The sequence below is a fragment of the Chromobacterium sp. IRSSSOUMB001 genome (assembly GCF_023507765.1).
In the GTDB taxonomy this organism is placed as follows: Bacteria; Pseudomonadota; Gammaproteobacteria; order Burkholderiales; family Chromobacteriaceae; genus Chromobacterium; species Chromobacterium haemolyticum.
Map to the genome: position 1 here is coordinate 170470 of NZ_JALCYU010000005.1, position 57671 is coordinate 228140.

The following is a 57671-nucleotide window of genomic DNA, read 5'->3' on the forward strand; positions in this document are numbered from 1 at the left end:
CATCGGCGGCGGTGAGAATGCCGTCCGCGCTATGGTAGGGGTTCAGCACCAGACCGCTGTTGACGCTGACCGCAGAGGATTCGAAGAAGTTGATGTGATAGCCCACCTCGGTGACGACTTCGTCTCCGGGCGCGGCCAGACAGCGCAGCCCTACCTGGTTGCTCATGGTGCCGGAGGGCATGAACAGCGCCGCCTCCTTGCCGAACAGCTCGGCGCAGTACGCCTCGAGCTCGCGCACATAGCGGTCTTCGCCGTAACAGTCGTCGCCGATCTTGGCGAAGTCCAGCGTCTCCACGTCGCTTTTGCAGATCCGCGTCAAGGTGTCGCTTCTCAAATCGATGATGTCCGGCATGTCTGGTCCCGTTCCTGAAGGTCGGTTGGAGGATGCGGCAAGGGAAGCGTCCGACAAGCGGCGGCGAGGACAAGCTTGCGCCTTGGCGTGCAGATGAAATGCGAGGCAAATGCTAGGGGCCGGCCATCAATGATTCAACACGACTTTCGATAAGGTAGCCGCCGGCCGGCGGGCTAGTTATTCGTACGGAGTGCGATTTTACGCTGGGGAACTACCATGGTAGCCACAGCGCCAGCCAACGAGGCCGCCATGAAAAACCTGAAATATCACAGCTTGTGGATAGGCCTGCTATTGCTGGACATCGCCGCGCTGTACTGGCTGCCGCGGCTGATAAAACCGCCGTTCTCCCTTTCCCAGCATGCCAGCCATTTCGTGCTGGGCCTGTTGACCACGGCTCTGGCGGCCGCGCCCTTGATACGCTTTCTGGTGATCGGCTGGGGCGCCCGCTACGAGGAGTTCCGCAACCGCCTCAACAACGGCGCGCTGATCTATTACCTGCGCCAATTCTGGCAGCCGCGCACCGACAAGCACCCGCAGTTGAACACCTGGCCGCTGCCGGAAAACGAAGAAGTGGAAGCCGCCGCCGAGCAACTGTTCGAGCAGATCTACCGCGAGCACTACGGCCGCGCCGCCTTTCTCACACCGATGGCGCTGATGCTGATCGCCATCCTTTGCATGAGCATGCTTTACCTGCTCGCCGCCAACGAACAGCTGGTCACGCCCTTCAGCACGCAGATCGTCTGCGCCGCCATCGCCGGCGCCTATCTGTTCGTGGTCAGCGACATGGTGCTGAGCGTGCGCAAGCGCAGCCTCAACGTGGCGGACGTGTACTGGTACGCGCTGCGCATGATGCTGGCCATTCCCATCGGCGCGGCCGTCAGCGCCGCAGGGTCCGCCGAGGCCGCTTCCGCCGCGCAGACCGTGTCCGCCTTCGCCGTCGGCGCCTTTCCGATGGACACCCTGTTCAAGCTGTTGCGCCGGCTGGTGACGCTGAACCTGAACGCCAAGGAACAAGCTCAGGAAAACGACCAGTTGATCCAGCTGGAAGGCGTGACCGCCAATATCTCCGCCACGCTGGCGGCCGAGGGCGTCAACTCCATAGAACAATTGGTGTGCATAGACCCGGTACTGCTCTCCATCCGCACCGGCTTTCCGTTCAAATTCGTGCTGAGGCTGGGCTCGCAGGCCATCGTCTGGCGGCACTTTGGCCAGCACGCCGCCGCCCTGTCCGCCATGGGGCTGGCGGACGCGCCCGCCATCGTCACCCTGAACGAGATGCTGAAAAAAGAACCCGGCTCGGCGCTGCGCCAGCAGGCGGACAATGTGGTCGCCGACATCGTCGCCCGGCTGCAAGCCAAGGACGGCGTCGCACTCTCTGCCGACACCGTCAAATTCAACTTCCGCCAAATAGGCAAGGAAAACTACACCCGCTTCCTGATGGCGGCGCAAAAACAGGGGGGCCACGCCCGGCCGCCGCTACGGCCGGTGCACGGTTTCCCGCATGCGGCCTGAGAACCTGTTCATGGTCTGCTGGGCGTCGGCGATACGGCGTCTCAGGCCTCAGCCTCCAGCACGCATTTGGCGATCTGCGCGTCCTGCACCGCCAGCCCGGTCAGGTCCGCCAAGGTAACCTCATCCTCGCTTTGCCGGCCCGGCCGCTCGCCGGCCAGCACCTGCCCCAGCTCCGCCAGGCTTTCGCGGACCAGCAAGCCGGCGGCCAGCGCGTGCGATACCTCGCCGTAAGCCGCGCACTGGGCGATGGAATCCACCACCACGCGGTCCGCGCCCGCCACCAGCTCCATCGCCAACTCCTGCTTGCCGGCGGTGTCCGCGCCCACCGCGGTGACATGGCTGCCGGGCCGCAGCCAGCCGGCTTGCAGAATGGGCTGGCTGGACGGCGTGCAGGTGACGATCAATTGGCAGGCGCGCGCCAGCGGCTCGGCGTCCCGCGTGGTCCGCAGCCGGTAGCCCTCCGCCTCGAATTCGGCGGCGAAGGCCGCCAGCTCGGTCTCGGAACGTCCCCATACCCATACCTCGCGACACGGCGTCGCCGCCTGCAAGGCGCGTAATTGCAAACGCGCCTGCAAGCCGGTGCCGACAACCCCTATCGCCGCCACCCGGCGCGGCGCCAAAACCCGCGCCGCCAGCCTGCCGGCCAGCGCGGTGCGCCAGGCGGTGAGCCAGCCCTCGTCCCGCAACAGCGCCAGCGGCGCGCCGGTGCGGGCGCAGAAGCACAGCACCAGGCCCTGATTGCTGGGCAGGCCGCGCTTGGAATTATCGTAAAAGCCGGACGACACCTTGACCGCGAACAGGCTCTCGCCCTCCACATAGCCGGACTTCACGCAGCAATCGCCGTTGGCCTCGGCAAAAGCGAAATGCTGTACCGGCGGCAACTGCGCGCGCCCGGCGGAATAAGCGATGAAGCCCTGGCGCAGCAGCGCCTCCGCCCGCTCCAGATCCAGCCGCGCCAGAATCTCGTCCTTGTCCAGCGTCCTCATGCCGCCACCGCGCTCAGGAACTTGTCCAGCACAATATTGCGGCCGCACAGCACCACCGCCACCTTCTTGCCCTGATAACGTGGCGCCAATTGCAGCAAACCCGCCAGCGCCACCCCGGCCGCGCCCTCCACCATCCAGCGCTCGGTTTGCGCCAGCAGCCGCAGCGCCGCGCGGATATCCGCCTCGCTGACCAGCGCGCCATGGCGGATCACGGCCCGGCACAGCTCGAAAGTCACCGCGCCCGGCTCCACCCCGCCGGCGGTGCCGTCGGACAAAGTCTCGCCCTCATCCACCTCGACGATGCGGCCGGCTTGCAGGCTGGCGTGCATGGTGGCAGCCGTCTCCGGCCAGCAGCCCACCATTTCCACATCCGGCGCCAAACGACGCATGGCCGCGCCGATGCCGGAAATCAACCCGCCGCCGCCCACGGAGACGAAAACCGCGTCCAGCTCCGGGCATTGCTCCGCCAGCTCCATGCCCACCGTACCCTGGCCCGCCACCACTTCCAGATCGTTGTAGGGCGACACAAACGGCAGGCCCGCCCGCCGCGCCGCGTCCCCGGCGGCCAGCTCCGCCGCCAGCGCGTCGCCGTCCACCAGCTCCAGGTCCGCGCCCAAAGCGCGGATGGCGTCCAGCTTCACCGCGGCGGCGGACGCCGGCGCGTATACCGTCACCGGCACACCCAACAAGCGGCCGGCCAACGCCACCGCTTGGCCGTGATTGCCGGTGGACGCGGCGAGCACCCCGTCCCGCCGCGCCGCCGGGTCCAACAGCCGCAGCTTGTTGCTGGCGCCACGGAACTTGAACGAGCCGGTGCGCTGCAGATGCTCGCACTTCAGATACACCTCGCAGCCGGTCAAGGCGGACAGGGCCGGGCTGTGCTCCAACGGCGTGACCGGCGCCTGCGGGCGGATGGCCTGGTGGGCGGCGGCGATGTCGTCAAACAGGGAATCCAGTTTCATGCTTGCTCCTTTAGCTCTTTCAAATGCTTGAAAACCGTGGCGCGGCCCATGCCCAGCACGTTGGCCACATAGTTTGCGGCGTTCTTGCCGCGAAAAGCGCCCTCGTGCAGCAACGCCTCCACCAGCTCGCGCTTGTGCTCGCGGTTGAGAATGGACAGGCTGAGCTGGCGCTGTTGCAGCCAGCCGTGGATGAAGCGGTTGATGCGCTCCTGCCAGTCGTCCTCGAACAACACCGCCGGCTGCACCACCAGCCTGCTGCCGGACAGGAACAAGTCCAGCGCCGCCCGCGCGCCCTCGAACACCGAGATATCCAGGTTCACGCACATCATTCCAAGCGCGGCCCCGGCGTCGTCGCGCAGCACCACGCTGATGGATCGCAGTTTGCGGCTATCCCAGTTCAGCTTTTCGTAAGGGCCGATCACCGTCGCGTCCGGCGTGTTTTCCAGTTCGTCCAGGCCGGAATCGTCGCCCAGCTCGCGCTTGGAAAAATTATTGGCGATATAGGCCACGGACTGGGTGGCCAGGTCGTGCAACACCACCTCGGCGTAGGGATAGAACAAGGTGGCGATGGCGTCGGCGATGGACTGGTAACGGGACAGCATGGCGGCACTCACATTGGATCAATGAATCCATCGTAGACTTTACAATCCATAATGTAAACAAAAAAGTCCACTTTGGACTAAAAAATACAAAACAAGAGCAAAATAAAAGCCGGCTCAGCCGGCTTAGGGATCAGGCGCAGGCGGTCAAACCGCACGCCCAAACGCCTTCAGCGCCCCAATTGCAAACGCGGCGCGCCAAATGGCACCGGCTCACCGCTGGGATAGGCGTGCGGCCACACCAGCGGCGGCGTGCTCCAAGCGAAATCCTGACCCTCGAACTCAATGAAGTAAGCCTGCCAGCCCGGCAGCGAAGCGTCCGGCTTGAACTCGAAGCGACAACTGCCGCGTCGGCACTGGCCCTCAATCGGCTTGGGCTGATAACGGATGCCGGAATTGAAACGGAAATCCCGGCTCTTGGGATTATGCGCCAGCCACAACGTGGCCTTGCCCGCTTCCCGCCCCGTCACGCTGACGCGCAAGCGGCCACTGGCCGGGTCCGCACCCACCTGGGCCTGCGGCATGGGCTTGCCGGCCAGCCAACGGCGCATGAACTGCCGCAAGGCCTTGCCGATCTGATCACCCTTCACATAGTGCGACTGGTTGGGCAGATAGCGCAGCTGCGTGGGGCCGGTGAAAGCCGGTAGATAGCTCCAGGCGGAATCCGGCACCGCGAAATCGTCGCCGGAGGCGGAAATCATGTACTTGCTCAAGCGCTCCATGCTAGCGCGGTAATTGACCACGTCTTCAAACTTCAACAAGGCGTCCAGGCCGGCCCCGCCCTGCAAAACGTCTTCGGTGATGCCGTTGCGCTGATAATCGCGCAGCGCCACCGGCCACTGCTGACCGTAGCTGTTGTAAACATGGGTGAAGTTGTCGCGCACGTTCCAGAAATCCGCCACCACCGGCACGATGGCGCTCACCCGCTTGTCGTTCAAGCCGGCCAGCCAGGTGGCCCAGCCGCGCTTGGACGCGCCGGCCACCACAAAACGCTCGCTGCCCGGCAGGCTGCGCTGCAAGGCGTCCATCGTCGCGCTCACCGCCTGCGTCATAGGCAGATGCAGGGAGCTGAAGCGTTCCGCCTGCGGCTGATCCACCGTCTTGCGCCAGGTATAGGCCACCAGCGCGTCTTCGCGGCCGGTGGGCTGCTCGTCCAGCTGCAATTCCTGATTGGGCACGAAATACAGCTCGGCCACCGGCACGCCCAGATCGCGTGCCAGCGCCTCCGCCGGCAAGCGGTCCGGCAGCTTGGGCGGCTGCGCGTGATTGCTGCCGCCGTTGACGTACAGCAACACCGGCGCGCCCGGCTTGCGCTTCAAGGGCAGGACCAGCTTGTACTGCTGCTCCCACAGCGGCGCGTTGCTGACAATGCCGCTGCCGGCTCCCGGCCATTGCTGCGACACCATCCGGTACATCCGCACCTCCACTCCGTCCTCCACCACAGAGCTGAGCAGCTCGGCCGGCTGCTGGCTGGCCTTGGCCTGTTGCAGATATTGGGAGACCACCGGCGATTCGGCGGCCGGCAAGGACTTGGCCGGCGCGACAGCGGGCCATGACAAGCACAGCGCGGCGCAGGCGCGCAGCGCAAAGGGGAGAGAAATGTTCATCGGCGGAATGTATTAATTGTTAGAGAGTGGATGCTAGATTTTGCAACAAATTAGTACAAAAACTCAAGAAAAACCACATTCGCTCCCTCCCTTGTCGCTTGGCGAGTCGGCCGGGTCGAACTCATTGAAAATAAATCATCGCAATGCACACACGCCTCCCATTTAATTGCGGCTAACAATTCAGCCTTACATTCAAAAAAAAACATCAGCACAACCATGCAAAGACTGAGTGTCACAACCAAGTTTCTAGGCAACTAAAGTCAAACTTACGCGCCGCTCCGGATACGAAACAAGTCAGCCGAAGCAACTCCATATTGATATTTTCACCAAGCTCACCAGACTGGCATTTATGATGGTTTTTTTGAACCTCCCTTGTAAAAATAAAACTACACCTCTAAAAATAAACAGCTGTGTAAAGCCCTCCTCTACGCAACAACTCATTCACTTTCCTTTTGGCAAGTTTTGCCATTTTAAGGAGCAGCGACATGGAACTTTTTTCTTCTTCCGGTTTTGTATATATCAATATGATTGTTGATACTGAAGCCATTATTGATCGATATAAAAACCCCAGCACGGTGGAACAAAGCCCCACCATGGTCAACGACACCTCTTTATTTTATTTTGTTGCCACCAAGGGCAACACCATAACTGGCTCCGGTACTGGAAATTTGAAAATCAGCGCCACGGTAGGAGATGGAGTACGCTGGGCCGGCGTTTCCGAATCGAACAACTTCGAAAACAGCGTGATGGTGTACAAAATTCAACACCAAAGCGGTCAAGAAGTTATGAGCGACGCAAAATTCATGGTTTACACCAAGGAAGCAGCCGTCCCAGCCAGCAATAAAGAGCCATTTCCGCCCAAAAGCAAAGACCAAGCTTATTGGTTCATGAGTGCGGAAATCATAGATAAAGGCACGGAAAACTATACAGTGCATTTCGCCGTATTCAATCGCCCTAAAAATGGACCGCAAACACTTTACGGCTACTTCAAATGGGATCCCGCCATTGAAGTTAAAGGCTAAGCTCAGCAGTCATTAAAACCAATCCGGGGGCCTACATGGCCACCCGGATTGCCGAAATCAAACCAACAACGGCCGCGAAACCCGGCGCGCCGGCCTGTTGGCCAAGGACACCGCTTCCATCTGGCGCAAACACCATATGGACAGTTTCCTCCAGAAAACCGCCGCCTGGACCCGCGTCCGGCAGTAAGCGCCCTTTCCGCCCCTGCTTGCTCCGCCTGTCCCAAAGCGCAGGCCCTCCCCATGCCTTTTGCATTAATCTTGTACGATAAATCGCGCCGTGCCCTGTTGGCGCAATAACTTACAGCCGCCCGCTTTTAAAAAACCTTCATCGAGTCACCACACCCGACTTTTTCAGGATTCAGCCATGCCCAATCATCTCTCCCCAAACGGCTTCGGCGCCGCACTGGCGGCTCTCGCTTTATGCTTGATCTCGGCCGCGCCGGCTCAGGCGGCGGAATGCCGCGCCACCGCGGATGTGAACGCCAGCGTCAAATCCATGGCGGACAACACTGCAATGGAAGGCCATATCAGCATCCACATCCGCGGTCAGCCCACCGAGGCGGGCAAATCCCAGTTTGACAGTTGGGATCAGTTTAAAGGCACCTTCACTACCTGGAAGGGCTACCCCGGCCCCAAAGGCCCAACACCGGCCAAGTGCGGCACCCGACCGGCGGAGTCCGATTGCGTGCCCGTGAGCGCCATTTATCCCGGCGGCTGGCCCGGCACGCTGCCCACCACCTGCCAGACGGTGAATGCGGCCACCAAGCTCTGCACCCAGTCCCAGCCCTTTCCCGCGGGGCAACCCATTTACCTGTCTTTCCGCTATTCGAAGAACAGCAAGGGCAAATGGATCATGAATACCGCCTACCCCAGCCTAAACTCGAATTGCTCTTGAACCGTTGTCCTTGCCGCGCTTGGTAAAACTGCCAAGCGCCGCCACGCCAGGCTGCTCCCGCTTACGGCTATGCTGAGCGCCGGACACACTCGCGCGAGGCAAGCGATGAAAAACAAGATAGCGGCATGCGCCGCGGGAATGGCGCTGCTGGGCGGCAGCGCCGCGGCGGCTAATTGGCAACTGGCATGGCAGGACGAGTTCAACGGCGCGGCGCTGGACAGCGCCAAGTGGCGGCTGGAGTTCGGCTCCGGCCCTTGGGGCCTGCACGAGCTGCAGTACTACACCGCTGGTGACAATGTGACGGTGCGCGACGGCGCCTTGCATATCACAGCGCGGCGGCAGGCTTACGGCGGCCGCGACTACACTTCCGCGCGCATGCGCAGCCAAGCCGCCTGGCGCTACGGCCGGATCGAGGCGCGCATCAAGCTGCCTTACGGCCAGGGCATGTTTCCGGCGTTCTGGATGCTGAACCGGCAATGGGATCAGCCCGAGCATTACGGCGAGATCGACATCCTGGAAATGGTGGGCAGCGAGACCGGCGCGGAAAACGCCACCGTCTGGGGCAGCGCGCACCGGCCCAAACCCGGCACGCCGGCCGGGACGGTACAAACGGCGTCGGCCTCCTACGTCACGCCGGACCTGGGCTGGTTCAACGACCGCTTCCACGACTTCGCCGTGGAGTGGTCGCCGGCGGCGATACGCTATTTCGTCGACGGCCGGCTCTATCAAACGGTAACGATGAAGACCGACGGCGGCGACGGCTGGCGCGCCCTGCAAGAGCCGGCCTTCATCGTGCTCAACCTGGCGGTGGGCGGCGACTGGGCCGGCGCGCCGGACGCGTCCACGCACTGGCCGCAGGAGATGGTGGTGGATTACGTGCGGGTATACCGGGACGCGGCGACAAGCCCAACGCGCCGCGCGCCGGCATCGGCCGCCTCGCCGCTGCCCTGATGTCCTGGACGCCGCGGCATCATCAACCCCGCTGCGCGCACTCCGGCTAGCGCAGCAACTGATCCAGCAACGCGCCGCGGACTACGATGTAATTCGAAGCGTTATTTGGCCATCAAGACCATGAATATGTCGATGGCGTTCAATCACCCTCAGGGGCGGCTTTTTGTTTGCATGCCACCCCATGCTCACGACTTGCCGGCAGCGCCCGCCAGGCGCTGCCGCTCCTTGAATTTGATGATGTCATCGCGAGTGATGGTCGCCATCCCTTTTGACGCCGGCGGCTTGAGCGGCGCCGACCTGGCGGCGGACGGCTCCGGCCGCCGCGTCAGCACATAGGGTAGTATCTCGCGTATCTCGCGCTGGACGCGGACGCCGTCTCCGTTGGGCGTCAGCGTGACCGCCTCATAGACCCAGTAACCATCGAAAGGCGTTTCATCCCCATCCTGCGGCGCCGTTCCCACATCGCGCCGCTGGCGCGGCGCGTCTTGCCCCTGCAGCGGCGTCTTGGTGAACTTAACTTCATAGCCCTCACCCAATCCGGTTTTAAGCGATAGCAACGTGCCGGGCGCTTTTTCCTCACGGCAGGCGGCGAACACCAGCTGCTTATACTGGCTGTAGCGGCCGCCCGGCTTCATTTCCTCCAGCAGGTCTTTCAGGGTTTTCTTGTTCCCGGCCAGATCGCTGACGGTGAGCAAGTCCATCTTGCTCTCGCTGCCGCTGACGCGGTTGTTCAAAACCGCGAGCCGCGCTTCTTCCTCCGGCATCTTTTCGTAGTGCTTGATGTGGTAGTTCTTGACCCAGTTTTCCTTGGCCACCCCCGCGTTCATTTCGGTGAAGGCGGAGTAACCCTGCCCTACGTCCCCCTTATTTCGCAGCCGCGCGTAAATGGCCGGGTATTCCGCGCCGTCCAGCAATTTCTGCGTGGGCAGAAAAGCGGCCGAACTAGGCGGCTCCAGCAACACCTGACCGTGCGGCCCCAGAAACACCAGATCCTTGCCTGCCGGCAGCAAAGCGTTGCGGCTGTCCCGCGTGTACCAGCCGTGAGCGCTAAGCACCAGCGTTTCGGCCGGGTCTCCGTCAATGGAAGTCAGCGTGAAATTGGCGCCGGAATCAGTGCGCAGTTTTTTAAACAATGCTGGGTGACTGCTTTGTAACTGCTCCAGCTGGCCCACGGCTTTCCGGCGCCGGCTGGCCAGGTCGTCGAAACTCGAGCCGGCGGCTTCCATACGCTGGAGCGTGCCTTTTTCCGCCAGGTATTTTTTCATGGCTTCCTCAAATTCAGCCTTGTCCGCGTAGTCTTTCAGCTTGGGCTTGACCGGCCCCGGGGACAGGGCGCGCTCAGCCGCCTTGACCCCGCTTCCGGCTTTAGCCGGCACTTGAATGCCGGAAGGCCCTGGGCGCGGGAGGCCAAGCGGTCCCGGCGGATTCAGGATGTCCTCGGCCTGCTTGTTCAAGGCCATGAAAGGACGTTCCCCTTTTTGCAGCCTGGCCAAGGCGTAAATGGCGCGCGCGGTTCTCCCGTTGCCGTCGCCAAACGGGTGATAGCGCACTACGGCCGCATATAGGGCGTCTGCCAGGTCCACTTGGCCCGCCACGCTTTTGGCCTCAATCTGGGCCAACGCTTTTTCAAAGCCGGAACGCGCGATGTCCGAGCCCATGAAGACGGGATCGCTGCTGGAACGAAACGCCCGTGGCAATTGCCCGGCAGCCGGCTTGTAAACGGCGTTGTGGAGGCTTTCCATGGTGCGAACATCCAGTAAATCCGCCTCGCGGTGCCCCTCCAGCGCGCTCTGAATTCTGGTTTTTAGTTCCTGAGCTTCCGCCGCGGTCTTGGCGGAGCGGCTATTGCCGGCAATCCAGCCCGCAGCCGCTTCTTCCGGCACACCGGGTATCGGCTGACGAGGCACGGCCGGCGGGTGATCCAGCAGTTGGCGCATATGGCCGTTGACGTCGCTCAAACGGGCCAAGTCCGAATCCAGCCTCCGCTGAACCTTGGCCTGTTCCGTGGCGAAGTCTCCCCAGGCGAAGCGGGTTTTTTGCTGGCCTTCGAAATCTCGCAACAGGTTGTTGCGTATGGATTGCCGTACCGTCTCGCGGTTGGTCAATTTCGCCAGATCGCGCGCTTGCGCGCCTTCCTGCATGGTATTGACCAGTAGATCCACCTTGCGCGGGTCCGCCAAGCGGCTCCAGTTCATTTCACCGAGCACGGAGGGTATGACCCGGCGCGACACAGCCTTGGCCTGGCGGTAGAGCGTGATGGCCTGATTCACGTTTTTGACCGAGTACGCCGCCTTGACGCCTTGTGAAATCAGCGGCGCGCCGCCCGCCACCGCGCCCACGCCGCCCAGCACCCCGGCAATGATGGCTTCGGTGCGGAAGGCTTCCGCCTGGTCAGGCCGGTCCGACATATGGGCTTGCACGGCGCTGGCGCCGACATAGGCCGCGTCCAAAGCCAACGACGCCATGAACAGGCTGAGACGGGCCAAGACCGAGCCTGTGCCGGGGATGGCCACCGCCAGCCCGATGGAGCCGATGGTGAGGATTTTCTTGGCGACTTCCAGCGCGGCTTCGGTGATCTGTTCCGGGTAGCTGAACACCAGGGTGTCGATATCCGATTCCAGCCGCTCCATCAGGCCGTTGTACAGTTGATCGGCCAGCTGCTCCCTGCCCTGGCTGGCAACAAAGGAGAATGGCCGCTCCGTTATCACGCCAAACGAGGGGGGGAACATCAGCCCTCCCGGCACTCTCTTGATGACTTTGTATTTGAAAGCGCTCTGGTCTTGCTCATATTTAAGCGCTTGGTAAGAGGGCTGCTTGCTAAAGACCCACTCCTGGAACGCCTTGTTTTGAGGAAACGTAGACAACACCTCACTCTTCTTGCGTCCCGAATCAATGTAGTCATGCCGGCTGCTGCCGATATGGAAAAACTTGTCGTCATCCACGCTGAACATGACGCCGCCGGCCGGGCCGGCCGGAATCATGAATACCCCGTTCAACGCCGTGCCGTGGAAAGACACCGCTTGGGCCTGAACCTTGCCCTCCAGAAAGTCCTTCACCGCTTGCGCGTACAGCGGCGTCTGGTGACCGCGGCTCAAATATTCCAGGCAGCGCACATTGATCATGTCCTGGTAAAACGACTTCATGCCGGCGGCGTTGTCCGGCTGGTCCCGATAGGCCTTGAGCTCGCGCTCCATGGCTGACTGCAAATTGTCCTTGGTCAGCGCATCCACCAGTTCCTGGTGCTGCATGCCGGTCACGCGGTATTCCCGCCCGGAGGAGTCCTTCAGGCGTTTGCTTTCATACAAGTACTGGCCGGTGACGATTTCCGTCAGCGTAAAGTAGCGGCTGGCGGGCAACGGCGCTCTCGGGCCTTGCAAATTAGGGTTGGGATGCACTCTGGGAAAGTAATCGACCCGTATCTTGCTGTCCGGCCGCAACTGCGTCTTGCTTCCCTTGCGCTGTTCAAAGGCGCTGATGCCCTTGCGGATATAGTCGTCAATATATGAGGCGGGATTCAGTATCGGCTGATACAGCCGCTCCACCCGCTCCAAGCTTTGCTCGCCCTGAAGCTGAAACGCTTGCGCCAGCGCTTGGTCGGTGCTTGGCGGCGCGTCGGTCGGTGCGGCCGCTCCTGTCAACTGCGCGCTTTGCCCGGCGAAGCCCTGCCGGTAACGCTCAACGATGGATTTGCTCAAATCGTCCGTCTGAGCATCGGCCAGCGCGGACAAATCCTTCAAGATGACTTGGCCAAACTCGCGAAACTCGTTGAGGCTCGGCCTGTCCTTGATGTCGTCTATGAAAGCGCTGGTCAGCTCGATGGTCTTGAGCAGCCTCCGGATATCGCGCTCTTTACCCGGAGGCAGCTCCCGTACTTCGCCTGCCTGATCCGCCTTTTCGAAAAGGCGGTTGAACTCGGTGCGGATCGCCCTGCTCATGTCCAGATTGTGCAGCACCTGATCAATCTGAAACGGCAAGTCCTCCTCATCGTCTACTTTTTCACTTGGCAAACTCCTGGCCGCCCGGTGCAGAGGAGCCCCTTCTTCCCCTTCCAGCTCCACGGCGAACTGCGGCTGATCGAATACAAAATGGAGATCGTCCACATCCAGCTGCGTGATGATGTCATGCGCCAGCCGCAAGGCTTCGTCCTTGGCCGGGTTTGGCCGCGCCCCGTCTTGGCGCGCCCAGCCATAAAGCAAGGCCCCGCCCGCGGCCATGGCGGCAATGCCAAGCAGAAGCGGCGCTTTCTGTTCCCATAACGCGGATCCGCCGGTTGCCGGCGCCTGCTCGGCCACGGGCGGCTGGAACGGACTACTTTCGTCCTGAGGCGCTGCCGGGGCGGAATGCACCAGTATTTCCTTCAGCTCTATCTCCGCCGGCAACGGTGCTGGCGCGTCCTGACGCGCGCGCCACAAGGCATAACCCACGGCGGCCAAGCCCAGGGCTTCCAGGCTGATGCCGCCGGCCAATTGCCAATTGGCGGCCAGCCAGGACGGCGCGGCCGGCTGCGCGGTGGCCGGCCGCGCGGCGCTGGCGGCGTCGACGCCGGGCAGCAGACTCCAGGGCTGCTGCACCAACGCATCGCAAGCAGACATGACGGCGTCCGCCAGCCAGTTTTCCATGCGCCGGGATAGTTGTTCGCGCAAGTCCCGCACACTCTCGCTCTTACTGTCGGCCAGCGCGTCCAGCCATTGATTGCCCCAGGCCAGCCAGGAGTCGGCAACCGGCTGCGCCCCCACGGTTTGGCCGGCCTCTCTCAACGCCGGCAGCAAGGGAATCAGATCCACCAGTTTTTCCAACTGTGGATAATGCCGCACCACCTGATAATCCTTGAGCTGGCGCGCCAGCAGCCGCAAGCGGTCCTCGGTTTCCACCGGGTCCTGGCTGTTGAAGGCCAGGCAAACCTGATAAGCCAGCCTGGCGTTCAAGTATTGGCTGTAGGCAAACCGCAGGGTCTGGTTCTGGCTTTGATCATGGGCGACAAACCATTGCAGCGTCTGCTCCCAACTCGTGTGGTTTTGCAGGGCTTCCGCATACTGCACGGTGGCCGCGGCCAACGGATCGCCCATCAGCTTTTCCACCAGATAAGGTTTTGCCACCGCCACGAAGCTGCCGGCCATGCGCTGAAACATGCCGCCCCAGCTTTCGGAAGCCGAACTTTCGCGGTAGAACTTTTCCAGCTCCTGCGCCGCATGAGCCGGCAACCAGCGGCCGGCGATATGAGCGCCGGCCCAAAGGCCTAGGCTGGGCGCGGCGGCCTTGCCAAGATCCCGCATCAACAACGCCCAGGATTCCGGACTCCGGTTCAACGTCAGCAGGCGATTCAACAAGACGACCGTGTCCGCATCCGTACCCAGCGCGCTCTGAAACTGGCGGGTCCAAGACCATACCGGACTCTCCGAGCTGGCTTGGCCCAAAGCGCTCAACAGCCACAATGCCTGTTCGCCCAAGCCGCTGTCCGCCGGGCAGCGGCCCAGTTGATCGGCAAACTGAAAGGCCGCCAGCAATTGCTCCGCCTGAGCGGAGCCGCCCAGCAACATTTCCAGATGCGGTCGCAACGACTCCCGCAGCTCCGGTCGGGCCAGGGTTTCGGCCAACCAGCCCAATCGCTCCGCAAGCGACCCATTGACAGGATAAGGCACGGTCTTTTGCGTCTGAGCCAGCGCCTTGCCCAAGCTCAGTAAAGATGGGGCGAGCTGCTGTTCCAGCAGCGGATTGTCCGTCAGAATCCCCAGGTAATCGCCCAAATCAGCCTCCTGGGGCAGGGCTTGCCACAACCGCACCTGGCCCAGAGTCTGCCTCACCGCGCCCAGGCTCTGCGCCATGCCGTCCAGCCAATCTTCATCCAGCGCTCGCTTCAACTGCGGATCTGTCAAAAGCTTCTCCGCGGCGGCCGTCAGTTCCAAGGTCTTGCCCAGCACGGAAGGCTGATCCTTCAACTCCAACAAGCTGTGCTCCAATGACGCCCACTGCCCGCTGGCGCTTTTCAACCAAGGCCCCACGGCGTCGAGATAGGCTTTCAATTTCCGGCCTTCCTGAGCCCCCACGCCTTTACCGCTGGCCAACTGCCGGCCAAGCCGGTCCAGCGCCGCGGCCAGTTCTTCCAGTTTGCGCTGAGGGCTGTAATTGCCCTTGCAGATCTCACGCAACTCTTCGTAGCTGTCCTTGAACGCGCGAAGTTGCGGCAGCGGGATCGCCTCGAGGATGAGTTTTTCAAGCACCTTGTGAATGACATTGCTCGACATATCCGACAGCATGCCGGCCACGGCCAGGCTAGGCCGAGGTTCTGACTGCGCAGTCTCGTCCGCACAGGGAAAAGCCGCCAGATAGGCTTGCGGGTGCAACTCCACTTCCTGAATCACCTTTTGGGCGAACTGCTGCAAATACGCCGGCGCGCCCTGTCCCCCGCTCCGCCAATCGTAAGCGTTCAGCTCCGCCAGCATTCGGTCGTTATCCCAATGTGGGGACAGCGGCTGCTGTTCCGAATGCAGTTTTCCAGCCGCCATTTTGAGCAGTGCGGCGCTGTCATGGTCCCATTGGCGGATATCGCGCAGTTTTTCCGTTTCACGCAGCAGCGAGGGATAGTAAGCCAAGGTGGTTTTACCCTGCGGGGCTTCGGCCGGGCCCTGGGCATGAACCAGACTTTGAGACGCGGCCAGGCGCGACAGCTTGGAGGAAATCATCATATTTGCAGGCTTTCGGATCGCGGATAAGGTGCGGGGTCTACGGGCGGCGCTCTATTCGTTTGCCCAGATTCGTCGTTGAACTAGTCTGGATGAAATGTGTTGTGAGGCGCTTAATTCACAACTACGCGAATTCCAGAGCAAATGAGGCGGGCTTGGCGGATGACGCGCGGTCTGGCACCGTAGCTTTTATAAGGACGCAGCTTAAAGAACCTCTGGTAATCCGGACTTGCAAAAATTGTTGATTTGGCGAAATGGTTTTATTGAAACCGCCGCCCAAATAAAAAAGCCCGCCGATTCCGGCGGGCTTGTTCTTGTTCAACGGCGAGACGCTCAGCTCATATCGCTGCGGCGGTAGAGGCTGAGGCCGATGGCCAACACCGCCAGCATGCCGGCGCAGCTGCGGTTGATCCAGCCCATGACGCGGGCGGAGAAGGTGCGCATCGCATGGCGGCCGCCATAGGCGTAGATGAACATCATCACGCAATCCACGCTGGCGGTGACCACGGCCAGAATCATGTATTGCGGCACCGCCGGCTGGTCCTGGCGGATGAACTGCGGCAGAAAGGCGGTGAAAAACAGCAGCCCCTTGGGATTGGACAGGCCCACTACCAAGGAACGCAAAAACGTGCCGCGCCCGCTGGCCTCGCCGCTCTGCGCGCTGGCCGCCAGCGCCTGAGTGGGCGCGCGCCACATCATCCAGGCCAGATAGACCAGATAGGCGGCTCCGCCCCATTTGACGATGGAAAACAATTGTTCCGACGCTTGCAACAGCGCGCCCAGGCCGCAGCCCACGGCTGCGATCAACAGCAGATCGGACAACACCGCGCCGGCAAAGCCGTAGCTGGCGATGCGCATGCCGTGGCTGGCGCCGTTGTTGAGCGCCAGCAGCATGGACGGACCGGGGGTGATCATCACGGCGCTGACGGCGACGATATATAGCAACAAGGTGGTGAAACTCATTCAAAACTCCAGGACGGCTATCATCTATGACTTGGCGCGGCCACCCGAAAACAGTCGACGACGAAGGCGCGCGCGAAACACGACGTCTTGGCATGAAACAGGGAACTGGGTATTGCGGACAGGGGCGGCAAACAACGCAGAGCCGGCATCATAATATAAAAGCCGGCGCGGCTGTAGTGGCATATTGGCTTATGCTTATGCGCTTAAAGAAGAAGCGCTCCCTCTTTACCTGCAAGCGGCGCGCCTCCAAACGCTCGGGAGCCCGCGTATCCGGCACGCCCCCGGCTCATCAGTCTCGTCGCCGGAGGCGCGCCTCGTTCAGCCCCCGCGCCGCTTCTCGTACACCGCATCTCCGCCCTCTGCCAAGCCGGCTTGCCGCCACCCCTGGCGCTGGTAAAAGCCGTTGGCGCGGATGGCTTCGTCGCCGTCGGTGGTCAGCCGGATCACCAAATGGCGCTGAAACAGCGCGGCCTCCGCCTGGCGCAACAGTTGCCGGTCCAGGCCCAAGCCCTCAAACTCCGGCTTGATGAACAAGGCGAACACTTCGCCGGCGTCCAAGTCAGCCATGGCGAAGCCGGCCGGCTGGCCGTCCTGCTCCGCGATCCAGGCGCAGGGCGCGGCGGCGATGGTTTCGGCGATAGTCTCCGGCGTGATGCCAAGGCTGGCCAGTTGCTCGATGGAAAGGTGGTTTTGCCGGACGCTGGTGCGGATATCGAACAGCGCGGCGATGTCGGCCCGGACGGCCGGACGGATGGTGGAACTCATACGCTTCCTTGCGGGCCGCCACCTCCCCGGATCGGCAGGCGGCTCTGGATTAAAGAACATAAGCGGGCCGGGTGGGACCGCCCGCCGGCGGCAAAGTTTCGCCGGCCGCGGCCCCGCGCCGGGAACCCGCGGCCGGCCCGCCGCTCCATATTGCTATTCCGTCCGCCTGCGCGGGCGACCCTCTGCCAAGGAGCCGTATCGATGCGATTGATTGCGCTGCTGTTGTTTGCCCTGCTGGCCTACTGGCTGATCCGCCGGGCGCTGAGTCCTTCGCGGCCGGAGGCGCCGCCGGCCAACCCCGTCTCCGAGACCGAACGCGCCTGCCAGGTGCTGCAAGTCGCCTGGCCCTGCTCCGCGGAGGAACTGAAAGCGGCTTACCGGGCGCGGATGGCGGAATACCATCCGGACAAGGTCAGCGCCTTGGGCCTGGAACTGCGTGAACTAGCGGAACGCAAAAGCAAGGAAATCAACGCCGCCTATCAACGGCTGCTGCCCCTGTGCGCCAAGCAACGCTGAGCGCGGTTCGCCAACGCCCAAGCCCCCTCCCGGTTGACTCGGCAACAAAATCTTCATCAAAACCTCTCCTGGCCGAAACATGCGCCCACTATGCTGTGCCGGATTTTTTCATGCCCGGAACATAACATCATGCGCATCCTCAGCCTGACCCTGGCCGTGACGGCCGCCATCGGCCTGGCCGCCTGCGGCAGCAGCGGCGGCCCCTCCAGCGGCTCCGCCAACAACAACCAGGGCCTCCGTCCCGCCGCCAAGAACGTGATCTTCTTCCTCGGCGACGGCATGGGCATCAACACCACCACCGCCGCCCGCATCTACTCCGTGGGCGAAGACGGCGAGCTGACCATGGACACGCTGCCGGAAAGCGGCTTCGTCAAAACCTTCTCCAACGACGCCCAGGTCACCGACAGCGCTCCGTCCATGTCCGCCTACATGACCGGCGTGAAGATGAACAACGAAGTCATCTCCATGTCCACCGATACCCAGGCCAAGTCCCCCACCGCGGACTACACCTCCAACTGCGGCGGCGGCAACGGCCAGCCGGTCAGCACCCTGCTGGAACTGGCCAAGGCCGGCGGCAAAGCCACCGGCGTGGTCACCACCACCCGCGTCACTCACGCCACTCCGGCCGCCACTTACGCCCACGTTTGCCACCGCGACGCCGAATCCGACATCGCCGCCCAACTGGTGCCGGGCGGCGCGCTATACAACGCCAAGCTGCAAGACGGCGTGGACGTGGTGTTTGGCGGCGGCCGCCAGTTCTTCCTGCCCAAGGCCGCCGGCGGCAAACGCGCCGACGGCCGCGATCTGGTGGCGGAGCTGAAAGCCAAGGGCTACGGCTACGCCGCGGACAAAACCGGCTTCAACGCGCTGGACCCGGCCAAGACCAACCGCGCCGTGGGCCTGTTCACCAGCAGCCACATGAGCTACGACCTGGACCGCGACGCCGCCAAGGAACCCAGCCTGGCCGAGATGACCGCCAAGGCCATCTCCATGCTGGCGGACCGCAAGGACAAGCAGGGCTTCTTCCTGATGGTGGAAGGCGGCCGCATCGACCACGCGCTGCATGAAACCACCGCCAAGAAAGCCTTGCAGGACACCGTGGCCTTCGACCAAGCGATCAAGACCGCCATCGACGCGATGAAACAGCGCGACCCGGAGCTGAAAAACACCCTGATCGTGGTCACCGCGGACCACGACCACACCCTGGTGCTCAACGGCTACGCCCAGCGCACCGGCAAGACCACGCCCGCCAACCCCGGCGTGCTGGGCCTGGTGAAAAACTACAGCAACGGCAGCGTGGCCACCGACGCGGACGGCATGCCCTACTCCATCATCGGCTTCGGCAACGGCGAAAACCGCGTCAACGGCAACCGCAACGCCGCCGCCGCGCTGACCGACGCCGCGGTCTCCGCCAACGACTACCACCAGGAAGCGGCGGTGCGCATGCCGGCCGGCGGCGAAACCCATGGCGGCACCGATGTCTACATCGGCGCCATCGGCCAGGGTGCGGACGCCTTCCACGGCTTCCTGGAGAACATCGACGTGTTTGGCCTGGTGAAGAAAGCCGCCGCGCTTTGAGCCGCGCCGCCCCCAAACGCTACGCAAATATCCATACAAGAGAACCGCAATGAAACCGATGATGAAACCGCTGCTCAGCGTCGCCGCGCTGGCCGCCGCCCTGCACGCGCTGCCGGCCCAGGCCGCGGGCGAAGCCAAGAACGTGATCTTCTTCCTGGGCGACGGCATGGGCCCCACCACCGTCACCGCCTCGCGCATCTACAAATACGGTGAAGCCGGCAAGCTGAACATGGAACAGCTGTCCCGCACCGCCCGCGTCAAAACCTTCTCCAACGACGCGCAAACCACCGACAGCGCGCCGTCCATGTCCGCCTATATGACCGGCGTGAAGATGAACAACGAAGTCATCTCCATGTCCGCCGACACCCGCGCCATCGACCCCAACAGCAACGGCACCGGCAACTGCGGCAATGGCAACGGCCAGCCGGCCACCACCCTGCTGGAACTGGCCAAGGCCAAGGGCAAGGCCATAGGCGCGGTGACCACCACCCGCGTCACCCACGCCACCCCGGCCGCCACTTACGCCCACGTCTGCCACCGCGACGCCGAATCCGACATCGCCGCCCAGGCGGTGCCGGGCGGCGCCGGCTACAACGCCAAGCTGGGCGCCGGCCTGGACGTGCTGATGGGCGGCGGCGGCAAATTCTTCCTGCCCACCGCCTCCGGCGGCAAACGCCCGGACGGCCGCAACCTGCTGACCGAGATGCAAGCCAAGGGCTACACCCTGGTCAGCAGCGGCAGCGAGCTGGCCGCCTTCAATCCGCAGTCCGGCAACAAACTGCTGGGCATCTTCAACAAAGACCACATGGACTACGAGCTGGACCGGGTGAAGAACAATCTTAACCAGCCCAGCCTGGCGGATATGACCGCCAAGGCCATCGACACCCTGTCCCGCAACGGCAACGGCTATGTGCTGATGGTGGAAGGCGGCCGCATCGACCACGCGCTGCACGGCACCAACGCCAAGCGCGCGCTGGAGGACACCATCGCCTTCGACAACGCCATCAAGACCGCGCTGGCCAAGGTGGACCTCAACAACACCCTGATCGTGGTCACCGCGGACCACGACCACACCATGACCATCAACGGCTACGCCAAGCGCGGCAACCCCATCCACGACATCGTGCGCGGCTACGCCGACGGCAAGGAGTCCAAGGACGCGGACGGCGCCACCTACACCGCCCTGGTGTTCGGCAACGGCCCCAACCGCAAGGCCAGCCGCGTGTCGGTGGACTCCGCCACCGCGATGGGCGACGACTACCAACAGGAAACCGGCATCCGCCTGTCCAGCGAAACCCACGGCGGCGGCGACGTGATGCTGATGTCCGGCGGCGCCGGCTCCAAGGGATTCAAGGGCGTGATGGACAACACCAAGGTGTTTGGCCTGGTGAAAAGCGCGCTGGGCTTGTAAGAACCTGTTTACGATCTGCTGCGCGTCGTGGAGCGTTACACGGTGAGGACAAGCTCAAAATGCTCATGTACCACGTGTACATTCCGCTTTTTCGCTCGTTTTCGCCTTGTCTCGCTCTAGCTCGCGAAATCGTAAACAGGCTCTAAACCCCCGCCCCCGCGCCGGCGCCGCTCCAGGCCCGGCGCGGCCGTCACGGATTCACTCCATTCGGCTTGCCCTCGGGCAAGCCTCATTTTACGAATGACGAAAGACCACGATGAAAATCCTGCTGCCGCTGGCCTTGCTGGCGCTGTCCCCGGCCCTGCGCGCCGCCGTGCCGGACCTGGTGGCCACCATCAGCTACGAAACCGTCACCGTCGGCAACGACGGCGTGGAAAAAACCATACGCTATCGGGAAAAATTGACCCGCCAAGGCAAACACGTCTGGCGCGAACGGCTGAACGCGCGCGCCGGCGGCCATGACCACGATCATGGCGCGGAAGACGGCCACGATCATATCGACTACGCCGCCGCCAGCCGCCATGTGTGGCTGGACGCCAAAGGCCAGCCGCGGCTGGAGTTCGCCCTGCCGCAACAGCGGCTGCTGGTGCAGGTGGGCCAGCGCGAATGGAGCGACGTCGGCTTCGACGGCTCCTGGACCCTGGCCAGTCAGCTGGTGGACATCGCCAAGCTGAAAGGCTTTACCGTCGGCCCGGGCGCGGACGGCAGCCGCTGGTATCGCAAGACCGCCAACGGCCGCAGCAAGCAATTGCAATGGAGCACGCGCTGGGCGCTGCCGCTGCGGGTGGAGTCCCGCTCGCAGGACGGCCGCCATCGCGAAAGCATGCGCGTGGACATCCACCCGCTGGCCGCCGGCCAGCCGTTGCCGTGGGCGCAAACCGGGCGGCTGCGCGGCAAGGACTATATGGATACGCTGGACTGAGCCATTGCCAGCGCCGTCCTTCCGGGCCAGACATCCTGGCCTTGGAGTCCGCTCGCGGTCCGCTGCGCGCGGCGTAGCGCGCCATGCGAACAAGCCGCTTTCCCAAGCGGCCTCGCCCTAGCTCGCGGGAGCGTGAACACGCTCCAATAGCTGGCAAGGCCAGCCGTCCACGTCGAAGGCGGCGATGCGTTCATAGCCGCAGGACTCATAAAAACGCGGCAAGGCCCCCGAGCCGCCGCCGTAGCAATCCACGCGCAAGCGCTTGACGCCGGCCAGCCTCGCCTGTTCGTCCGCAAAAGCCATCAAGCGCCGGCCTATGCCGCGCGCGCTGGGGCGGCGCGAGGCCACCAGCAAGCGCACGTAGATTTCGGGCTCCGTCACCGCCGGCACATAGGGCATGGCCTCCCCCAGCACCAAGGCGGCCAGCACCGCGCCGCCCCGCTCCTCCGCCACCCACGCGCCCGGCAGCGAACAGGCCTCGACCACCCGCTCCACTTGCCGCGGCTGGGCGGACCAAGGCTCGCTTCCCCATTGCTCCGCATTGCCCATGGCGACAAACCAGGCGATGATTTCATCGAAAATTTTCAATACCGCGGGGGCGTCGGCTACGCCCGCGCGACGAATGATCACGCCATCCGACTCTGCATTCTCCATCTGACCGTCCTTCACTGAGCCCTCATCAAGCGGGGGGCGGCTTATCCGCCTCAAGTCCCGTTTTTAAACGCCTGCTCACCGTCTCGCCAGCAAAGGCAAGACAAGGTGTTGCCGCTGAGAAAGTGAAGTATACCTACGGCAGATGAGCAATTCGACGCGCAGCAGATCGTAAACAGGTTCTAAGAACCTGTTTACGATCTTTCCGAGTGATGGCTCCAAGACATGGAATCCGCTGCGCGGATGATGATTTTCATTGCCGGGGCTGCCCGGCGTGCAGGGAGAGGATATTTGCTTGGCCAAATATCCCCTCCACCCCTAAAGGCCACCCTGCAAACCTGGCCTGCGGCTTCCCGCCGGTTCCCGTCAGGCCCGAGGCGCGGCTGAACTCACTACGTGCGAATCTTCGATTCGCTCAGTGTTAATTTGCTAGCGTCAAATCGCTCAAACAGGGCAGCCGCTTAAGACCTCGGACCTGCCACCCGACGGCAGGCTTGAAGGGACCCAGGGCGCGTCGAATACGCGACTTCCTGTGTACCAAACCGTGTTTCAAAGTACAGACAAAAGATCGTAAACAGGTTCTAAGGCAACACCCCCAGCAGGGACCACAGCCGCCGCGCCTCAGCGTCGCTGTCTATCAGCTCCGCCAGCAGTTCGCGCAGCGGCTTCTCCCCCCACTCCACCGCGCGGTAGATCAGATAAGGCACCGGGCTGTGCGGTTCGGTGCGCGCCAGGTAGTCGGCGATGCCGCGCAGCTGGCGGTAAGCGTCCTCCCGCCCCTGCGGCTCGCGCTGGGTGAACATCGGCGCGGCTGCAACGGGCGGCGGCGCGCTGTTGCCGGCTTCCGCGGCGGCCGGCGGCGCGGCGGTTTCGGCGTGCTGGATGGCGGCGTTCTCCAGTTCCGGCGGCGGGCCGGGATGTAAAACGGCCAGCTCCTGCAAGGCCTGCGCCGCCTGCTCCAGCGCCTGGTTCAGCGGCGCGTAGGACGGCGCGTCCGCGCCCATGCGTTCGTCGCACCAGGCCTGCAGCCGCGCCAGCCATTGCCGGCTGCGCGCCAGCGCGCCGCGGCTATCTTCCAGCACAGCCGGCGGCAGCGCGCGCACCCAGTCGTTCAGCTTCTGCTGCTCGTGGCGCGCCTGCTCGCGCTCCAGCTTGCCCTCGTCGCCGCCGGCCAGCAGCCGGCGGTTCAGGTCCTGCCATTGCCGCAGGGTCAGCGGCTGCCGCTCCTGCGGCGGCGGCGCGTCCAGCAGCGGCACTTGGGCCGCCAGCGTGGCGGCGTAGGTCTTGGCCAGCCATTCCAGCGGGCCGGTGCGAAAGCTCAGATCGCCTTGCTGCGGCAAGGGATGCAGGCTGTCCCAAAACTGTTCGCAACACTGCGCGCTCAGCGCCAGCGCCGCCTCCAGGCCGGGCAAGCCCAACAGGTGCAGCCAGGATTCGCCCAGCCAGGCGGCCACCATCAAATCCTTGCTGCGCTCGGCCAAGAGCGCGGAGGCGACGCGCTCCACGCCGGGCCAGTCCGCCCGCTTCAAATCGCTTTCCCAGATGCCGGCGGGCAGGCTGGGGTCGTCCTCGCGCCGCAGTTCGCGCAGTTGGTCGTATTCCGGCGCGTAGCGCAGCGCTTCGCCGCCGGGGCTGTCCGCGGCGATGGGTTGCAACAGGGTATCCAGACGCAAGGTGGCGCTCATGGCCGTTTCCTCATGGTGTTCAAAGCGCGCATCAACTGCCCTCTATCGCGGCCAGCCGCGGGTTGGCTGCCGTGCGGAACGGCGACGGCGGCGCGGTGTAAGGCAGGCTGGCCACGGCCAGGCCGCTCTTGCCTCCCGGCGCTTGCAGCGTCAGCCTCATGAACATTTGCGCGTTGCCGCTGCCTTGCAGCGCCGGGTTGCGCACCGGCAGCGCCAGCATCAGGCCCACGTCGTTGAAGCCCTCCGCGTTGTTGACCCGCAACGGCGAGTTGTTCTCGCGCAGCAAGCGCAGCAAGGCCCATTGACCGCCGTAGTTCCAGCTGGCCAGCCGGTCGAACACGGTCAGCCCGCTTTGCGTTGAATCCTCCTCCGGCGCCTGCTGCGACTCCTTGGCCCAGCGCAGGGTCGCCGTCACCGGCTGGCCGATGTTCCAGTGCAGGCGCTGACCATCGCCGCCGGGGTAGCGCAAGCGCTGGCCGCCGCTGGCCAGTGTCCATTCGATCACCTGGTCCGCCGCCTGCTCGTGCTCGCGGTCGGTGCGCCAGCGCACCTCCACGTCCACGCCCTGCCACGGCCCGCCGCCCTCGCGGGCGAACATCGGGCCCAGCCAGCCACGCGCCGCCTTGGCCGCGTCCAGGAAGCGCCGCGCCGCCTGGGCCTGGCCGGACTTGAGGTCCTGCAGCCCCGCGGCGGCCAGCCCGCCGCTGTCGTCCATCAGCCGCATGAATTCCGCCACCCGCTCCGGCGCGGCGTCCGGCGCGCTCAGTTTGGCGGCGAAGGGGAAGCGGTTGGCCAGGTATTGATTGAAGAAGGCGCTCAGCTTCTGGTAAGCGGCGGCCCCCGCCTGGGTGCGCAAAGCGCCGCAGCGGTCGCTGGCCAGGCTGACCAGGGTCTGGGCGCGGTCTGAGAAAACGTTGCCGGCGGCCGGCAGTTCCACCTGGTCCAGCACCGCGCGGCAATTGCCGACGTCCATCTCGTTGAAGTCCTTGCTGATCATGGTTTCCAGCACCGTCGGCGCGCTGTTGGCGGCTTTTTCCTTGTAGTGGCGCAGCTCGTTGCTCGCGCTTTGCCAGCGCTGCACCAGCTGCTGGTCGCCCACCGACATTTCGCTCTTGTGCGACAGCAGCCAGTTCAGCGTCGGCGCTTGCGCCTGGGACAGGGTGCCGATCAGCTCCAGCTGCGAGCCCAGGTATTGCTGCAGTTCGCGCGCGCCGCCGGCGCGGAAGGCGCGGGCGCCGGCGTTGCGCGAGCCGTCCCACCAGCGGAAGCTGCCTTGCAGCGGCTGGTACACCGCCAGCCCTTGCAGGCTGCGCTCGGCGTGGCGCAAGGATTGCAGCGCGCGCCGGTCCATTTCCGCCATCAGCTTGCCGCGCAGCGCGGTTTGGGACAGCTCGTCCATTGCCGCCAGCAAGGGGGTGGCCGCCTTGGCCTGGGCGTCGAAGGCGTTGCCCTCGCCCACCGAACCGCCGGTCTGATCGGAGGAGGGTTCCGGATGGCGGCTGCTCAGCTCGGCCCACATCGCCCGCGCCGCGCTGTCCTGCAAGGCGCGCTCCAGGCCCTTGCGGTAGGCCGGCGGCATCTGGCCGGCGCTGCCGGCCAGGTATTTCTGGTAGCCGTCGTAATGGCGCAGCGCCGCCGTCATCGCTTCGGCGTCCATCGTCGCCAGCCCGCTCAGGCCGGCCTCGCGCTGCGCTCGCGCGCTGGCGACGAAGTCCTGCTTCAGCAAGGAGGCCAGGGTCACGTTCAGCTTGAGCACCGCGTCCTGCAGCTCCAGGCCGCCGGACGGCCCTTGCGCCAGCAACGCCGAGGAGGCGCCCACGCCGCCCAGCCAGCGCTTGCGGAAGTCCTGGCGCGCCACCGCGGAGTAGTCCACCACTCGCGCCACCGCGTCGCGGCCTATCAGGCTGGAACGGCGCGCGCCGTCCAGCATCGCGCTGTAGCCGGGCACCAGGTCCTGGCCGGCGGCGCGGCTCCAGGCGCTGTTGGTGGCGTTGACCAGGCTTTGCAGCAGGCCGATGCGGGCGGCGATGCTGTCCAGGTCCGCCAAGGAGTTGCCCTGACCGGATTCCAGCATTTGCAGCTGCTTTTGCAGTTGCTGGGCGGTGAGGTCGAAGGTCTGGTTGGTGTAGAGCTGGCCGAGCCAGGCCTGCATCAGCGCGCTGAAGTGGTCTCCCACTTGCGGCCGGATCTTGGCAAGGTCGATGGGCGCGGCCACCAATCGGTCGCTGGCCAGCAGGATGCGCCGCAGATTGTCGCGCTGGGCGTTCTGCGGCGCGCGCAGGCTGAGGCCGAACAGGCCGTTGGCCAGGTCCGCCGCTTCGTCCAGCGTGGCGTTGCCGTCGTTCACCGCGTGGTTGAACTGGCTGACGCGCTGTTCCAGGCGACCGGCGTCGCCGGCCAATTGCCGCGCCAGCAGATAGGCCGGCCATTTTTCCGGCGCGGCGGTGTCGTCGCTGACGCTGTCCGATCCCGCCTCGCCCAGGCGCCGCACTTGCTCCGCGTCGCGCAGCAGCCGCTGTTGCAGCGGCTGCATCACCGCGCGCCGCAGCGCGTACTCGATGGTGTCGTCGATGCGTCCGTCCACCGGGGACATCAGCGAGGTGGGCAGCAACAAGGTGCCGAAACGACGCGACGGCGCGTCCTTGAGCGCGCGCCAGAAGGCGACGACGCTTTGGCGCGCCGCGGCGTCGTTGCCCAGCTCCGGCCGCGGCCCGCCCCGGTCCAGTTGCAGAATGCGCAGTTGGCGGCCTAGCGCGTCGGCGTCGTCGGTGGCCGTATGCCAATACCAGCTGATGCCGGCCAGCCACAAGGCGGCGAACAGGCCCATGCCGATCAGTGTCCAGCGATGCCAGCGCTGGCGCAGCCGCAAGATACGCGGCACCGGCTGGGCCAGGCCCTGCTCCGCCAGCACTCGCTGGCGCAGCAGCCGGCCGGCGAACAGGGGCAGCGCCGGCGGCGCGGCGGTGTCTTCCAGATCGCCTTCCGGCGCGGCCTGGGCGCCGGTGAAATAGATGCCGCGCAATTGCGGCGCCTCGCCCAGCGCGTTGCCTCGGAACACCGGGTCGCACAAGGCTTGCAAATTGGCCCGCACCGCCTCAAAGCTGCGCGGCAGCAGGTACAAATCCGTGGACATCCCGCCTTGCAGGGCGCCGAATTCGGCGATGGTTTCGCTCAGCGTCAGCCGCAGCCGCGTCAAGGCCTGTTCTATCCAGTCGGATTGATAGGCGGCGCTGGCGGCGTAGGGCGAGGACCACCCAAGCATCGCGTCGCGCGCTTCGCGCGGCAACGCCTGCGCCAGCTCCAGGAAGCCCGGAGCCTGTTCGGTCTCGGTCACCACCAGATAGATGGGCAGGCTCAGGCCCAGCCGTCTTTGCAGATCGGCAAACTTCTTGGCGGCGGCCAGGCCGGCGCTCACCGCCAGGTGCTCGCTCCACAGCTGGCTGGCGGACACGGTCCAGATCAGCGCGTCCAGCGGCCGAGCGGCGCGGCTGCGCAACAACACGCCCAAGAGCCGCCGCCAGGCGGACAGCGGCGCCAACGCGCCTTCCGGATGGCTGAACATATCGTCCGGGATCACCAGCACCGCGCCGTCCCCGCCGTACCACCAACGGCCGAACCAATTGGCCTCGCCCTCGCTTTTCAGCTGCAGCGAGGCGCACAGCGCCTCCACATTGCGCACCCGGTCTCCCACCGCCAGCACCCAGGGGGTCTGGTAGCGGTCTTCCGCGCCGATCTCGCGCTCGAAACGGCGCACCGAGCCGCGGAAGCTGCGCCGCGCCGGATCGGCCTCGCGCCGCAACCACCAGATCAACGCCGCCAAGGCCAACAGAATCAACAGGGTCAGCAATACAATGCCGACTATGGTCTGTATCGTCATTTGCTTTGCCCGTCCCCGTCCGCCCCGCGGTACAGCATGGGCTCCACTCTCGATACGATGTCATGCCAAAACGCGTGCCCCACCACCGACATGCCCACCAGGATGGCCGCCACGCCCAGCGCCAGCCGGAAGCCGTCCGGCAGCATGCGCCGCACCGTCAGCCGCAGCGGCGGCACATTGCTGCTGCGCTCCAGCGCCGGCGCCAGGCCGCGGAGGTCGGCGTCGCGCTGGTAGGCGAAGGCGAACAGCTCGCGCCGCCATTCCTCGTGCTGGGCCAGCCCGCCCGGCCCGCGCAGCCGGCCGTAGAAACCCAGCGTCAGCGTTTGCAGGCAGACGTTGGCCAGATCCCGGCTGGCCGGATCGCGCTCGCGCAACACCCGCTCTATCAACGCCGGCACCTTGTCGCCGGCGGCTCGGCTGCCAAACAGCCGCTGCTCCAGCGGCGTGGCCTGCCACAGGCTTTGCCCCGGCCAGTCCTCGAACAGCAGCCGCTCGTCGATCAAGGCGACGAACAGATACTGCAAGGCGTCGATCTGGCTTTGCCCGGCCGCGCCCACGCGCGCGCCGGCGGCGCGGCTCAGCCGCCGCGCCAGCAAACCGCCCTGCTCGGCGGCCAGTTCGGCGGCGGTTTCGGCCTTGTGGCCGCCGCCGGCCAGTTCGCGGAACACTTGCAGCCATTCGGCGTAAGCATCCTCGAAAGCCGCGCCCAGCGGCGCTTGCGCCAGCGCGCCCAGTGGCTGCAAGGCGGCGTTATCCGGCATGGCGTTCTCCCTCGGCCTCGTCCTGCGGATCGGCGACGAAAAGCAGCGCCTCCCACGGCTCCAGCGCCGCGCCGCCGGCCGGCAGCGTCATCCGCAGCGGCAGTTCCGGCTGCAGCCAGTCGCCGCGCGCCAGCAGCGCGAACAAGCGGGTGTCGTCGCCCACGCTATAGGCCACTTGCTCGGCGCGGTCCAGCGGCTGGAAGGACAGGCCGCGCATGCGCTGGCGCGCCAGCGTGGCCACGTGCGGCTCGGAGGCGATGATGGCCTGGCTCAGCCATTGCTGGGCGGCGGACTCCGGCGCGCCGCCGGGCATGCGCAGGCCGATGATCAGCCGCTGGCTGGCCTGCGCCGCCTCCGGCAGCAGAACCCAGAAGCCATCCTCGTCGCGGTTGAACGGCAGGCTGCGGTAGCCGGCGCGCACCCGGTCCAGCGCGGCGGACAGCCAGTTCAGCAAGGGCTCGTAACAGGCCAGCAGTTCCTGGTAATTAAAGGCGGGAAACACCGGCGCGCCGGCGCCCGGGTCCAGCGCGGTCAGCGCGCCGGCCATGCCGGCCAGCAGGCCGAACAAGGCGGCCGGGTGGGCGACGCGGCTGCCCAGCGCGGCTTCCACTTCCGGCAGCCGCGCCCACAGCGCCGCCAGCTGGCGGCGGATTTCGTCGATGTCGTCGTCCTTGCCGGCGTCCTTGGCCTGGCGCAGCCGGCCGCTGAGGAACACGCACTTTTCGCGCGCCTTGGCGCACAGCGCCGCCACCTTGCGCCCCAACGGGCCGTCCGGCAGCAAGCGCGGCGACGGCGGCGCGTAGGCGCGGCGGGCGAAGCCGCCGCCTTGCTGGGCGATGCGCAACAGCGGCAAGCAGATCATGTCGGCGCGTTCGGCCTCGGTGACCAGGCGGATGTCCGGCCGCCACAGCGTCAGGCTGGCCGGGTTTTCCCCGCTGCTCAAATCCGGCACCGCCTCGCTGTTTTCCGAGCGAAAACGCCCGGCGGCGGGATCCAGCCGGCCGGCGCGCCACAAGGGCGGCAGCGCCAGATAGACCGTCACCGTGCGCCCCGGCGCCTCCGCCGCGGCCGCCGTCACGTCGCAGCGGAGCTCGGCGCCGTCGCCGGCGTCGAAGCGCAGCGGCAGGCCGTCCGGCAGCACCGCCTCCAGCGCGGACACCCGCGCCACGCCGCCGGCCAGCGCCGCCTCGTCCAGCTCCAGCTCCAGCACGCCCCAATACAGCGGCTGGGCCGCCGCCGCCAGCGCCGCGGACACCCCGTCCGACCTCAGCGCCTGCCATTGAAAATGCTGGGGCAGCAACTGCATCCCCTCGTACCAACACACTGCCTGTGGCACTGCTTTCAAACCGCTCTCCCCCCGCTACGGCTCCATCAGCCGCATATTCTTGCTTTCAAAACGCAACCAGACCTTCTTGCGCGTATCCAGGCTCAGCCGGTGCATGCCCGGCCCGGCGTAGCCGGCGTACACCAGCAGGCCGGCCGCGGATTCGCCGCGTATCGGCACATCGTCGGTTTCCAGGTGCTGACCCGGCACCAGCTCCAGCTCCCACACCTTGAGATCCGCCGGGTAATCGCGCAGCAACTGCTCGCGCTGTTCAAACCACTTGGCCGCCGGCAGCCCCAGCAACAGCTTGTATAGCTCCGGATCCTTGGCGGCGACGAAATCCACCGCCAACGGCGTGTCGTCGTTGGCCATGCTGACCACGTCCAGCGTGGCCGCCTGCAATTTGACCGAAGGGCCGAAGCCCAGCGACGAGCATCCGCCCACGCCCAGCGCCAAACAGCAGAACAGCCCAGCCAGATACCCGTTGCGCATCCGCATCACCCAAACGCCATTATCCATTGCAAATAATATTGGCAAAAAAATGCCGATAGTTCTATAGGAATTGTTAAGCCATGGTCATTGAAAAATGCAAATTGCAAGCATTTGTCAGCAAATAAGGCTTCCATGTAGCGGCCATGGCCGGCTTCAATGGAAAAGAGCGACCAGGCCCGGCCGGGCAACAATGGTCTGACAATCATGCAATCACGCCAAAGCGGACCGGATACGCGGCCCGCAGCCGGCGTCGTTAGCTTCCCAACCGATCGAGGTCTGTTATGGCAGAGAGCACACAGCACAAGCTGGACCGGATTCGTCCGCCGCGCGTGCAAATCACGTATGACGTGGAAATCGGCAACGCCCTGGAAAAACGGGAGCTGCCGCTGGTGGTAGGCATCATGGCGGACCTGGCGGGCAAGCAGGAGCAGCCGCTGCCCAAGCTGAGCGAACGCCGCTTCGTGGAAATAGACCGCGACAACTTCAACGCGGTGCTGGCCTCGCTGGCGCCGCGCGTCACCGCCCAGGTGGACAACGCGCTGTCCGACGACGGCAGCAAGCTCAACGTGGAGCTGAAGTTCAATCACTTCGACGATTTCGACCCGGTCAACATCGTCAAGCAAGTCACCCCGCTGCGCCGGCTGTACGAGGCGCGCCAAAAACTGCGCGACCTGCTGACCAAGCTGGACGGCAACGACGAACTGGACAAGCTGTTGCAGGACGTGGTGGCCAACACCGAGGAACTGCAAAAGATCAAGAGCGCCCGCCCCGAGGCCCCGGCCGCGGCGGAAGCCGCCCCGGCGCCGGACGCGCCGCCGGCCGCCTGACGCCCCGCTCGACCACCTGATACCGGAGACATCTCATGGCCAAGACCCAAGCCGAAGCCCCCAGCGGCGACGCCGCCTCGCTGTCGCTGCTGGACCGCATCATCCAGGAAGGCCGCATGGCCCACGACGACATCCAGCAGGAATACGCCAAGGACCTGCTGTCCGAATTCGCCACCCAAGTGCTTGACGAAGGCATGGCCATCGACAAAGACACCGTGGCGATGATCAACCACCGCATCGCCATCATCGACCAATTGCTGAGCAAGCAGCTCAACAATATCCTGCACCACCCGGACGTGCAGAAGATGGAAGCCTCCTGGCGCGGCCTGCACTTCCTGGTGATGAACACCGAAACCAGCACCCGCCTGAAGCTGCGCCTGCTCAACGCCACCAAGGACGAACTGCAGAACGACCTGGAAAAGGCGGTGGAATTCGACCAGAGCGCGCTGTTCAAGAAGATTTACGAGGAAGAATACGGCACCTTTGGCGGCCACCCCATCAGCCTGCTGATCGGCGATTACGAGTTTGGCCGCCACCCGCAAGACGTGGCGCTGCTGGAAAAGCTGTCCAATGTGGCCGCCGCCGCGCACGCGCCGCTGATCTCCGCCGCCAGCCCGCGCCTGTTCGATATGAGCAGCTTCACCGAACTGGCGGTGCCGCGCGACCTGGCCAAGGCCTTTGAAAGCGCCGAGCTGATCAAATGGCGCTCCTTCCGCGCCAGCGAGGATTCCCGCTACGTCAGCCTGGTGCTGCCGCACATCCTGCTGCGCCTGCCCTACGGCCCGGACACCAAGCCCACCGAAGGCATGAACTACGTGGAAGACGTCAACGGCACCGACCATAGCAAATACCTGTGGGGCAACGCCGCCTACGCGCTGGGCCAGCGCATCACGGACGCCTTCGCCAAATACGGCTGGTGCGCGGCCATCCGCGGCGTGGAAGGCGGCGGCGCGGTGGAAGGCCTGCCGGCCCACACCTTCGGCACCGTGTCCGGCGACATCGCGCTCAAATGCCCCACCGAGATCGCCATCACCGACCGCCGCGAGAAAGAGCTGGACGGCCTGGGCTTCATCGCGCTGTGCCACAAGAAAAACACCGATCTGGCGGTGTTCTTCGGCGGCCAGAGCGCCAACCAGCCCAAGGTCTACAACACCAACGCCGCCAACGCCAACGCCCGCATCTCCGCGATGCTGCCCTATGTGCTGGCCGCCTCGCGCTTCGCTCACTACATCAAGGTGATCATGCGCGACAAGATCGGCAGCTTCCTGACCCGCGACAACGTGGAAACCTATCTGAACAACTGGATAGCGGACTACGTGCTGGTCAACGACAACGCGCCGCAGGAAGTGAAGGCCCAGTACCCGCTGCGCGAAGCGCGAGTGGACGTGACCGAAGTGCCGGGCAAGCCCGGCGCCTACCGCGCCACCGTCTTCCTGCGCCCGCACTTCCAGCTGGAAGAGCTGACCGCGTCCATCCGCCTGGTGGCGGAGCTGCCGCCGCCGGCCGCCGCCTGACGCCACACCAAGGGCCCGCCGCGCGGCGGGCCCGATATGTCTCATAACACGGAGAACACATAGCAATGGACGCCATCATTCTGGACCTGGGCAGCGACATCAAGGGCGAGTGCAAGCTGGAAGGCTACACCGACAAGATCGAAGTGCTGTCCTACAGCCACAACGTGGCCATGCAGGTGACCAACGACGTCAGCAACACCGAACGCACCTCCGGCAAGCCGCATATCGGCGAATTCAGCCTGACCAAGTTCACCGACAAATCCACGCCGGAACTCAACGCCTATTGCTGCCAGGGCAAGAACATCCCCGAGGTCAAGATCACCATAGGCCGCAACGCCGCCGACAGCAGCGGCAAGATCCTGCCCTACATCGTCTACACCCTGACCAACGCCATCCTGTCCAACGTCAGCGTCAGCGGCGGCACCGGCGGCAAGCCGGTGGAAAACCTCTCGCTCAACTTCACCAAGATCAAGTGGGAGCTGACCACCCAGAAAGACACCGGCGCCAAGGACGGCAACGCCGCCGCGGTGTGGGACCTGGCCGCCAACAAGTACTCCAAGTAAACCATGCGTCAGCCCGCCCAGTTCCGCCCGGGTCTGTTCGAACTCCTGGCCGACGCCGAACCGCGACACAGGCTGGAGGCCGAGCCGCTGCTGCGGGTGGACCGCCGCCGGCTGCAGGAATCGGTGCGGGCGGAACTGGCGCGGCTGCTGTCCAGCCGCCGCGCCGAACAGCCCTACCTGCCCGAACTCAGCGTCATCGACTACGGCGTGGCGGACTGGAGCGCGCTGCACCCTGAACGCGCCGAAGACCGCCAGCGCCTGGCGCGCGAAATCCGCCAGGCGATACGCAGCTTCGAACCCCGGCTGGCCGCGCCACGCGTCAGCGTGAACACCGTGCCGGGCCGCGGCCTGCTCCTCAGCGTGCGCATAGACGGCGAACTCCAGGCCGAAGGCAGCCGCTGGCCGGCCGCCTTCGTCGCCGAGCTGGACCCGTCCGGCGCGCGGCTGACCGCCTGCGAGGACGCCGGCTGATGGAATCGCTGGACCCGCGCCTGCTGGACTACTACCAACGCGAACTCGCCTACCTGCGCCACGCCGGCGGCGAATTCGCCCACCGCTACCCCAAGGTGGCCCACCGCCTGCAACTGAGCGACGGCGAATGCCCGGACCCGCAAGTGGAACGGCTGCTGGAAGGCTTCGCCCTGCTGTGCGCGCGGCTGCAACGCCGGCTGGACGACGACTACTCCGAACTCACCGACGCGCTGCTGGAACAGCTCTACCCGCACGCGCTGCGGCCCATGCCCTCCTGCGCCATCGCCCGCTTCGAGCCGGACCCGGACAAGGGCAAGCTGGACGCCGGCTACCGCATCGAGCGCGGCACCCCGCTGTTCGTGGCCACCACCGCCGGCGACAGCCTGCGCTTTCGCACCAGCGCCGCCGTCACCCTGTGGCCGCTGCGGCTCGCCGCCGCCAGCCTGCTGACCGAGGACGAAGCCCAGGCCGCCAGCGGCCTGGCCCAGGCGCGCGCCGCCCTGGTGCTGCGGCTGGAGAAACTGGGGCCGGAGCCGCTGGGCGCGCTGCCGCTGCACAGCCTGCGCATCCACCTGGCCGGCTCCCCGCTCAACGCCGCCGCGCTCTACGACCTGCTGTCCGCCCACAGCCTGCAAATCAGCTGCCGGCTGCCGGAGCGGCCCGGCCTCGCGCCCTCCATCCGCCCCGGCGCGCTGCCGCGCGCCTGCGGCTTCGGCGCCGACGAAGCGCTGCTGCCGGCCGAGGACGGCGTGCACCCGGCGCACGCGCTGCTGGCCGAATACTTCGCCTGCCCGGAAAAATTCGCCTTCTTCGACCTGCCGCTGAGCCTGCCGCGCCAGGCGGAGCGGCAGCTGGAAATCGTCATCGCCTTCGAACGCGCGCCGGCCGGCCGCCTGGGCATCCAGCACGGCGACATCGCGCTGGGCTGCGCGCCGGTGATCAATCTGTTTCCGCACACCTCGGAGCCGCTGCGCCCGGACGGCAGCCGCAGCGAATACCTGCTGGTGGCCGACGCCCACCGCGACCACAGCGTGGAAATCCACTCCATCCGCCAGCTGCGCGCCGCCGGCCCGGACGGCGCGCGCCGCATCGCCCCCTATTTCGCCTGCAGCCACGGCGAGGGCGGCGACGGCCGCTACTGGCACGCGCGCCGCGTGCGCGGCCTCAACCGCCTGCGCCCCGGCAGCGACATGCTGCTCACCCTGGTGGACGCCGATTTCGACCCGCTGGCCGCCAGCGAGCTCAGCCTCACCGCCGAGCTGCTGTGCACCAACCGCCACCTGGCCGAGCAACTGCCGGCCGGCGCGCCGCTGATGTTCGAACTGCCCGGCCCGGTGGGCCAGGCGCGGCTGCTGCGCCCGCCGCGGCCGCAAACCGAAGCCGCGCTGGACGGCGCCTCGCGCTGGAAACTGGTGTCCCAGCTCAGCCTCAACCACCTGTCGCTGAGCGAAGGCCCGCAAGCGCTGGCCGCGCTGCGCGAAATGCTGGCGCTCCACAATCTGGGCGAACAGCCGGCCGCGCGCCGCCAGATCGAAGGCATCGCCGCGCTCGGCAGCGAACGCATCGTCGACCACGTCGGCGCCGACGCCTGGCGCGGCTGGCGCAACGGCCTGCTGCTGACGCTGGAGCTGGACCCGGCCTGCTTCGCCGGCGGCAGCCGCGTGCTGTTCGCCGCCGTGCTCGCCCACTTCTTCGCCCTCTACGCCCACGCCAACCGCTTCGTGCGCACCCGACTCGTCCACCAGCAACAGGAGATCCAGACATGGCAGCCGCCGCCCGGCCCCAGCCTGGTTCTGTAGCCGAGCGGCTACTGACGCGGCCGCAGGGCTTTGAATTCGCCCAGGCGGTGATGCTGCTGGAACGGCTGACGCCGCAAGCCGCGCCGCTGGGCCAGGGCGCGGACCCGGCGCGCGAGGCGCTGCGGCTGCGCGGCCCGCTGCTGCCCGCCTTCGCCGCCAGCGAACTGAGCGCGCTGGAACCGGGCGCGCTGGGCGGCGACGCGCAGGACGGCCAGCCGGCGCTCGATGTCGAATCCTTCGGCCTGGGCGGCCCGGACGGCCCGCTGCCCTACGCCTACCAGGAATGGCTGCAACAACGCCGCCAGGACAAAGACCACGCGCCGGCGGAATTCCTGCAACTATTCCAGCATCGGCTGCTGGCCCTGCTCTACCGCGCCCAGCGCAAATACCGGCTGGCGCCCAGCTTCGCCGCGCCGCGGCTCAGCCCGGCGCGGCCGCTGCTGCTCAGCCTGTGCGGCCTGCTGCCCGCCGGCCTGCAACAACGCCAGGCGGTGCCGGACGCCGCGCTGCTGGCCCGCGCCGCCCTGCTGGCGGACCGCCGCCGCTCGCTGGCCGGCTTCGCCGCCTTGGCCAGCCGCCACCTGGCCGCGCCGGTGCAAGCCAGCCCCTACGCCGGCGGCTGGCGCGAGATCCCGCCGGCCAGCCGCACCAGCATCGGCCCCAATGGCCGCAACGCCGCGCTGGGCCAGGGCGCGCTGGCCGGCCGCCGCGCCTGGGACGAACACGCCGGCATCCGCCTGACCGTGGGCCCGCTGGACCCGGCCGGCTACCGCGCCTTCCTGCCCGGCGGCGAACGCCACCGCGCGCTGGCCGCGCTGGCGGACTTCTACTTCGGCCCGGACCTGGACATCCAGCTCAGCCTGCTGTGGCAGGCCCCGGCCGCCGCGCTCAAGCTGCAAGCCCGCGCTGCGCCGCGGCTGAGCTGGGACAGCTGGCTGGGCGGCCCCGGCGGAGCGCGACGGCTGGACACCCGGCTGCAACGGCCGCCCCCGGCCGGCGAGGAGCCGGCATGAGCGCCGAACTGTCCGAACTGGTGGCCCGCCTCAACCCCAGCTGCCGCAAGGCGCTGGAGCTGGCCGCCCAGCGCTGCCTGCAACAAAGCCACTACTACGTGGAAATCGAACACGTGCTGCTGGAGCTGCTGGAGCTGCCCAACGGCGACCTGCCGCTGCTGCTGCCCAAGCTGGGCCTGAGCCCGGACCAACTGAGCGCGGAACTGCGCCGCAGCCTGGACCAGTTCAAGCGCGGCGAAACCCGCGCCCCGGCCTTCTCCAGCCACACCGTGGCCTGGCTCAAGGAAGCGCTGCTGCTGGCCACGCTGCGCCAGCAGGCCAGCATCCGCTCCGGCCTGCTGCTGCTCACCCTGCTGGAGCGCGACGAGCTGCGCAATCTGCTGCTGATCGGCGCGCCCTGCCTGCTGCGCGCGCCGCGCCAGCCGCTGAGCGAACAGCTGGACGCCTGGGCCGCCGCCTCGCGCGAAGCCCCCTCCGCCGCCGCGGCGGAACCGGCCGGCGCGCTGGCCCGCTTCACCCACGACCTGGTGGCCGACGCCCGCGCCGGCCGCATCGACCCCATCGTGGGCCGCGACGGCGAAATCCGCCAATGCCTGGACATCCTGCTGCGCCGCCGCCAGAACAACCCCATCCTGGTGGGCGCGCCCGGCGTGGGCAAAACCGCGGTGGCGGAAGGCCTGGCGCTGCGCATCGCCCACGAGGAAGTGCCGCCGGCGCTGGCCGGCGTCGGCCTGCTGGCGCTGGACCTGGGCCTGCTGCAAGCCGGCGCCGGGCTCAAGGGCGAATTCGAACAAAGGCTGCAAAGCGTGATGGACGACATCCGCGCCGCCGCCCGGCCCATCATCCTGTTCATCGACGAAGCCCACACCCTGGTGGGCGCCGGCGCGGCCGAGGGCCACAGCGACGCCGCCAACCTGCTCAAGCCGGCGCTGGCGCGCGGCGAACTGCGCACCGTGGCCGCCACCACCTGGCAGGAATACAAGAAATACTTCGAACGCGACCCGGCGCTGGCGCGGCGCTTCCAGCCGGTGCAAGTGGAAGAACCGGACGAAGACAGCGCCGTGGCCATGCTGCGCGGCGTCGCCGCCCGGCTGGAACAACACCACGGCGTGCGCATCCTGGACGCCGCCATCCACGACGCGGTCAAGCTGTCCCACCGCTACATCTCCGGCCGCCAGCTGCCGGACAAGGCCATCAGCGTGCTGGACACCGCCTGCGCCCGCGTGGCGCTGGCCCAGCACGACCAGCCGCCGCAGCTGGAAAACCTGCGCCACCGCCAGGCCATGCTGGACGAAGAACTGGAGCGGCTACTGAACGAACAGGCCACCGGCCTGGACCACGCCGCCCGCATCGCCGCGCTGCGCCAAGACAGCGCGCGCCAGCTGCAAGCCATGCGCGAACTGACCATGCGCTGGCAGGACGAATTGCGCGCGGTGCGCGAAATCCTGCGCACCCGCCAGCAACTGCTGGACTTCCTGGCCAGCGAGCCCGAGCTGCCCGCCGGCGAACCGCCGCTGTTGCTGGAAGAAGCCGAAGACGGGACCGCGACCGCCGACGAGGACGAAGCCGCGGACCCGGCGCTGCGGCTGGCGGAACAACTGGCGCGGCTGGAAGCCGGCCTGGACGCGCTGCGCCAGGACGACCCGCTGGTGCCGGAACACGTGGACTCCAAGGCGGTGGCCGCCGTCATCGCCGGCTGGACCGGCATCCCGGTGGGCAAGATGCTGGCCGACGAAGCCTACGCCATCCGCACCCTGGCCCAGCGCATGGGCCAGCGCGTGATCGGCCAGCCGGCCGCACTGGGCAAGATCGCCCAACGCATCCAGGCCTACCGCGCCGGCCTCACCGACCCCGGCAAACCGGTGGGCGTGTTCCTGCTGCTCGGCCCCACCGGCGTGGGCAAAACCGAAACCGCCTACGCGCTGGCCGACGCCCTCTACGGCGGCGAACGCAATCTGATCGTGGTCAACCTGGCGGAATACCAGGAAGCCCACAGCGTCAGCCAGCTCAAGGGCGCGCCGCCCGGCTATGTAGGCTACGGCCAGGGCGGCGTGCTGACCGAAGCGGTGCGGCGCAAACCCTACAGCGTGGTGCTGCTGGACGAAATCGAGAAAGCCCACCCGGACGTGCTGGAAGCCTTCTACAACGTGTTCGACAAGGGAGTCATGGAAGACGGCACCGGCCTGACGGTGGACTTCAACAACACCATCATCCTGGCCACCAGCAATGTGGGGGCGGAGCTGTTGCAAACCACGCCAGGCGAACAGCTCGCCACCCAGTTGTTCGACGAACGCCTGCGCAAAGTGCTGTTACAAACCTTCCGCCCCGCCTTTCTCGCCCGCATGACCGTGGTGCCCTATCCGCCGTTGGCGGAACGCACATTGGAAAACATCGTGATCAACAAGCTGGAAAAACTGCAAGCCCGCTATAAGGCGGCGACAGGCAAACAATTCGATTTCGACCCGGCCATTGTGAAAGCGGTATTGGCTAAATGCAGCTCTGCCGGCGCGCGGGATATCGAGAATGTGTTAATGGCGCAGGTGACGGGTAGGTTGGCGGAGTGGGTATTGGAGTGAAGTCCGATTACCTAGGTATCAGAAAAATCCCCATAAGCAAACTGGAGGAAATACGTATGTCAGATTTTGCAGATGACTACAAATTTGGCGACATTATCTATGGTCGCTTCGATGTGACTATTGATTACTGGAAATATCTGCTGAATAAACGGAACGATGTACTCCATGAGTTCATCACTTCGGAGCAGCAGAAAAAAAATTGCCCGAAGATACTTAAGACATTCCAACTCCAACCTGACACGACCTACGACACGCTCGAGAAAATTGCAAAGGAGCATGCTGACAACAGCCAGACTCATTTTTTGATCGGTTATTTTCATAAAGGTTTCAAAGAGAAGGATACCCCGAAAGAAAACCTGGAATCTATGAAGGAAGCAGATCCGAATATTCCCCAAAGATACAACGACCAGCGCCACACCTATCATCAAAACCTCTACAACTCTCGTTACAGCCCATTTTCCTGCTTGAAGATTGACCATCACACGGCTGTAGCCCAAATTGGCAGCATCGGCAATTACGATGAATACCTGCGTCGGGCCTGTAAGTTTGGAGTAACCAACATAAAATCGGTCATGCCCACCGCCACCATCCGTTTCGCGCTAGACAATATCCCCATGAACAGCGTGATCGAAAAATCCGAAGTCGTAACCCCCAAGGGGAAGGTGGTACCGATCACTACATCGGAGCTCAGAACATTATTTAGGACCTGGCTCCATTCAAAAAGCCATGTGGTGTTCTATAAAGGAAAACAATCGGTACCAGCGCCGTGGGATGAAAAACCGGAGGACTGGCTTAACTATGCCAAACATCGCTATGAAAAATATTTCAACTTGCTGAAAAAGACCGGCCAAGCACCAGTAGTCAATTTTCTTCTCAACAGCAATGACGCAATCGCCATCGACAAAGAGGCCAACCTACTCAAGGTTACCTATGAAAAGCTCGCCAATTTCAGCCAACACCAGTGACATCCAACTTGTAGGAGCCCCTTGCTTGAGAGCTATTGGATACCCCACACCACCGACAATACCACCAGTCCTTCCTCACCATCAGCACCCTCAACGACCTCTATCCAAAGTTAATGAGCAGCGGGGAAATACTCAACGGTCTGTAGCCTCAGCGGATCAGCAGTCACTCAGACACTACCCCGACCATCCGCAACGCTACCGCCGACCACTACCCGCTGAGGTTGCGCTCCCGGCCCTGCTGGCTGTCCTAGCGAGCAACAACCGAGCGCTCCAGATCCTTACCATGACCATAGGTTGGGCTAAGTGCGATGAAGCCCAAAGTTTCCGCGCGCCATCCACAAGCGACATAACATTGGGTTTTCCCATTAAGGACCGTAGGTTGGGCTGAATGCAATGAAGCCCAACGTTTACCGCGTACCAAGCACAAGCGGATAACGTTGGGCTTTCCCCTTCTCCCATAAAATGAACGTACTCTATTAAACCACCATGCCCCGCCCCTCCGACAAAACCACCCCGCTGTCGCTCAGCGCTTCCGCGCTGAAAGAGCTGTACCCGGACAGCCTGTCCGGCGCCGAGGCACTAAACGCGCTGGGCAGCTTCACTCTGGCCGGCTTCAGCGACAGCGCGCTGACGCTGAACAAAAGTTCTTCCACCTTGGTTAGCAAGATGGCAGAACAAATTTAGAACCGATGTGATGGTTTAAGCAGCACCCGGCAGAGTACCGACTCATTAGCACCCAAAATACGGAGGCCGCATGATTACCGTTATGACCCTCAGTGGTGGCTCGGGCACCATGTTTTGCAGTTGCAAGAATGGGGACTGCCAAGACCACAGCCTCATTTCCATTACTACTCAAAACCATGAGGTCTATCAGTTTCAATACTCCGCCGGCCATCAAAAAATGCATCTCAGAACCACCAAGGATGAGATCACCCGGTTTTGGGCCAATACCCGAGGCAAGGGCATCCGGGTCCGGCATGTGATTTACATCCCCAGCAAGAATGAAGTAGCGCACATACTAAGAAGCAAGCCGCCGGAAATCGGCATCCCGCCAACAATCGCCATCGGCAGGCTGCCGCCAGCCCATCAGAGCATAGGTTCGGTAGTGGAGATGAAGCCCCTCAGCATGACCATGCGCCGCGGCGATGAGGTCTTAATTGATATTGGCGGCAGCCATGGCGATGAAAAGGCCGTCTCGCACCAGCCGCTCTTAAAAAAAACGCCACCGGCGCTGGGGCTGGATCAAAACAAAATGATCCAATTCATGACAGCGAATCATGGGAAAAACCTGGGCAACTGCGCGGAGGTGGTGGCGGCGGTGCTTGAGGCCGGCATCACCGACGCTCGGGATAGGCCGCTGACCACCGGCTACACGCTGCCCTTATGCGCTTGCATCTGCTGCTGCCATTCGCCTACCTCGGTGAGCAAACTGGCCTTTAACATCCAGAAAAACACCCTGGCGCAACTCAGCGAACAAGGCCTGCTGAGCACGGACTTGCTGGGCTACGCCCCCAATAAAATCTCCCAAGCCGGGAAAAGTCAACGTGACGAATTCGACTTATTCGATATCGACTTTGACTCGCTGTCTTACTACCAGAAAGATGACAATTGCTGTACCTCCCTGATTAAAATCATCTGGGACACTTTATCCATGTGCACCTTCAGCACCTACTCCAGAGCGCAAAGCGGGGGCCAAGACAAGCAGCACTAAAACCGCAGCGTTAAATTAGACCGGCCAAGGAGCAAAGATGCGCGTAGCCAGCTTCAACCTGGAAAAAAACGGCGAATCCTCGCCGCTGGATAAAAAGGCGCAGGTCGAGACCTTCATCCACCAATGCTGCTCCAACGACAGCTGGGACGTCGACGTGGTGTTTCTGTGCGAAGTGCACTCCGCCAGGCTGGACGACTATTACGATTATTTACGCAAGGTGTATCAAGACTATGATGTCCACGCCTTTGCCGGCGGCCATTCCAACGGCTACATCGTGATGACCAGGAAAGGGCAGCATCTAGAAGTTGTCAGCCAGGGGCACTTGAAAGGCCTGAACCGGGACCTGATCGCGGTCGTGGCCGAAGCCGTCAACGGCTACACCGGCTTTCTGTTTCTGGCCCACTTCAAATCCGGCCAGGGCGGGCTGACCAAGAGCCAGTTGCGGGACTGCACCAGCCTGGGCGGACACTGGGTGGCCACCGGCGATCTGAACCTGGACTACACCCGTGTAGAGGAACTGGACACCCCCGGCGTGGCCTATGAATGCTGGCAAGGACAGGCTACCCACGCAAAAGGCGGCATCCTGGATTGGGTGCTGGCCTCGGTCGACGTCAAAGTCGCGCCTTTCGACATCAGCCGCTGGGCGGACGCGTTCGACATGAGCGGCCCGGACCATCGCCCCATCGTCTTCGACGTCCTCTGCTGACCTTTGCTACCACGAGATATCCCATGCCCCGCCCCTCCGACAAAACCACCCCGCTCTCGCTCAGCGCCTCCGCTCTGAAAGAGCTCTACCCGGACAGCCTGTCCGGCGACGAAGCGCTGAACGCGCTGGGCAGCTTCACCCTGGCCGGCTTCAGCGACAACGCGCTGACGCTGGACAAGGCGGTGGCTTCCCACCTGACGCTGAGCCTGCGCCGCGACGATAAGACCCGGCCCGTAGACGGCCTGTGCGCGGCGATACGCCAGCTGCCGGGCGACGCCACCGCGGACCGCTACAGCGTGACACTGCGGCCCTGGCTGTGGTGGCTGAGCCTGGCCGGCAACAACCGCATCTTCCAGAACCAGAGCGTGCCGGACATCGTAAAAGCGGTATTCGCCGGCCACGGCTTCAGCGACTACCAGCTGAAGCTGGATGCGACCTATCCCAAGCGCGAGTACTGCGTGCAATTTGGCGAGAGCGATCTCAATTTTGTGATGCGGCTGCTGGAAGACGCCGGCATCTTCTGGTTCTTCACTCACGCCGACGGCAAACACACCCTGGTGCTGGCGGACGGCAACAGCCATTTCCCGGACTGCCCCAATAACGCCAAGATTCCCTACCTGGGCCAGGACCTGGGCGGGCGCGAGCTGGAAGGCGTGCGCAGCGCCGGCATCAGCCGCCAGGCGGTGGCCGGCGGCTACCGCGCCGGCGATTACGAATTCACCACCGCCAGCACCTCGCTGTACGCGCAGGCGCTGGCCAAATCAGACCTGCCCAATCTCTACCAATACCCCGGCGGCTACGCCAAGAAGGCCGACGGCGACGCGCTGGCCAAGCAGCGCAGCGACGGCCTGCGCGCCGAGGAAGTGGAACTGGTGGGCGACAGCGACTGCCGCTGGCTGATTCCCGGCCACTGCTTCACCCTGAGCGGCCACCCGGACCCGGCCTGCAATATCGCCTGGGTAATCACCCGCGTCAGCCACGAAGCCGGCCAGCAGCATTACCGCAACCGCTTCGCCGCCATCCCCAAGGCCACCCCCTACCGCCCGCCGCGGCTCACACCCAAGCCGGTGATGCACCCGCAGGTGGCCAAGGTGGTGGGCAAGGCCGGCGAGGAGATCTGGACCGATAAATACGGCCGCGTCAAAGTGCAATTCCCCTGGGACCGCGACGGCAAGGACGACGAATCCAGCTCCTGCTGGCTGCGGGTGATGCAGCCATGGAGCGGCAAGGGCTTTGGCATGCAGTTCATCCCGCGCATCGGCCAGGAAGTGATTGTCAGCTTCATCGACGGCGACCCGGACAAGCCGCTGGTCAGCGGCTGCGTCTACAACGGCGACAACGCGCTGCCTTACGAACTGCCGGCCAAGCAGGCGCAGTCCGGCCTCAAGACCAATTCGACAAAAGGCGGCGGCGGCTTCAACGAATTGCGCTTCGACGACAGCAAGGACAAGGAGGAAGTGTTCTTCCAGGCGCAGAAGAACTACACGGTAAAAGTGCTCAACGATGTGGCCGCCGACGTGGGCCACGACGAAACCCTGGTAGTGAAGAACGAGCGCAAGCGCAGCGTCACCGAAGGCAACGACAGCCTCAGCGTGGACAAGGGCAACCGCACGGTGGAAGTGAAAACCGGCAATGAAACCCTCAACGTCAAGGGCAAGCGCACGGTCAAGGTGGAAGGCGACCAGAGCCACAGCACCGGCGGCAACCACGAACACAAGGTCAGCGGCAACTACACGCTGACCGTGGACGGCAACCTCACCATCAAGGTCAGCGGCACCCTCACCCTGCAAAGCGGCGGCGCCTTCACCGCCAAGAGCGACGCCGCCTACACCGCCCAGGCCGGCACCAGTCTTACCAACAAGGCCGGCACCGGACTCACCAACCAGGCGGGCACCGAGCTGACCAATAAAGCCGGCACCACGCTGACCAACGACGCCGGGGTGTCGCTAACCAACAAGGCCAGCGCCAGCCAGACGGTGGACGGCGGCGGCATGCTCACCCTCAAGGGCGGGCTGATCCAGCAGAACTGATGCGATGGCGGAACCGATAGACATCCAGCAAGACCAGCAGCGCTTCGTCGGCCAGCTGGGCGACGGCAAGCTGCAAGGCCCGGCGCGCATCGAGCAGGCCGGCGCGCCGCTGGCGCGCTTCCACTACCAGGACGGCCAGCTGCACGGCCCGGCCACCCTGCTGCACCCCAGCGGCCAGCCCTCGGCCCAGCTGCATTACCAGTGCGGCCAGCTGCACGGCGCCGCGCAGTATTGGTCGTCGGAGGGCGCGCTGCAACGCCAGGCCCACTACCGCCACGGCCTGCCGCACGGCGAAACCCGCACCCTGTTTCCCAACGGCCAGGCGGCGGAACTGGCGGTCTACCGCAACGGCCTCAAGCACGGCCTGCAACAGCGCTACCACCCCAACGGCGCGTTGGCGGAACGGCAGAACTTCATCGAGGGCAAGCCGCTGGGGCCGCCGGAACGCTTCGCCGACGACGGCCGGCCGCTGAACGCGGACGGCAAGCCTATGGCGCGCTGGCGCTGGTGGTGGCATAGGGTGATGGGGTGAGCGCAGGAAGCCTAAGAACCTGTTTACAATCTTTCCGAGTGATGGCTCCAAGACATGGAATCCGCTGCGCGGATGATGATTTTCATTGCCGGGGCTGCCCGGCGAGCAGGGAGGAGATATTTGCTTGGCCAAATATCCCCTCCACCCCTAAAGGCCACCCTGCAAGCCTGGCCTGCGGCTTCCCGCCGGGTCCCGTCAGGCCCGAGGCGCGGCTGAACTCGCGATTTGCTAGCGTCAAATCGCTCGAACAAGCAGCCGCTTAAGACCTCGGACCTGCCACCCGACGGCAGGCTTGAAGGGACCCAGGGCGCGTCGAATACGCGACTTCCTGTGTAGCAAACCGTGTTTCAAAGTACAGACAAAAGTGTAACGGCGCGGATAACTTTGCATCGCTTTGCGCGCACTTTTACACCGACGCCCCCGCGATCTAGTGCAATTCCGCCCGCAAATCATAGGGCGGTTGCGGCCAATCAATCAACGCTGGATAGCCTGGCTGCTGCGACAGTTTGGCCAGCATGTTGCAGTAGCGCTTCCACGCGGCCAACAGTTCCTGTTCATAGGCCGTTGCAGCGCCTGCTTTGACGGCATCCTCTAGCGGTTTGCGGGCAACATACGCGGCCAGCAGCCGGGCACGGGCATCTTGTTGGGCCTGTTGAGTTAGAGCCGCTCGGCGGGTTGAGTCGTCCAGATAGCGAAACTCCGGCTTGGCCGCCTCCGCATCTGCGGCGGTGCGGGCATCTTGATCTATCACCCAATCCTGTCCGTTCCACACTCCAAATGCCGGCGGCGGCTTATCCGTTGCGCCAATTGTCGCCAGTGATTGCCCCAACTGTGCGCTGACGTGCGCGCCGGTTTGCGTGCTCCACAGCATGACTTGCCGATAATCTGGCACCAGCACCCATTGCCCGTTCAGCATGATTGCGGTCTGCCGCTCGCCGGCCGGCGGCGCTTGATCCGTGGTGAATGGCGGCCGCAAGACCACCTCGTCAGCGTCAACGGGGGAGACATCGGCGGGACGACTGCCCTGATACTCCCCGGTAACAGGGTGAAACGCGTACAGCGTGACCGTGCGCGGGTTGACCTGGCCGCCTATGTAGATGCAAGCCCACACCCCAACAGGGGCCGGCAAGGCCGGCAGGTTGAAGGTGTTGGAACCATCTCCATCGCCAAAGGCAGTGCCGAGCAGCTGGAACAAGCCGCTGTATCGAGTGCGGGAGAGTTCGGCCCCATTGGCCAGCAGCCAGCCACACGGCCGGGCAGGCGCTGCAAAATAGCCGATCTGCCCCAGCGCCAGCGCGGCCTTGATGTCTCGTCCAACCGCGGCAAAACCGGCGGCAATCCGGTCTATCAACATCACGCTTTGCTGGCGTTATAGATGGCGACGAAATCGGTCTCAGGGTCGCCGATCCCGATATTGGCGCAGGCCTGGGCTTTCTGCGCCGCTGTCAGCGGCTGGGCATCGGCATAGCTAACCCGGTGATTAACTGCAGTCAATAGCCCTGCAGTTGCACCATCGCCGGCCCCTAACTTCTGTTCGATTTCAAGCAGGGTGTCGAAAGCCGAACTTGCGCCACCGAGAATCTGATTTTTCAGATCAGCGAGCAACTGCAAGATCATCGACGATGAGTAGGTTTTGCCCGCTGCCGCAGCCGTATCGTCGATGACCGCACCGCGGCCGGTCGCCAGGTCGAGAATCTCGTTGATTGCACCGACGAGGCTTGCCTTCTGCGTTGTGTTCAACGCCGCCAAGTTGCCCTGCGCCGAGGTCAGGGTCTTGATATCGCCGCCGACAGATTGAATCAGTTGGGTGAGGCGTGCTTGCAGTGTCATGGATGCTCCCTATAGTTTTGATATCTGGTACAGCAGCACTAGATCGACGTCGAAGCTATCGATGCCAGGACCGGGCGGTCCTTGTTTGCCTGATTCAATGATCAGCTCTCGCTGAATGACGGGTGTTTCGACACGTTCAACTTGAGGCTGCGGCATCAGTTCAACGAGTTCCGATAGGGTCATTGCGCCATCACGCCCGGCCGTACTTCGAATTTGCCGCCCATGAACAAGTCAATGCGCCCGCTGGGCCATGTAACACGAAGGTCGAACACCGCTGCGCGCCAGTCGTAAGTTTTGGTTTGCTCCGCGGTGATTTTCAGCGTGATGGTGTTGCCCAGAACCGAGATGCCGCCGTTTTCCGTACTCAGGAAGATCAGCACCAGGCTGTCGCTTGCGCTCCCCTTTGCGACGAGCTCGAAACGTGCGCCAGTCAGATCGACCGGCTGACCGCCGGCGGTCCAGGCCCAGCTCTGTTCGAATGAACAGCCCTGAACAATCTGGAGCGGGTCTTTACGGATGTAGGGATGCATGATCACGAGACCGTGGTACTGGACGATGCCGCAATTGTCACGAACGCTCGGCCCGCACACAGGGGGGAAGTCCTTCGGCACCCCTCAGGCAAAGCAAACCGGCCCAGAATTGAACACGATTTGCCTGGTGACAGGGTGAACAGCTACGTGCGTTGCCCCCGCTGGCCACAAAGTACCGGTTCCCGCGACAAGGTCGACAACGCCGTAAGTCACAAGCTCAAGCCCGATCCGGGACGCAACCGTCACTAACCCATCGCCAACGACCTCGAACAGAATGTCTTGGCTCCACAAAAAATTAGGGGCTTGAAGGGCACCAGATTGAATCTGCAAAGTCTTGGTATTAACCATGCCAGCCAATGGACCACGATCAATATGCTCAACCCAAAACTGGCCCAACTTGACCGTCCCGATCTTCCACTCAAACAATGCGGTGTAACGAGTCTTCGCTCCTTCAACGCCTGGCACTTCGGGAATTTCCTCTGTAGTAGAAGACAACATCACCGATTCGCAAAAGACAGGAACGATTTCGCTGCCGTATGGGTAGGCCGCTACTTTCAGCCGTCGCTCAAAGTAGTAACCAGACCGCGCCCCCGAGGTTCCACGCTCATTGAAACTGATAGTCGCGCCATTTGGTGTGAGTTGCAGTGTCACGGCATTGATGGAGAACTCTCCCACGAATGACAGCACGGCGGCGTTGCCGCTGATGGAAACCGCGGCGAGGCTCCATTTCCAGCCCCCGTTTGGTTTGAAAGCATTGGCCACTGGCCCCCAATTCAGCGCAAAAACGCGCTTGGCCTTGCGGTTCAGACACTCCAGCGTCAAACCTGCCGCGGTGACTTCAACAGTCCAGACGTCGGCCGGGCCGAATGCAACCAACCAATCGCAGTTGTTGCTGAACCGCCCGTACAAATAGCAGCCGCTGAAGAAGGCCGCTCGCTGATAAATCGCATAGGGCAGCCAGCGGTAGCCGGTTGTCGGGTCATACTGTTCTGGCCGATCCCAGCCGGGAACCTTCAGAATGGTAGAAATTCCGGTGACGCTATAGTTGATGACCTGGCCGTTAGGCAGCGTCAGGCCACCGTCCTTTACCAGCCCATGATATGGATGTCCGGCCTGGGTCGGCCGGGCGGCCGGCAACGGTGAACGGGTATCAAGTTTCACGGCGCAGCATACTCCATCACCACCTTTTGGCCTTTGGCATCGGTCAGCGTAACTTGCTTGATCGGCTGGACGCGGATGACGAACAGGCCGTCGCTGGTTGTCATGTTCGTTTCCGGGTGGTACTGACGCAGCGACGCGTCTTTTTCGACCAGCGGCCCGGCAATCGCACCCGTTGCCGGCAAGCTAGCTGCGCCGCTGCGGCCGACGCCGGTTTTACCAGGCAACGCCCCCTTGGCCGCCGGCGGCGGCAACGGGGATTTGCTGACGGTTTTGCGCTGGGTCTGTCCCAGGGTGTCGGCAATGCGTTTGGCCTCATCGTTCCTCATGCTTCGATCACCTCGCCCAGTTGCAAGCCAAACTGCTGCCATGCGCCAGCGCTGCCGGCATAGTTCCATTGCAGCCAGATCGGTCTTGCGTTGTTTGCACCGCCCTGCAGCGGCGTCGCCAGCTCCAGGACTTGACCCGGCGTTGCGCTGGCCAAGTCGGCCTCGTTATGCGCCAGCCGCCATTCTCCGGGCAGCTGCTGGCCATTGGCCGCGGCCACGGTCAGCGTCAGCGGCGCGCGCGCCGGCGTGAATATGGCCTCGGCACGGAGGGAGCCCAGGTAGACACAGCGGCGGACCTGCTGGCCGCTTTCCAGCCGCATCGCCAGCTGCGACAAAGGCAAGGTCAGCGCCGCGTCGTCAAAAAACTGCAGAGTGATTGCCATGTGCGGCCTCCTAATTACGGGTTGAGAATGAGCGGATCAGCAGGCAGCGCCAGCTTGTGCTCCAACTTTTGCGCGACCTCGACCGGGTCGCGCAGCACCGCCGGCACCTCCGGTGCGCTGATGCGAAACTCGGATGGCCGCTGCGCGCCGTCGCTGGGTTCGTCGCTGAATCCGAGAAACCCGTCGTGCTGCAGCGTGGCCATGCTGGATTTGTCCAGCACCGTGATACCGCCGGCACTGGTTGCCGCTGGCGGTGGAGGCTTGGGGGGCGTCGGCGGAGCCGGCAGCGGTGTCGCCGGCACCGTACCCACCACCAGCGCAGTGGATAGCACCATCGTCACTTCCACCGTGGCTTGTCCGCTGCCGGTGTCTAGTGTCTCGACAATGCGCTGCACCTTGCCGCGGCCGGATGCATGCGGATGCTCAACAGCGATGCTGTGGCAGACGTCCAGCGTCGAGTGCGCAGGCATCTGGAACGTGAGCCGGGTGTTGCGGTGGCTGGCAGCGATCTGAGCGGCCGCCACCGCCTGCAGCGTGCGAATGCCGGCGTTGGCTTCGGCGCGCCCTTGGCCGGGCAACTGGTCGAGATCGCCGGCGGCCAGGCCCTGGCGGTTTTCCCATGCAGAGGTGTCGGTTTCAACGGCGAGTTGGCCGTGCTGGCCATCTTGTTTACGCACGCCGTGCACAGCCACCGAGTCCGGAGCCGTTACCGTGACCGTCCATTTCTCCATGACGTCTTGCGCGCCACGCCAGGCCATCGCCACCTGTGCGCGGCTGCAATACGGGTCGGCGTCCGGCTGGTCGGTAAACGGGTTTTTCCAGTTGTAGACCACGCCGTTTTCCTGCCAGGTCTGCGACGGCGGCGCGGGGTCGAATCGTGCGGACAACATGCCCCAGCCGCTGACGCCGCCAGCCGCGCTTTCTACCGTGGTCTTTTCCGGGAAACGGAATTTGTTCGCAAAAAACTCGCGTAGCGGCTGGTCATTGCTCCATGTGAATGTGTGTTGCTGCTCTATCAGCCGCGGGTAACGGAATTCGAAGCTTGACACCACGGTATTGACCAGCTCGCTGAGCCGGTTTGTCTGCAACCGCAACGAGCTGTCCAGAATGATGCCGGCGTCGAAACGCAGCGTCGGCGGTGTAGCGCGCCAGGCCGTCAGCCGCGGCTGACGGTAGACGTCCAGGTCGTAGCTTGCCTGGATGGTGGACAACCGGTCCTCGGCGTAACGCAATGAGTCCGCGTCGGCGCTGAACACGGTATCCGACCAGGAACCGCCCAACAGCGTGGCGAGCTGCGGGCGGGTCTTGGTGGCGAGGGTGTCGTTGCGAGCATCGGTTGCATGCAGTGTCAACAGCTTGCTGCCAACCTCCAGTTCCGGCAACTCGACGACGCCGGTAAAACGCCGATGCCAAACCCCACCTGGCTGGCATTGCAGGTCGATCTGCACGGTGCGGCCGCTAACGCTGGCCAGCGAATACGGCCCGCCCGGCAACAGCTGCAGCTCGGCAATACGCGCCGCGCCTTCCTCCGCCTCGGTGCGTATCGTTCCGGTCAGCCAGGCCGACACGTCGGCGTCTCCCAGCTTCACCCGCACGTCCCAAATGCCGGCATGTTCGGCGCTGCCCGTGGCCAGCAAGCTGAGGCCCAGCCTCGGCGCGCCGCTGCGGCCGGCGATGAACAGCAACGGCAGCGTCAGAGCCTCGCCGGCCGGCGGCGGCGCGTCGGCGCTGGCCAGCGCCGTGACCGGGACGCGGGAAAGCGGCGCAAGAATCATGGCAGGCGCAACTCATTGAGGACATAGGCGGCCGGCGCTTGGCTGGTATCGCCCCACATCGCCGGCACATGCATTAGCAAATCGAGATACCAGGCCCTGGTTTGGCCCGGCCCCATCTGCGGCGGCACAACCGGACTCCCGTCCATTTTTTTGATCGTGCCGCCATCGTTCAACAAGGTCAGTACATTGGCGCTATTGTTGGCGACGACAAAGGTACAGCGCGGCCACGCCAGGGCCTTGGTGCCCGGCGCATACACATAGCATTCGGTGCCGGCCGGCAGTGCGCTCAGGTCGAACAGCACCGCTGGCGCTATTGGTAGCGCTTCAGCCTCGAATGCCTCTTTCGGGCGCTTGATCAACGTGCCTGCCGCGCTAGCCGCCGATTGGGTGACAAACACTTTGCACGGGACGCCGTCCCAGTTGTGCTGGGTTTGCTGCATCTCGTCGCCGACCCGCACCGGTTCCGCTGCCCTGATCACGTTGAATTCCTGGAAATCGGCATGCACCACCTCAGCTTTGCTGCCGTCGTTGGCGCGAATACAAATCACCGTTTTAGCGTTGCGCTTATCTATCGGTAGCAGCGTCATGCCAAAAGCGCGGCGCATCAGATCATCCGGGTTCGCCAACTTCATAGGCTCCAGCCCCGTCGGCAGGTCGGCAATCAGATCATTCCAGTAAATGAGCATTGCTATATCTCCTCGCAGCTCAACGACCAGGAGTAGCTGCTGTTGCGCATGTCGCCGCTGTCCTGGTACTCGGCGAATACGTTCAAAATCGGCCAGAAAGCCACCTCATAAGCGTCCGCGCCTGCTAGCGGCGTCAGCAGCGCGATGCCGTTTTGCACGCTCGTTTGCACCGGTACTCGATAGCCTTGGCGCAATGCGTAGCCGACTGGCGGGATGTCGGTGCGGAACGCCGGCAAGCCGATCTGCGGGCCGGCCGCCTGCAGCGTGCGCGCCGCGGCGCAATGCAGCTCCAGCGGTTCGGCGGAGGGCAGGTTTGCCAGGCCGGCCGGCACCCAGCCGGAGCCGGACAACGTGGTTTTCAGCCGGCTCCAGCGTTGCTGGATGTGCGCGCTACCGTTGGCACTGCGCAGGATGCTGCGCGCCGCCAAAGTCTCGTACTGCTGGGTAAACGCTTGCAGCCTGGCTTCAAGGCTCAGTACGCGGCCGCCGATGATCAATGAGGGGGCGTAGTTCATTAGGCATTCTTCAGGTTAAGGCGCAGAAACTCGCGCTTGAAATCGGCCATCGCGTCGGGGTCGCCCTGGACGGTCAGCCTGCGGCCGCCGGCGACCAGGTCCAGCGAGCCCAGGTTTTTGCTGACGGCGTCGGCCGTGCGCGGGGCCGGCAACGAGGCCAGCGGCGGCAGATTGGGCAAGGAGGTCAACGGACGCAGGTTCGGCAATGCCGGCATGCGACCGGCCAGTCCGCCCTGGGCAAATTTAGGGAGCCGCATCTGATTGAGCGCGTGCAGCAGGTCCACGCCGTAGTGCGACACCGCTGCCGACCTGAGCACGTACTCGCCATCAGACAACCAGGACAAAATGCTGTCCGAGGTGCCGGTGCCTGGCCCGCGGATGTGGCCGCCTTCTGCGTTTTTCTGGATGTCGCCTGCGGCGGCCGCGGGCAAGGCGGCGGTGCCGGCCTGCGCCACCGTGACGGTGACGGTTTTGTCTTTCAGCGCGTCCAGCTTGGCCTGGATTTCGGCAATCTTGGTCTTGCCGGCCTCAATGTCGGTATCGACTTTCAGCCTGGTTTCCTTGCCCACCAGTTCGGACAGCTTCTGCGTCAACGTGTCGATTTGCTTCTGCGCGTCGACCGCTTGCTGCTCAGTCGCCTTGGCATCGGCCTGCTGCTTCTGCTGCAGCTTTTGTTGCTCCTCGATCTCAGCGTCTTGGGAACGGTTCAGCTGGTTGGCGGCTTGTTCCGCCAGCTCGACGGCGCGCTTGCTGTCCTTGATCTGTTCGCCAAGACTCATTGCTGCCTGCGCCAGGCGTTTGGCCTCGGCGAAATTGCCGCTGTTGCGCGCGCGCCGGCTCTCGTTGAGCTTTTCCTCGGCTTCGCTGCCGATGTCTTTCTGCTGGTCGCCCTCGCTCATGTCGCGACGTTTCAGCGCCCGCAGGCGGCCGGCGACGTCGTTGTTGCTGCTCTCCTTGTCCGCCTTCAGTTCCTTGATCTTGTCGGCAGTTTTTTTCTCTGCATCCAGCTGTTTCTGCAACGTAGACTTGAGCTGCTCAAGCCGCTTTTTGGCTTGATCGATAGCGACATTGGTCTGATCCTGCTGCAGCGTGTTGCTGTGGGCGACGTAGCGTTCTTCCTCGCTGGTCAGCTTTTGCAGCCCCTTGATCTTGGTTGAAATCGCCGCCTCATAGGCTCGGGTACTGTCTTCCTGGAACTTCTTGCTTCTTTCCTTCTCCTTCGCCACCAGCTCGGCCTTGGCCGTGTACAGCTGGCCTTCCAGCTTTTTGCGCTCTGCGACTACCACCTTGGCGCGCTGCAGGTCTTCCTGCGCTGCTGCATACTCGCGCTGCTGGCGCGCCGCGGCGAAGGCGTCCGCGCTATCCCATTTTTTCTCGGACTCCAGCGACGCTTTGCTTTGCCAGAACTTTTGCGCATTGCCCAGGCGCTTGGCGTACTCCTCCCGCTCGCGGTCGGTCAGCTTCTCCAACTCGTCCGCGCTCAGTTTTTTGAGGTTGGCATCGGCGGCATAGTCTTTGATTGCCTGCTGCGCGGCGGCTTGGCGCTGCTCGACGGCAGCGGAGATGTCTTGGTTTTCGCGCCAGAGTTGATACAACTCCATCAGTTTTGAAAGAGTAAATCCAAATGAGGCAAGCAGAGCCATATTGATGGCCAAGCCCTTGGCCGCAGCGGCGACCAGGCCCATGCCTCCGGCGACGCCAGGCATGGCCGCGGCGGCGGCCGTGGCCTGCGCCGCGGTGCCGCCCATCAAACCGGGCAGAGGCAACATAGCTCCGCCCAGGGTTCGAATAATTGCAGTGGATGCTGCAAGCCCACCGATGGCTAACACTGTCTGCTTAACGCCACTTGGCAGGTCATTGAAACCACGCAACAGGTCCGTCAAGAACGCCAATACCGGCTGGCCCTGGGCGATTAACTTGCCCAGTTCCAAGAGCAGGTCGTTAATCTCCGCCTTGAACTTGGCCACCTTTGCGGCATCGCTTTCTTGGACGATATTGAACGCCCCTTGCGCTGCGCCTGCCGCACCCTTCATGCGTTCGATTTCGTCGGTCAGCGCGCCATAGTGCGAGGCCAGCGTCAGCACCCCGCGGGCACCTTCAATGTCCGGCACGATGGAGCGCACGGCGTCCAAGCTTAGGTTTTTCTCCGAAATCTGGCGGATGGTGTCTCCGAGGGAGGTCCACTGAATGCCCAAAGCCTTGAGTTTTTCTTTGGCCTCTTGCGTCGGGGCGGCCAACTGGACGATTGCGCCGTTGATTGCGGTAATCGCTTGTGGAGTCAGGACCCCGTTTTTGGTAAGTACCGCTAGCGCTGCGCCCAACTCTTCGAACGAGACGCCGGCCGCGACGGCTGTCGGCACCACCTGGCCCAGCCCCTGGGCCAATGCGGGGAAGTTGGTCACGCCATCTTTGACGGTTTGGAACAACACGTCATAGACGCCCTCCAAGTCGCCGACTTCTTTGCCGTAGGCGTTCAGTACCCCAAGCCCCACTTGGACCGCCGTGCCGACGTCGGTAAATCCGCCTTTGGCCGCGACCGTGGCCTTATTCAGCACCGTCATTGCCTCGGCCGGGTGGTCGAAGTCGCGTGAGCCAAAGATGTCGGCCAGCGCGTTTGCGCTTTCGGTGGCGTCGACGCCCATCGACTTGGCCAGCTTGCGCACCTCGCTGTCGAACTGCGCCATTAACGGCCGGTTGCCGTCGATTTGTGTGCCGACTTTTGCGATGGCGGTGCCGTAGGCGAGGGTTTGCTGGGTGGCCTCATGCACAATAGCGGCCGCACCAACACCGGCGGTGGCCCGCCGCAGCATATCGCCAGCGCCGCTGGTGCTGGGCTGGGGCTGCGTCTGATTGAGCGTCAGATTGACGCCCTGGCTAGCCTGGCGCTGCAGCTCAACGATTTTCTTTTTCACTTGCTCGGCTGCTTGCTCCAATTGCTGGCTGCTGTAGCGACCAGAGCTCGCCATCGTCCTATAGGCGCGTTCGAGTTCAGCAATGGCCATCGTCGCCTGACGTGTCTGAACTAGACCCAGCGTGCGCTCGGCTGCGGCCAGCCGCTGCGCCTTGTTGGCCGCTTCGATACGGCCGTTCAGCGCGGTCTGCTCGCCGGCTAGGTTGCGGGTGTCGACGCCGGCGGCGGCCAAACTGTCGCGCATCGCGTTCAGCGATGTGACCTGGTTGCGCATTTGTGCGCCGGCGCGCTGCTGGGCCAGCTCCGATTTGCGGACCTGGGCTTCCAGTTCCTGGACCGGACGCTGCGCATTGGCCAAGCCAGCGCGGTAACGCTCCAACGCCGCCTGCTGATTTGCGTACTCGGCACCCGATGTCGCGACACGCCGCTGCATCGCCTCGACGGCCGCGGTGGTGCTGTCGAGCTGACGACGAGTGCGCGCCAACTCGCCGGCGTACTGCTCTGCGCTGCCGCCGGCGGCTAGTGCCTCTTTGCGTGTCGCCGCGTACTCCTGCGCCGCGGCCCGCTGTGCGGCCTGGAGTTCGCGCAGTTCAAGATTTTGCTGTTTAACAGCCGATGCGCTTTGCCGAGCCGCCGTCTGAGTTTGCGTCATGCCTTCCTGGAAGGCGGCCAGCGGCCCGCGTGCGGCCGCCAGCGCAGTCTGGTAAGCGGCCGTCTCGTTCTTGAGTTTGAAAAACTCGCTTGCGGTTTGTTTTGCATCGGCCTGCGCCTTGCCGAACAGTTCCAGCCGCCGCGCGGCGGCCGTCATGTTCTCGATGGCTTGCTGGTGCGTGGTTTTGGCATTGCCGACCGCGGCAACGAAATCGTTACTGTTGCCGCGGATCAGGTATTCCAGCACTTTAGCGTTCATGCCTTTGCGCCTTTGCTCAGGTCGTTAATTACGGTCAGGAAAAAACGCCAGGCATAGCTGCCGGCGTCGGGATGCCCGCATGCGATGACGCGGGCGAGCAGAGTCTCCAGCTCGTCTAACTGGCGAGCCACGGCGTCGCGGCTATCGTCGCCATTTGCACCTGAAGCCTTGCTTCCGCGAGCCGCGCTCGCATCCCGAAAAAAAGCGGATTCAGATCCCGGCAGGCGTCAACCAGTTGCTGCAGCTCGGACTGGCTGAAGCGGTCCAGACCGGCCGGCGCCAGATCGGTCATCGCGGCCAGCTCATCCAGGCTCAGGTCGGCCAACAGCGTGCTACGCAGGATCAGGTCGGCCTGCAAATCGCTGTCTTCTGTAGTGGCCTGGCCGACTAGCGACGTCACCATCAAGCCGCGGATATCGGCGACGGTCAGTTCCTGGATCGTGACCTGGTGCTCGCCGATGTTGAGGGTTTTTTGAATGCGCATGGGGGTCTCTCCAGGGCGCGGCGGCCGCGCCCGTTGGCGGGTTACTTGAGCAGGGTTTCGCGAATCCAGCGGCTGCGGTTTTCGCCGACTTGGAGCGGGTCTTCGAAGCATTCGAACTTGACCCCGCTGGAGCGATAGCCTTTGCCGAGCAGCGCAGTTTTATCCGCAAAACCAAATTTGCCCCGGAACAGATCGACCACCACTTCGCGGTTGCTGGCGCGGTTGATGCCCACGAACATTAGCGACCGTTCCTTGCGACTGCCGCACAGCCACTCGACGACGTTGGCCTCGGCGGCCTTGTAGCTGACTTTGACCTCGCTGCCATCGGTAATTTGGCCGCCCGGCGTCGGGATCGGGCCTGCCGCGGTGGGGAAGTAATCGACGCCGGCCTTATAGACCTTGGTGCCGGCCTTGTCGCTGAGCTGGTAGTCGCTGCCGCCGGCGTGCTCAATGCGCATCACGGAGCCCTTGTAGGCGATGCAGACTTCGTCCGTCACCGTCTTGGCTTCACGGGTGGCGAATGCCCCCTGGGTCAGTTCGGCAATGACTGCCGGGGAGAACTGCTGGACGTTGAAGTCCACCATGACGGACTTTACGCGGGCGAATTTCTCGAAATTGCCGTTGCCCGTGAATGCATTGGGCAATTCCTCGGTCTCTTCGCTGATCGTGATTTCGGCCTTGTCGACCATTGCGAACGGCACAAATTTGTTTTCGCCGTAAACCGACCAGAAAAACTGGCCGTTGATGGCGTAGACATGTTTTTCGGTAGTCTCTTGGTACGGGGCGTAGCTCATTGTTCGTTCTCCTGCGTGGATTGGGTAGGTTGCGGCGGTGTCGCCGGGCCGTTGTCCGGCTCCGCGATACCGTGGCGGAACAGCCATTCCGCAGTGGATTCCGCGACGACCAGCACCGAGCCTGCCGGCAACTCGGTCCCGGCGTTCT

General features: G+C 64.1%; 48 protein-coding genes (2 of these 48 only partly in view). 21 read left to right on the forward strand and 27 right to left on the reverse strand.

From position 1 onward, the window contains the following. Window positions 1–352, reverse strand: partial view of a GntG family PLP-dependent aldolase gene (locus MOV80_RS08425; RefSeq protein ID WP_081575470.1) — the start only. 668 nt of this gene lie to the left of the window's left edge; the window shows 352 of its 1020 coding nt (coding positions 1–352); the start codon lies at window positions 350–352; the stop codon falls past the left edge of the window. 249 nt (window positions 353–601) lie between these two features. Here MOV80_RS08425 and MOV80_RS08430 point away from each other — a divergent pair, with 249 nt between their 5' ends. After that, window positions 602–1864, forward strand: coding sequence for a hypothetical protein (locus tag MOV80_RS08430; RefSeq protein ID WP_161524059.1), 1263 nt, complete (start codon window positions 602–604; stop codon window positions 1862–1864). 41 nt (window positions 1865–1905) lie between these two features. On the opposite strand, the gene MOV80_RS08435 is transcribed toward MOV80_RS08430, so the two are convergent. The 4 genes from MOV80_RS08435 to MOV80_RS08450 form a co-directional block, all read right to left on the reverse strand. After that, complete coding sequence (locus MOV80_RS08435) at window positions 1906–2850, reverse strand: ornithine cyclodeaminase family protein (RefSeq protein ID WP_249605004.1); 945 nt, start codon at window positions 2848–2850, stop codon at window positions 1906–1908. Continuing rightward, a complete protein-coding gene (locus MOV80_RS08440; RefSeq protein ID WP_019101250.1) occupies window positions 2847–3812 on the reverse strand; it encodes a threonine/serine dehydratase in 966 nt (321 codons plus the stop codon). The genes MOV80_RS08435 and MOV80_RS08440 overlap by 4 nt, the downstream gene beginning before the upstream one ends. Then, window positions 3809–4414 (reverse strand): PAS domain-containing protein, encoded by a 606-nt coding sequence (locus tag MOV80_RS08445; protein WP_249605005.1) that lies wholly within the window; start codon window positions 4412–4414, stop codon window positions 3809–3811. The genes MOV80_RS08440 and MOV80_RS08445 overlap by 4 nt, the downstream gene beginning before the upstream one ends. Before the next feature lie 167 nt (window positions 4415–4581). Next, window positions 4582–6018, reverse strand: coding sequence for a PhoPQ-activated protein PqaA family protein (locus MOV80_RS08450; protein ID WP_249605006.1), 1437 nt, complete (start codon window positions 6016–6018; stop codon window positions 4582–4584). Window positions 6019–6503: 485 nt separating this feature from the next. On the opposite strand from MOV80_RS08450, the gene MOV80_RS08455 reads away from it, so the two are divergent. From MOV80_RS08455 to MOV80_RS08465, 3 genes are all read left to right on the forward strand, one after another. Further along, on the forward strand, window positions 6504–7040 hold the full coding sequence (locus tag MOV80_RS08455) for an inclusion body family protein (protein ID WP_043590123.1): 537 nt from the start codon (window positions 6504–6506) through the stop codon (window positions 7038–7040). Window positions 7041–7404: 364 nt separating this feature from the next. Further along, window positions 7405–7935: a hypothetical protein gene (locus tag MOV80_RS08460; protein WP_019102870.1), complete on the forward strand. Its 531-nt coding sequence runs from the start codon at window positions 7405–7407 to the stop codon at window positions 7933–7935. A gap of 105 nt (window positions 7936–8040) precedes the next feature. After that, window positions 8041–8886, forward strand: a complete 846-nt coding sequence (locus MOV80_RS08465) for a glycoside hydrolase family 16 protein (protein WP_249605007.1) — start codon at window positions 8041–8043, stop codon at window positions 8884–8886. Between the two features lie 185 nt (window positions 8887–9071). Here MOV80_RS08465 and MOV80_RS08470 read toward each other — a convergent pair whose 3' ends face one another. From MOV80_RS08470 to MOV80_RS08480, 3 genes are all read right to left on the reverse strand, one after another. After that, window positions 9072–15569, reverse strand: coding sequence for a putative adhesin (locus MOV80_RS08470; RefSeq protein ID WP_249605008.1), 6498 nt, complete (start codon window positions 15567–15569; stop codon window positions 9072–9074). A gap of 330 nt (window positions 15570–15899) precedes the next feature. Continuing rightward, complete coding sequence (locus MOV80_RS08475) at window positions 15900–16529, reverse strand: LysE family translocator (protein ID WP_019101264.1); 630 nt, start codon at window positions 16527–16529, stop codon at window positions 15900–15902. A 318-nt stretch (window positions 16530–16847) separates the two neighbouring features. Continuing rightward, window positions 16848–17294 (reverse strand): GNAT family N-acetyltransferase, encoded by a 447-nt coding sequence (locus MOV80_RS08480; RefSeq protein WP_249605009.1) that lies wholly within the window; start codon window positions 17292–17294, stop codon window positions 16848–16850. Between the two features lie 201 nt (window positions 17295–17495). Here MOV80_RS08480 and MOV80_RS08485 point away from each other — a divergent pair, with 201 nt between their 5' ends. From MOV80_RS08485 to MOV80_RS08500, 4 genes are all read left to right on the forward strand, one after another. Next, on the forward strand, window positions 17496–17810 hold the full coding sequence (locus MOV80_RS08485) for a DnaJ domain-containing protein (protein ID WP_052051932.1): 315 nt from the start codon (window positions 17496–17498) through the stop codon (window positions 17808–17810). Between the two features lie 129 nt (window positions 17811–17939). Beyond that, on the forward strand, window positions 17940–19388 hold the full coding sequence (locus MOV80_RS08490) for an alkaline phosphatase (RefSeq protein ID WP_161524065.1): 1449 nt from the start codon (window positions 17940–17942) through the stop codon (window positions 19386–19388). 49 nt (window positions 19389–19437) lie between these two features. Then, entirely contained in the window at window positions 19438–20799 is a 1362-nt protein-coding gene (locus MOV80_RS08495; protein WP_249605010.1) for an alkaline phosphatase, read from the forward strand. Between the two features lie 256 nt (window positions 20800–21055). Continuing rightward, the gene (locus tag MOV80_RS08500) at window positions 21056–21721 is read left to right on the forward strand and encodes a hypothetical protein (protein WP_118268062.1); all 666 of its coding nucleotides are present in this window, start codon (window positions 21056–21058) and stop codon (window positions 21719–21721) included. A gap of 117 nt (window positions 21722–21838) precedes the next feature. On the opposite strand, the gene MOV80_RS08505 is transcribed toward MOV80_RS08500, so the two are convergent. From MOV80_RS08505 to MOV80_RS08530, 6 genes are all read right to left on the reverse strand, one after another. Beyond that, window positions 21839–22375, reverse strand: coding sequence for a GNAT family N-acetyltransferase (locus MOV80_RS08505; RefSeq protein WP_039756784.1), 537 nt, complete (start codon window positions 22373–22375; stop codon window positions 21839–21841). A gap of 578 nt (window positions 22376–22953) precedes the next feature. Then, a complete protein-coding gene (gene tssA / locus MOV80_RS08510; protein WP_043590128.1) occupies window positions 22954–24057 on the reverse strand; it encodes a type VI secretion system protein TssA in 1104 nt (367 codons plus the stop codon). Window positions 24058–24088: 31 nt separating this feature from the next. Continuing rightward, window positions 24089–27934 (reverse strand): type VI secretion system protein, encoded by a 3846-nt coding sequence (locus MOV80_RS23425; RefSeq protein ID WP_275975324.1) that lies wholly within the window; start codon window positions 27932–27934, stop codon window positions 24089–24091. Continuing rightward, window positions 27931–28695 carry a DotU/TssL family secretion system protein gene (locus tag MOV80_RS08520; protein ID WP_249605011.1) on the reverse strand — a complete coding sequence of 255 codons (765 nt, stop codon included), beginning with the start codon at window positions 28693–28695 and terminating at the stop codon, window positions 27931–27933. Before MOV80_RS08520 ends, MOV80_RS23425 begins: the two co-directional genes overlap by 4 nt. Further along, window positions 28685–30031, reverse strand: coding sequence for a type VI secretion system baseplate subunit TssK (gene tssK / locus MOV80_RS08525; protein ID WP_249605070.1), 1347 nt, complete (start codon window positions 30029–30031; stop codon window positions 28685–28687). The genes MOV80_RS08520 and tssK overlap by 11 nt, the downstream gene beginning before the upstream one ends. A gap of 24 nt (window positions 30032–30055) precedes the next feature. Then, complete coding sequence (locus MOV80_RS08530; RefSeq protein WP_019103273.1) at window positions 30056–30511, reverse strand: hypothetical protein; 456 nt, start codon at window positions 30509–30511, stop codon at window positions 30056–30058. A 281-nt stretch (window positions 30512–30792) separates the two neighbouring features. On the opposite strand from MOV80_RS08530, the gene tssB reads away from it, so the two are divergent. The 13 genes from tssB to MOV80_RS08595 all read left to right on the forward strand — a co-directional run bounded on the left by tssB (window position 30793) and on the right by MOV80_RS08595 (window position 45218). Continuing rightward, window positions 30793–31338 (forward strand): type VI secretion system contractile sheath small subunit, encoded by a 546-nt coding sequence (gene tssB, locus MOV80_RS08535; RefSeq protein ID WP_019103272.1) that lies wholly within the window; start codon window positions 30793–30795, stop codon window positions 31336–31338. A gap of 35 nt (window positions 31339–31373) precedes the next feature. Then, complete coding sequence (tssC, locus tag MOV80_RS08540) at window positions 31374–32852, forward strand: type VI secretion system contractile sheath large subunit (RefSeq protein ID WP_019103271.1); 1479 nt, start codon at window positions 31374–31376, stop codon at window positions 32850–32852. Between the two features lie 65 nt (window positions 32853–32917). Then, on the forward strand, window positions 32918–33415 hold the full coding sequence (locus MOV80_RS08545; protein WP_019103270.1) for an Hcp family type VI secretion system effector: 498 nt from the start codon (window positions 32918–32920) through the stop codon (window positions 33413–33415). 3 nt (window positions 33416–33418) lie between these two features. After that, complete coding sequence (gene tssE / locus MOV80_RS08550) at window positions 33419–33886, forward strand: type VI secretion system baseplate subunit TssE (RefSeq protein WP_081950271.1); 468 nt, start codon at window positions 33419–33421, stop codon at window positions 33884–33886. Further along, entirely contained in the window at window positions 33886–35685 is a 1800-nt protein-coding gene (gene tssF, locus MOV80_RS08555; RefSeq protein WP_249605012.1) for a type VI secretion system baseplate subunit TssF, read from the forward strand. The genes tssE and tssF overlap by 1 nt, the downstream gene beginning before the upstream one ends. Next, window positions 35649–36698 (forward strand): type VI secretion system baseplate subunit TssG, encoded by a 1050-nt coding sequence (gene tssG / locus MOV80_RS08560; protein WP_249605013.1) that lies wholly within the window; start codon window positions 35649–35651, stop codon window positions 36696–36698. Before tssF ends, tssG begins: the two co-directional genes overlap by 37 nt. Next, a complete protein-coding gene (gene tssH, locus MOV80_RS08565; RefSeq protein WP_249605014.1) occupies window positions 36695–39274 on the forward strand; it encodes a type VI secretion system ATPase TssH in 2580 nt (859 codons plus the stop codon). Before tssG ends, tssH begins: the two co-directional genes overlap by 4 nt. Window positions 39275–39330: 56 nt before the next feature. Continuing rightward, window positions 39331–40239, forward strand: coding sequence for a hypothetical protein (locus MOV80_RS08570; protein WP_019103575.1), 909 nt, complete (start codon window positions 39331–39333; stop codon window positions 40237–40239). A 486-nt stretch (window positions 40240–40725) separates the two neighbouring features. Beyond that, a complete protein-coding gene (locus tag MOV80_RS08575) occupies window positions 40726–40923 on the forward strand; it encodes a hypothetical protein (RefSeq protein ID WP_019103457.1) in 198 nt (65 codons plus the stop codon). Window positions 40924–40993: 70 nt separating this feature from the next. Next, window positions 40994–41950 carry a hypothetical protein gene (locus MOV80_RS08580; protein ID WP_249605015.1) on the forward strand — a complete coding sequence of 319 codons (957 nt, stop codon included), beginning with the start codon at window positions 40994–40996 and terminating at the stop codon, window positions 41948–41950. Between the two features lie 37 nt (window positions 41951–41987). Further along, window positions 41988–42656 (forward strand): endonuclease/exonuclease/phosphatase family protein, encoded by a 669-nt coding sequence (locus tag MOV80_RS08585; protein WP_249605016.1) that lies wholly within the window; start codon window positions 41988–41990, stop codon window positions 42654–42656. A gap of 23 nt (window positions 42657–42679) precedes the next feature. Next, entirely contained in the window at window positions 42680–44686 is a 2007-nt protein-coding gene (gene tssI / locus MOV80_RS08590; RefSeq protein WP_249605017.1) for a type VI secretion system tip protein VgrG, read from the forward strand. Between the two features lie 4 nt (window positions 44687–44690). Further along, the gene (locus MOV80_RS08595) at window positions 44691–45218 is read left to right on the forward strand and encodes a toxin-antitoxin system YwqK family antitoxin (RefSeq protein WP_019104197.1); all 528 of its coding nucleotides are present in this window, start codon (window positions 44691–44693) and stop codon (window positions 45216–45218) included. A 427-nt stretch (window positions 45219–45645) separates the two neighbouring features. Here MOV80_RS08595 and MOV80_RS08600 read toward each other — a convergent pair whose 3' ends face one another. From MOV80_RS08600 to MOV80_RS08660, 13 genes are all read right to left on the reverse strand, one after another. After that, window positions 45646–46572 (reverse strand): tail fiber protein, encoded by a 927-nt coding sequence (locus tag MOV80_RS08600; RefSeq protein WP_249605018.1) that lies wholly within the window; start codon window positions 46570–46572, stop codon window positions 45646–45648. Further along, on the reverse strand, window positions 46572–47048 hold the full coding sequence (locus MOV80_RS08605) for a hypothetical protein (protein WP_249605019.1): 477 nt from the start codon (window positions 47046–47048) through the stop codon (window positions 46572–46574). Before MOV80_RS08605 ends, MOV80_RS08600 begins: the two co-directional genes overlap by 1 nt. Window positions 47049–47227: 179 nt before the next feature. Further along, window positions 47228–47578 (reverse strand): hypothetical protein, encoded by a 351-nt coding sequence (locus MOV80_RS08610; protein ID WP_249605020.1) that lies wholly within the window; start codon window positions 47576–47578, stop codon window positions 47228–47230. Between the two features lie 84 nt (window positions 47579–47662). Continuing rightward, window positions 47663–48739 carry a hypothetical protein gene (locus MOV80_RS08615; protein WP_249605021.1) on the reverse strand — a complete coding sequence of 359 codons (1077 nt, stop codon included), beginning with the start codon at window positions 48737–48739 and terminating at the stop codon, window positions 47663–47665. Beyond that, complete coding sequence (locus tag MOV80_RS08620) at window positions 48736–49065, reverse strand: hypothetical protein (RefSeq protein ID WP_249605022.1); 330 nt, start codon at window positions 49063–49065, stop codon at window positions 48736–48738. Before MOV80_RS08620 ends, MOV80_RS08615 begins: the two co-directional genes overlap by 4 nt. Further along, complete coding sequence (locus tag MOV80_RS08625; RefSeq protein WP_249605023.1) at window positions 49062–49448, reverse strand: hypothetical protein; 387 nt, start codon at window positions 49446–49448, stop codon at window positions 49062–49064. Before MOV80_RS08625 ends, MOV80_RS08620 begins: the two co-directional genes overlap by 4 nt. A 14-nt stretch (window positions 49449–49462) precedes the next feature. Next, window positions 49463–51223, reverse strand: coding sequence for a hypothetical protein (locus MOV80_RS08630; protein ID WP_249605024.1), 1761 nt, complete (start codon window positions 51221–51223; stop codon window positions 49463–49465). After that, window positions 51220–51909 (reverse strand): hypothetical protein, encoded by a 690-nt coding sequence (locus MOV80_RS08635; RefSeq protein WP_249605025.1) that lies wholly within the window; start codon window positions 51907–51909, stop codon window positions 51220–51222. The genes MOV80_RS08630 and MOV80_RS08635 overlap by 4 nt, the downstream gene beginning before the upstream one ends. A 2-nt stretch (window positions 51910–51911) precedes the next feature. Next, window positions 51912–52424: a hypothetical protein gene (locus MOV80_RS08640; protein WP_249605026.1), complete on the reverse strand. Its 513-nt coding sequence runs from the start codon at window positions 52422–52424 to the stop codon at window positions 51912–51914. Next, window positions 52424–56245 (reverse strand): phage tail tape measure protein, encoded by a 3822-nt coding sequence (locus MOV80_RS08645; RefSeq protein WP_249605027.1) that lies wholly within the window; start codon window positions 56243–56245, stop codon window positions 52424–52426. The genes MOV80_RS08640 and MOV80_RS08645 overlap by 1 nt, the downstream gene beginning before the upstream one ends. Before the next feature lie 115 nt (window positions 56246–56360). After that, a complete protein-coding gene (locus tag MOV80_RS08650; RefSeq protein ID WP_249605028.1) occupies window positions 56361–56729 on the reverse strand; it encodes a hypothetical protein in 369 nt (122 codons plus the stop codon). A gap of 41 nt (window positions 56730–56770) precedes the next feature. Continuing rightward, entirely contained in the window at window positions 56771–57523 is a 753-nt protein-coding gene (locus tag MOV80_RS08655; RefSeq protein ID WP_107731721.1) for a hypothetical protein, read from the reverse strand. Further along, window positions 57520–57671 carry the 3' portion of a hypothetical protein gene (locus MOV80_RS08660; RefSeq protein WP_235087986.1) on the reverse strand. 43 nt of this gene lie beyond the right edge of the window, so only the last 152 of its 195 coding nucleotides appear in the window; its start codon lies off the right edge, out of view; its stop codon occupies window positions 57520–57522. Before MOV80_RS08660 ends, MOV80_RS08655 begins: the two co-directional genes overlap by 4 nt.

What these genes read in the sequence shown, in the direction of transcription:
- MOV80_RS08645 (WP_249605027.1), bottom strand. Translation starts at nt 56,245, where the DNA reads ATGAACGCTAAAGTGCTGGAATACCTGATCCGCGGCAACAGTAACGAT.
- MOV80_RS08655 (WP_107731721.1), bottom strand. Translation starts at nt 57,523, where the DNA reads ATGAGCTACGCCCCGTACCAAGAGACTACCGAAAAACATGTCTACGCC.
- MOV80_RS08450 (WP_249605006.1), bottom strand. Translation starts at nt 6,018, where the DNA reads ATGAACATTTCTCTCCCCTTTGCGCTGCGCGCCTGCGCCGCGCTGTGC.
- MOV80_RS08495 (WP_249605010.1), top strand. Translation starts at nt 19,438, where the DNA reads ATGAAACCGATGATGAAACCGCTGCTCAGCGTCGCCGCGCTGGCCGCC.
- MOV80_RS08485 (WP_052051932.1), top strand. Translation starts at nt 17,496, where the DNA reads ATGCGATTGATTGCGCTGCTGTTGTTTGCCCTGCTGGCCTACTGGCTG.
- MOV80_RS08620 (WP_249605022.1), bottom strand. Translation starts at nt 49,065, where the DNA reads ATGAGGAACGATGAGGCCAAACGCATTGCCGACACCCTGGGACAGACC.
- MOV80_RS08430 (WP_161524059.1), top strand. Translation starts at nt 602, where the DNA reads ATGAAAAACCTGAAATATCACAGCTTGTGGATAGGCCTGCTATTGCTG.
- MOV80_RS08610 (WP_249605020.1), bottom strand. Translation starts at nt 47,578, where the DNA reads ATGCATCCCTACATCCGTAAAGACCCGCTCCAGATTGTTCAGGGCTGT.
- MOV80_RS08575 (WP_019103457.1), top strand. Translation starts at nt 40,726, where the DNA reads ATGCCCCGCCCCTCCGACAAAACCACCCCGCTGTCGCTCAGCGCTTCC.
- MOV80_RS08640 (WP_249605026.1), bottom strand. Translation starts at nt 52,424, where the DNA reads ATGAACTACGCCCCCTCATTGATCATCGGCGGCCGCGTACTGAGCCTT.
- MOV80_RS08505 (WP_039756784.1), bottom strand. Translation starts at nt 22,375, where the DNA reads ATGGAGAATGCAGAGTCGGATGGCGTGATCATTCGTCGCGCGGGCGTA.
- MOV80_RS08650 (WP_249605028.1), bottom strand. Translation starts at nt 56,729, where the DNA reads ATGCGCATTCAAAAAACCCTCAACATCGGCGAGCACCAGGTCACGATC.
- MOV80_RS08445 (WP_249605005.1), bottom strand. Translation starts at nt 4,414, where the DNA reads ATGCTGTCCCGTTACCAGTCCATCGCCGACGCCATCGCCACCTTGTTC.
- MOV80_RS08580 (WP_249605015.1), top strand. Translation starts at nt 40,994, where the DNA reads ATGATTACCGTTATGACCCTCAGTGGTGGCTCGGGCACCATGTTTTGC.
- MOV80_RS08470 (WP_249605008.1), bottom strand. Translation starts at nt 15,569, where the DNA reads ATGATGATTTCCTCCAAGCTGTCGCGCCTGGCCGCGTCTCAAAGTCTG.
- MOV80_RS08455 (WP_043590123.1), top strand. Translation starts at nt 6,504, where the DNA reads ATGGAACTTTTTTCTTCTTCCGGTTTTGTATATATCAATATGATTGTT.
- MOV80_RS08480 (WP_249605009.1), bottom strand. Translation starts at nt 17,294, where the DNA reads ATGAGTTCCACCATCCGTCCGGCCGTCCGGGCCGACATCGCCGCGCTG.
- tssG (WP_249605013.1), top strand. Translation starts at nt 35,649, where the DNA reads ATGGCAGCCGCCGCCCGGCCCCAGCCTGGTTCTGTAGCCGAGCGGCTA.
- MOV80_RS08630 (WP_249605024.1), bottom strand. Translation starts at nt 51,223, where the DNA reads ATGATTCTTGCGCCGCTTTCCCGCGTCCCGGTCACGGCGCTGGCCAGC.
- MOV80_RS08605 (WP_249605019.1), bottom strand. Translation starts at nt 47,048, where the DNA reads ATGACACTGCAAGCACGCCTCACCCAACTGATTCAATCTGTCGGCGGC.
- MOV80_RS08465 (WP_249605007.1), top strand. Translation starts at nt 8,041, where the DNA reads ATGAAAAACAAGATAGCGGCATGCGCCGCGGGAATGGCGCTGCTGGGC.
- MOV80_RS08435 (WP_249605004.1), bottom strand. Translation starts at nt 2,850, where the DNA reads ATGAGGACGCTGGACAAGGACGAGATTCTGGCGCGGCTGGATCTGGAG.
- MOV80_RS08570 (WP_019103575.1), top strand. Translation starts at nt 39,331, where the DNA reads ATGTCAGATTTTGCAGATGACTACAAATTTGGCGACATTATCTATGGT.
- MOV80_RS08600 (WP_249605018.1), bottom strand. Translation starts at nt 46,572, where the DNA reads ATGTTGATAGACCGGATTGCCGCCGGTTTTGCCGCGGTTGGACGAGAC.
- MOV80_RS08545 (WP_019103270.1), top strand. Translation starts at nt 32,918, where the DNA reads ATGGACGCCATCATTCTGGACCTGGGCAGCGACATCAAGGGCGAGTGC.
- MOV80_RS08490 (WP_161524065.1), top strand. Translation starts at nt 17,940, where the DNA reads ATGCGCATCCTCAGCCTGACCCTGGCCGTGACGGCCGCCATCGGCCTG.
- MOV80_RS08625 (WP_249605023.1), bottom strand. Translation starts at nt 49,448, where the DNA reads ATGGCAATCACTCTGCAGTTTTTTGACGACGCGGCGCTGACCTTGCCT.
- MOV80_RS08585 (WP_249605016.1), top strand. Translation starts at nt 41,988, where the DNA reads ATGCGCGTAGCCAGCTTCAACCTGGAAAAAAACGGCGAATCCTCGCCG.
- tssB (WP_019103272.1), top strand. Translation starts at nt 30,793, where the DNA reads ATGGCAGAGAGCACACAGCACAAGCTGGACCGGATTCGTCCGCCGCGC.
- MOV80_RS08460 (WP_019102870.1), top strand. Translation starts at nt 7,405, where the DNA reads ATGCCCAATCATCTCTCCCCAAACGGCTTCGGCGCCGCACTGGCGGCT.
- MOV80_RS08595 (WP_019104197.1), top strand. Translation starts at nt 44,691, where the DNA reads ATGGCGGAACCGATAGACATCCAGCAAGACCAGCAGCGCTTCGTCGGC.
- MOV80_RS08475 (WP_019101264.1), bottom strand. Translation starts at nt 16,529, where the DNA reads ATGAGTTTCACCACCTTGTTGCTATATATCGTCGCCGTCAGCGCCGTG.
- MOV80_RS08530 (WP_019103273.1), bottom strand. Translation starts at nt 30,511, where the DNA reads ATGCGCAACGGGTATCTGGCTGGGCTGTTCTGCTGTTTGGCGCTGGGC.
- tssA (WP_043590128.1), bottom strand. Translation starts at nt 24,057, where the DNA reads ATGAGCGCCACCTTGCGTCTGGATACCCTGTTGCAACCCATCGCCGCG.
- tssC (WP_019103271.1), top strand. Translation starts at nt 31,374, where the DNA reads ATGGCCAAGACCCAAGCCGAAGCCCCCAGCGGCGACGCCGCCTCGCTG.
- tssF (WP_249605012.1), top strand. Translation starts at nt 33,886, where the DNA reads ATGGAATCGCTGGACCCGCGCCTGCTGGACTACTACCAACGCGAACTC.
- MOV80_RS23425 (WP_275975324.1), bottom strand. Translation starts at nt 27,934, where the DNA reads ATGACGATACAGACCATAGTCGGCATTGTATTGCTGACCCTGTTGATT.
- tssE (WP_081950271.1), top strand. Translation starts at nt 33,419, where the DNA reads ATGCGTCAGCCCGCCCAGTTCCGCCCGGGTCTGTTCGAACTCCTGGCC.
- MOV80_RS08500 (WP_118268062.1), top strand. Translation starts at nt 21,056, where the DNA reads ATGAAAATCCTGCTGCCGCTGGCCTTGCTGGCGCTGTCCCCGGCCCTG.
- MOV80_RS08440 (WP_019101250.1), bottom strand. Translation starts at nt 3,812, where the DNA reads ATGAAACTGGATTCCCTGTTTGACGACATCGCCGCCGCCCACCAGGCC.
- MOV80_RS08635 (WP_249605025.1), bottom strand. Translation starts at nt 51,909, where the DNA reads ATGCTCATTTACTGGAATGATCTGATTGCCGACCTGCCGACGGGGCTG.
- tssI (WP_249605017.1), top strand. Translation starts at nt 42,680, where the DNA reads ATGCCCCGCCCCTCCGACAAAACCACCCCGCTCTCGCTCAGCGCCTCC.
- MOV80_RS08520 (WP_249605011.1), bottom strand. Translation starts at nt 28,695, where the DNA reads ATGCCGGATAACGCCGCCTTGCAGCCACTGGGCGCGCTGGCGCAAGCG.
- tssH (WP_249605014.1), top strand. Translation starts at nt 36,695, where the DNA reads ATGAGCGCCGAACTGTCCGAACTGGTGGCCCGCCTCAACCCCAGCTGC.